Raw genomic sequence first — 57,671 nt, 5'->3', positions numbered from 1 at the left:
GTATAAAAGATCTGATTCAAATCTGCCGCTTTTGGATCGGTATATTCAGAAAGGAGGAGGCCGTAATTTCCGTAATTGTCTTCCTTATCAATCCAGTTTGTAAACGCCTTAAGCTCTCCCCGCTGCAGCTCTCTGGGATAGCTGACATTTTCCTGCCGGCCCCCGCCTGAGTCTGCCGTATCCGTTTTTCCCTGCCCCTGCGCTCCCTGCGGCTCTCCTTCCTGTGTCTCTGTCTCCTGTCTGCCTCCTTCAAGCTGCTCTTCCTCTGTATTTATCTCCTGACTGGCCGGGCCTTCATCTCTTCCGCAGCCTGCCAGCGCCAGCGCGAGACACATACCGAAGCTCGCCAAAAACGAAACTATTTTCCTTGTCCTCCTTCGTTTCATTCCATTCCCTCCTAATAGCTATAGGCCCAGAGATTCCGGATCTGCGCCATCAGATCCTCCACGTCCCATGCCTTCTCCGTGCGGATCCGGCTGTTCGGATCCTTTAAAAGAATTTTTCCCGAATCGTCCACTCCTGTGAGCACAAGGAAATGTCCTGACGTGGTGAAGTCTCCGGGGCCTACCACGCAGATGATCGGCGTTCCCTCCTCCAGGGTCGAACGAATATGCTCTTCATCAAAAATTACCTCCGAGACGGTCAGGCCAAGGCTTTGGGCTCCGCTCATCATCAGATCCCACGAGGAGCCGGAGCCCTCCACGTAATATCCCTGCTCGTCCGCCCACCGGGCCACCTCCAGCGGATTCCATCTGGACTCTCCCGTAAGGCCGCACAGAACCATGGACAGGCAGGTCGGCCCGCAGCCCGTGACCGCCAGAAAGTCGCTTCCGTAGGTCTCATAGCCCCAGCGCTCGTCCCACTGGAGAAACAGCGGAATCTCTCCCTGCTTCACCTCTCCCGAGACATCTATCTCCTGAAGTCCCGGATAATTCCGATAATTCAATACAAAATCCTTTGTCTCCGGATTTTTTTCCAGCAGCTCAATCAGGCTCTCCGGATACCCTTCCTCCGCCAGCCTTTCCGGACTGACCTCCATACGGCTCTGCAGGTACTTCCACCCTGCCCGGGCCAGAAAGACAACGGCTATGCAGAATACCACCGCCAAAACCAGCTTTCCCAGAAAACGGCGCCGCGCCCTGCGGCGGCGCTTCTTCCGCTGCTCCCGCTGTTCCCGTTCCCTCATCCGCCGCTCCCGTTCTCTGTTCCGCTGGCTGCCGGGCTCCCGTTCCCTGTTTCGCTGGCTGCCAGGTTCTCGTTCCCGCCCGGACTGCCGCGGTCTTTGTCCAGGCTCCGCAGCGGTTCGCTTTCTCTGCCCAGAGGCCGGGCGTTCCCTTCTGTCAGGACTTCCTGTCCTCCTCCTTTGTATTTCCCGTACTTCTCTTCTGTCTCTTTCCATGCCATTTCCCCCTCTCCTTATGTCCCCTTTCTGTGTTTGCATGGCATATCTCTCCTGCCTTTAGTTATAGCAGAGTATGACTCGTCTTTTCTTATTATTTTCTTAATAAGTATATACGATTTTATTACTTAGACAACAGATTGATCTCTTTTTATTTCTGTTTTAAAATAAGCAGTAGAGTTCTTCCCGGTACAGGCCAGGATCCGGATATCCTGGGGGCGGGAAAGACGAAGGAATAAGGAGGAATTATCGTGCAGTCGGCTACAGACTTAAGAAACAGGCTCCGTGCAATCGATCACCGGGGCTATCCGGCATATAAGGATTTAAGAGGACAATATGATTTTGGAGACTATGTGCTTTCCATCGACCATGTACAGGGCGATCCCTTTGCCGCTCCCTCGCGGCTTTCTGTCCATGTGTCCGGAAGAAGGGCCGGTTTCCCCGCAGAATATTATAATACCTTTGAAAAAAGAATTACCCTGCAGGACCATTTGACGCGCTTGTTTGGCGCCCAGCTTGCCAGAGGCAGCAAGCAGACCGGAGGCTCCGGCAAAAGCGGACTTTTAGCCGCCTCGCGCTGCGGTCAGGAGGTCCTCGAGAGGACTGCCTGCCGCGTCGGCACAGCCGGCGCGGAGAAGGAAACGGGTGCGGCAGGGAAAACCGGCAGCATGGCGGAACAATCCGGCAGCACGGCCGGGAAAGCGGACAGTGCTTCCGCTTCCGGAAAGCCGGGGCCCGCAGCTTTCGCTCCGGGCAGCGTCATCCTGCGCTTTGAGGCTGGCTTTCCGGCGCGCGGCCGGACCATCGACGCCAGAGAGCTGGAAAAAATGCTCTTTGACATTCTGCCAGGCTGCGTGCTGAACAGCCTGTACTACCGGAAAATCAATCAGAATAAGCTGAAGGAAGCCATCGAGCTGTGCGAGGATCAGCAGTATATCCGGAAAATGCTGCCAGAGCTCGGCCTCTGCGCCTTTATCGCCAACGGCTCCGTCCTTCCCCGACAGAGCGGCGTCTCGGACCGCCCCATGGAGAATGCGGTTCCCTTCCGCTCCCCGTCCTCTCTGGAAGTCAGCCTTGAGCTTCCACACCGCGGAAGGATATCCGGCATGGGCATTCCCAAAGGCGTCACCCTCTTTGTAGGCGGCGGCTACCACGGCAAGTCCACAGTTCTGCAGGCCCTGCAGAATGCAGTATACAATCACATCAGCGGAGACGGAAGAGAGCTTGTCATCGCAGACGCAAGCGCCTGGAAGCTCCGCTCGGAGGATGGGCGCAGTATTTCCGGCGTGGATATTTCCCCGTTTATCCGCCAGCTTCCGGGACGGAAGGATACGCGGCATTTCTCCACGGAGGACGCCAGCGGCAGCACCTCCCAGGCCGCAAATCTGATGGAGAGCATCGAGAGCGGAAGCTCTCTGATTCTCATTGACGAGGATACCTCCGCCACCAACTTTATGATCCGCGACAAGCTGATGCAGCAGGTGGTCGCCCCCGAGGAGGAGCCCATCATCCCCTTTATTGAGCGGGTACGGAGCCTCTACGAGGACTTCGGGATCTCATCCATCATCGTGGCAGGAAGCTCCGGCTCCTATTTCCATGTGGCAGATCACATTATCCAGATGAAAGAGTACACGCCCCTGGATATTACAGAAAAGGCCAAAAAAGCCGCTACGGCCTTCCCTGTATTTTCCGCGCCGCAGGGCCGCTTCCCGGAATACTCGAAAAAGCGCTGCCCGCGTCCAAACGCCGCGCTGAAAAAGGATGACCGGCTGAAACTGAAAGCTCTCGGAACCAGCGAGCTTTCTCTGAACCATGACGCCGTAGAGCTCCGTTATCTGGAGCAGCTCCGTGACAGCGAGCAGACCATGGCCCTGGCCTATCTGCTCAAATATCTGGAGCTTTCTGTCATGGACGGAAGACGCAGCATGACAGAGCTCGCAGACCTCGTCGAAAAGCTGCTGGATGAAAAAGGACTGGAGAGCCTGTTCGCTCAGGGAACCGGCTCCGGAAAAACCGATTTCTCCCGGCTGGATGTCCGGGCTTCTCTGGCGCGGCCCAGGCGGCAGGAGATCCTGGCCTGTGTGAACCGCTACCGGAAGCTGATTGTATAAGATCCCAACTGCACAGGCGCATCAATCAGCCAAGCATATTCTTGCGCACCCGCAGGCACAACAAATCCGCAGAAATGGGAACGCATCATTATTCTGCCATTTAGAAAAAAGCGGACGCATCCGCCTTTCCCAAAGTGAGATGCTCCGCTTCTTTTCTTTATTTCCTTTATGCATGTTGATGCAGATACTTTTCCTTAGTCGCCGTTCCTCCCCGGATGTGTCTTTCTGATTTGTTGATATCCAGCACAACCCGGGCCTGCCTGGCAAGGCTGAGATTGATGTGCAGAAGACGCTCGGCTACATCTGCTGGTATCAAGGTAAGAATAAAAAATAGCCTCATATGAAAAATATAATTCTCACTCAGTTGCCCTGCTTACTACAAAGCATTTTTCGCAAATAGAGCAAAAATACTAACTGATATACCAATAAATATTTTATTTAAAGTGGTGTACTATGTTTCTAATTGATTATATGATGAATTCTCCCTAAAACAATGCCATATAATCTGTCCATATGTAGAAATATTAATCAACAGCATTTCCCATTATTCTTGACGCTTGTAATCTCTTTCTGTTTTCCGAAAAGAAATGACATTGCCAATCAAGATAGTCACATAGCCTTTCCCAAGTAACATTGGCTTCCGAAAGCGACGGGGGATACATACAAACTGTCATCTTTCTCGACACAAATTCATCCTGAGATTTTGTAACAAATGAAAATATCGTTTCATGAACAACATCCTCAAATGTTCCATCACTTAAGCCAGCACGTCCAGTCCCTATTACTGGTACAGTAATGGGTTCTGTATGACCTTCTTTTGACAGATACTCCCACAATCCTACCAATGCTTTTGTCATATTCTCCATGGTTACATTTTCAGTTTTACCGGATTTGCTAATGTCCGCAACTGCCAAAAAATAATAATGCTGACCGTGATGAGTAACTTTAGCTACTGTTCCAATCTTATACCTTTTTGTATTTGTCCTTTTTCTGTCGGACAAAACTTCAAAACAATCAGGGAAACATTCATCAAGAGACTGTTTAATCTCAGCATCTAAAGCCGAAAAATCGGTTCCATAAAACTTTTTCTGGAACTTTCCCTGTACACTCTTTTCACTAATGAAACTTCTATCCATTATTGTATCGAATGTAGTATTGGTCGGAATTACAACAGCTGAATCTTTTATATCCAGTATGTCTGCAATCTTTAAAGAAATAATGGTATCTTTTTCGCCTAAGTATTCAAGATGTTCCAATTTCTTTCCCCGCAACAATAGCACCAGAATAATAGCCAATAATGGGACTATTAATTTATGTCCTCTAAACACCTCAAGCAAAACTTGCGTCTTTAACACTGCTAGTTCTATTTCACTTAATGTAAAATAACCTCCAATTAAAGCGAAAACTCCAGAAATATAATCCATCGGTTCTTTGCGGACCGGTAAGATAAATTTGTGATAGATTTTAAATTCCAAGTTCTTTATATACACTTTCATTATAATAATATGCTCCTGTCTTTCCTTCTCTTCGGTAACGTTCATCTGAAGCTGGCCAATGTTCTAAAGCATATTGTAATATTTTTGCATTAAAGCTGATATGCACAGCAAGATTATTCCTCATTAATGCAGGACATAAATCTGCATCTGCACTTCTCTTCCCGTTCAAATTCACGACTATACATGGAAGTTCTCTTTTTATAGCCTGTTCAATTTCCCACCTTACGTACTTATATAAATACTTTGTATGTTCACCTACTAAAAGCACAAATACTTTTGTATTTCTAAATCGTTCCTGAAGCCCAGCTTTGATTGATGCTTCGCTTTTATCGTATATGTTATTGATATCATGGGCATCATAAAAATCAAATGGAGTATAGTCATTTTGTCTCCATGCTCTCATCAAATTATAGTACCTCAAATCATTATCGGCATCCATTGATACATATACTTTGTTCCTATATGCCATCTCAATAAATCTCCCTTCTACCTTTATTTCTTTTCACAAGTGTCATTTATAAATCGTTATATTCATGGATTTTCGGATTACAGGCCTCCAGATATTTCCCTATTAATGGCAATATATATTCTACAGACTCCAGCTGTGCTTTTGCTTCATCCGCGGATGCTATGAAGAAATCATTATAATCGCTTTCTTCTCTTTTCATTTTCAATCTTGCCAGGCGTCTGCCCATTTCTCCCGGAAACTTACCAGTGGCAACAAATTCTTTATTGAAATGTGCCACAACATCCTTATGCCGTTTGAAATCAATACTTTCTAACGCAAGGACAGCACGTACTCCGTAAAACACCGCATAATAAGAACGATTAATACAGTCTCTATAAAATCCATTATCAAAACACATTTTTGCACTTTTGTAAGTTTCTTCCGCAAGAGAAAATCTGTATCTCGATAATTCCATGTCCTTATTTACATCATGCACTGAGCCTTACCCCCTCATCTCTGACATTACGATAATATGGCAGGTTATCTGCCCAATAGTTAAAATGATCGGTATTAGTTATTACCGGAGAAATGTCCACTCCATACTTCATCATGAAATCAAAAGCAAGATCACTAATCTGATCTGAAATCTTCTTTATGTCTTCTTCTCCCAAAGAGACCAGAAGCATTACATCAACGTCCGAAAGTTCGGAATAATCCCCCCTTGCATAGGAACCATACACAATAACACTGTCAAGCGAATTACCCAACATTTTTCTTACATTCTTTGCAAAATCCTGCATTATATCTAATATATGAACTGGCATACAACCTCACCTCTTTCTTCACAATAATTAAAATATCTCTTTCGCTCTATGTCACTTTCATTATATCTTACACCATAAAATTTGTATATCAAATCATAAAATTGAAAATAAGCTATAGGAAATCATATAGTAATATAACATGTCCGGGAGTGTTTTTGTGCATGCCATAATGTCATTATATCGTTTCTTTTTTATTTAATAGTATATCACTATCCAGGCTTAATAACATAATCCAATGGCAATAATTTATTTGTGTTTTTGCATTTGGTACACTACTAATTCTGGAGCAAACGCATCAATCGACCAGAATTTATGTATGATGCGGCAGTCAGGTTATCTCAGATTTCTCACAAAAAAGCAGAAGCAGCTGTACGTTTTCCGTACAGTCTGCTTCCGCTTTACATTTTCCTGTTTTATCCATGCTGATGCAGATATTTTTCCTTAGTCGCCATTCCTCCCCGGATGTGTCTTTCTGATTTGTTGATATCCAGCACAACCCGGGCCTGCCTGGCAAGACTGGGATTGATATGCAGAAGACGCTCGGCCACATCCTTGTGTACTGTACTTTTGCTGATTCCAAATTTTTTCGCAGTCTGGCGCACTGTTGCATTGTTGTCGATTATGTAATTTGCAATGCTGACAGCACGCTCCTCAATATAATCCTTCAAGGTCTTCCCCCATAAGAACTGTTTTTTACATCTTATGCGGAAGACAAAATGCGTATTCTTAAGATCTTTGTCTGACAGCGTCTGCCTTTTCTTTCACCCTTCCATCGTGATCGTCATATTTTTAATATTCTTCTGAGAAATCGCAGGGCTGCCAAACGGGCGCATGGCAAGCGCCATCAGCTTCATGGGATTGTCGTCGGCCGCCGTCCGGTTAGAGCTGATTTTTCCGCAGACGGTACATCTGTGAATCACCGCCCATTCCCCGTTTTTTCTCACCCATACGCCGATAGGCTCCATCCGCCCATGGCAGCCGGATTCCCTGTCACCCGGGCTGTTGTCCAAATGAATGCTGTACAGGCAGTTCGGACAGTGGTTTCTGTGGCTGCTGCCTGCTCCTGTCGAGACTACCGGCCAGCCGCAGACCTTGCAGGTGAAGGCGTCCGTACATGGATGTGTACGGAAATACCTCCTGTCATATTTTCGTTTTTTATTTTCTCTGTTCATAATAATAACCTCCCAAATCGCCGCGTCCGCCCATCATCCTGGTAAGCTCCTCCATCCTTTCTACCGGAAACGGAGGCTCTGACAGGGGCTTTGACGCGATGGATAAAACCTTTACAGGGCTGTCGTCCTCCGACATCGGATCCGATACCATCTCCCCGCACAGGCTGCATCTCTGGATGATTTCCCATTCCCTGTCTGACTTCACCCAGACGCCCACCGGCTCAAGCGTACCGCCGCACTCAAGCCCTTCCCCGTTTTCTTTATGGATTCCTGACAGGCAGTTCGGACAGTGCGTCCATCTCCTGCCTTTCTCTCCTCTCTGAGGCAGCCAGCCGCAAATGGGACATTTGTATGCTTCTTTTTCTTTTTTCATGATATACTCTCTCCTTCTATGAATTTAAACCGTTTCTGTTTTCTATGGAGACAATAAAAAACGGATAACCCATTATTTCGAGTTATCCGCATACCTGTTCTGCTATTTTAGCTCCTCTGCGGCGGTTCTGCCCTCTAAGGTATATACAAGCCTGAACTGCCGGAGAAAAATGGTGAAAAAAGGCAGTCCAAATAGAACTGCCCACACGACAGAGCCAGCCTGATGAAGCTATTCGCAAATAGGTACAACAAAAAACCCATCATAATAGAATAGATGAGAATAAAATCATTTTATTGTCCCGGTTTCAGCGAATAGCGGACATCAAGCCACCTCCCTTTCTTATCTGCTTTTGATATCATAGCACAGAAAGTTTTTCTGTGCAAGATTCTTACAAAAATTTTTCAGTACAGGGTTCTTCTGCTTTTCCTCTTCTGTTTTCCATTCTGACAGCGCCATGCCCGGCTGCTACAGAAGCATTCCCAGCTGATATACCACAAAGGCCGCAATCCACGCAACCACACACTGCATGACTGCCACGCCTGCCGCCCATTTCCCGCCAAGCTCTCTCTTAATCGCCGCGATCGCAGCCACACAGGGCGTATAGAGCAGGCAGAAGGCCAGAAGGCTTGCCGCCGCGGCCGGAGTGATCGCCGCCACCAGAGCCTCCGTGCTGCCAAACAGCACAGAGAGAGTCGCCACGACGCTTTCCTTCGCCATGAAGCCGCTGATCAGAGCCGTAGACACCCTCCAGTCACCAAAGCCCATGGGCGCAAAGATCGGAGCAATCACACCTGCCGCCATGGCCAGAAGGCTGTCCCTGGAATCCGAAACAATGCTCAGATGCAGATCGAAGGTCTGAAGGAACCAGATCACAATCGTCGCCACAAAAATAACCGTGAATGCTCTCTGCAGGAAATCCTTTGCTTTATCCCAGAGCAGATGCCCCACATTTTTCGCCCCGGGCATCCGGTAATTCGGAAGCTCCATGACAAAAGGCACGGCCTCTCCGCTGAACATGGTATGCCGCAGGAGAAAGGCCATCAGAATTCCCATCAGGATTCCTCCAAAATAAAGCAGTATCATAACCAGAGCCGCCTGATTCGGGAAAAATGCCGCTGTAAAAAAGCCGTATATCGGCAGCTTGGCCGAACAGCTCATAAACGGAGTGAGCAGAATCGTCATTTTCCGGTCACGCTCCGAAGGCAGCGTCCGGCTCGCCATGACGCCCGGAACCGTGCAGCCAAAGCCTATCAGCATCGGCACAATGCTCCTGCCGGACAGGCCGATTTTACGCAGCAGCTTGTCCATCACAAACGCCACCCTTGCCATATATCCGCTGTCCTCCAGCAGAGACAGGAAGAAAAACAGCGTCACAATCACCGGCAGGAAGCTTAAGACGCTTCCTACGCCGCCGAAAATGCCATCCATCACAAGAGAACGGATGACACTGCTAGCGTTTCCTGCTGCCAGAAGCTGATCCACAAGATCTGCCAGGGCCGTAATTCCCATATCAAGAATATCCGACAGAAAAGCGCCGATCACGCTGAAGGTCAGGAAAAAGACGAGCGCCATAATCACCACAAAGCAGGGAATCGCCGTGTATTTTCCGGTCAGAATCCGGTCGATCCTCACGCTTCGGATATGCTCTCTGCTCTCTCTTGGCTTCACCACTGTCTCGCTGCAGATCTTCTCAATAAAATCAAAGCGCATATGCGCAATCGCTGCGGCGCGGTCCAGTCCGCGCTCCTTCTCCATCTGCTTTACAATATGCTCCAGCGCATCCTTTTCATTTTCATCCAGATTCAGCAGATCAAGGATCAGTCTGTCGCCCTCCGCCAGCTTGGAGGCCGCGAAGCGCACCGGAATCTCTGCTTTTTCCGCATGATCCTCTATCAGATGCATAATTGCGTGCAGACAGCGGTGTACGGCGCCGCCGTCATCATTTGCGTCGCAGTAATCAATCTCCTGGGGACGCTCCTGATACTTTGCCACATGAAGCGCATGGGAAACCAGCTCGTCAATGCCTTCATTTTTCGCAGCGGAAATCGGCACGACCGGGATTCCCAGCATCTCCTCCATCTGGTTAATGAGAATGGAGCCCCCGTTTTCCCGGACCTCATCCATCATGTTCAGAGCCAGTACCATGGGAATGTTCAGCTCCATCAGCTGCATGGTCAGGTACAGATTCCGCTCGATATTGGTAGCATCCACAATATTGATGATCCCCTTCGGATGCTCGTTGAGCACAAAATTTCTTGTAACAATTTCCTCACTGGAATAGGGCGACATAGAATAGATGCCCGGCAAATCCGTGACCAGGGTATCCTTTTTTCCCCGGATCTGCCCGTCCTTGCGGTCCACAGTCACACCCGGAAAGTTTCCTACATGCTGGCTGGATCCGGTGAGCTGATTGAACAGCGTCGTCTTCCCGCAGTTCTGGTTGCCCGCCAGGGCAAAGGTCAGCACCGTCCCTTCCGGCAGCGGATTTTCCGTCGCCTTCATGTGAAATTTCCCGCCCTCTCCAAGACCCGGATGAGGCACGGACTGCTTCAGCTCCTTCTTCTGCGCCTCCTCCGCGTCCCGTATATTTTCAATCTCTATCTTTTCTGCGTCCGCCAGACGCAGCGTCAGCTCATAGCTGTGAATGCGAAGCTCTACCGGATCGCCCATCGGAGCGTATTTCACCATGGTCACATCTCCTGTGGGAATCAGCCCCATATCCAGAAAATGCTGCCGCAGCGCCCCCTCTCCGCCGACTGATACGATAGTCGCCGTCTTTCCGATTGGTAATTCCTTTAACGTCATACGTATGCCCCTCTTCTGTGTCTTTTTCCCGCAAGAGCCCTACAGCTTCTCCCAGGATACCATTTCCTCCACCGGCACGCGGAGCTTCCCGTGCCGCTCCGGATCCGCAGGCTCACAGGCAGCATAGCCCAGCGCAAGAATATTGATGACCTCCAGGTTATCCGGCAGGGAAAATTCCTGACGGAGCACATCCGGCTTGAAGCTGCAGATCCACAGGGAACCCAGGCCCAGATCCGTCGCCTCCAGCATCATATGATCCGTCACGATCGAGGCGTCAATATCCGTGGTCTGCTTTCCGTCATAGGGCCGTGTCCAGGCCTTCTCCCTGTCTGCGCACACGAGAATCGCTGTGGGCGCTCCATGAAGATTGGACGCCTTTCCGATCTTCTCCAGCCCTTCCCTGCTCTGCACTGCCAGCAGATGAACCGGCTGCCTGTTGCAGGCCGTAGGCGCCGCCTGCGCGGCTTTCAGAATCCGATCCAGCTTTTCCTGTTCCACCTGTCTGTCCGTGTACTCACGCACAGAATAACGCTTCTTTGCAAGCTCCAGAAAATCCATGACAATCTCCTTCCTTTTCATCCTGTTATCCTTTTTCAGGTCTCCGGGCCGCGGCTGCCCGCCGCGGCCCGGTTCTGCCTCCTTCTTCTCTGCCGCGCGTCTTTTTATGCTTCACATCTCCACGAGAAGCTGCGGCAGCTCTGAGAGCCTTCGAATCTCCCTGTCCGGCATGATGTTCTCCCCGCCGGACGCCTCGCTTAAGGGTACGCCCGCCGGATTAAACCATATCGTCCGAAGGCCGGCGCCGGCGCCGCCCTGAATATCCGAGCTCAGGCTGTCGCCCACAATCACTGAGCTCTCCCGGGAGAACCCGGGAATCCGGGCAAAGCAGCTTTCAAAATACCGGACGTCCGGCTTATTGAAGCCAATCTCCTCCGAGATAAAGATCCCGTCGAAATACCTTTCCAGATCTGCGCTTGAGAGCCGGCTCTTCTGAACCGCCGCCGTTCCGTTTGTGGCCAGATACAGGCGGTAATGTCCGTAAAGCGACTGAAGCAGCTCTTCGGCTCCCTCCATAAAATAATGGCCGATTCCCAGATATGATTCATATGTAGCTGCCGCCTGCTCCGGAGAAGCGTCTGACCCCAGCTCCTCAAACAGCAGGCGGAACCGGCGCAGCTTTACCTCCCGGCGGGTAATCACGCCCTTTTCCAGCAGCTTCCACTGAGCCAGATTGATCACGCTGTACCGGGCGCAGGTCTCTTCCGACGGAGGAATTCCCAGCTCCTCCAGCGTCTTTGCCAGAGCAATATGCTCTGCCTTGTTGAAATCAAAAATGGTATTGTCCAGATCAAAAAATACAGTATCGATCATAGCTGTCCTTCGTCTCTTACACGTCTGTCTTCACGAGTTCCATCTCTGCCAGACGCCATTCTTCTCCCATGCAGGGGAATTTTTCAGGCGATCTGCCGGCAGTCATACGGAAGCCGCAGGCCTCGTAGCAGCGGATGGCTGCCGGATTTTCCAGGAAAACCAGGATCGTAACGCGTTTCGCCCCGGCATAATCAAAGGCATAACGGGCCGCCATAGATACCATTTCCCGTCCATAGCCCCGCCCCCGGCGGCTGCCGTCCACAACGATCAGCCCCAGCCGGAGCTCTGTCCGCTTTTCATCCAGGAACCGCATCATTACATGGCCCGCGATCCCTTCCTCATCAAAGGCTGTCATGGCCCACAGGCTGCTGCCTTCGTTTTCGTCGTAATATCTGTTCAGGTCTTCCGGACGCATCGGAAACCGCTCCAGCTTCCCGGCGCTCCAGAGGTGAAAGGCCCTTTCATCCGTAAACCAGCTGCAGACTGCCTGCGCATCCTGCCTGGCATAGGGCTTAAGTCTCAGCATATCTTTAAATCTCCACTGCCTGCTCCGTCACAAAATCAACGACCTTGTCGTAAATCAGGCTGTTCTCCACTGTGCTGCGCCCATACTGCTCCTCAAAGGCTTCCGCAGACTCCGCGCCGTACTCGTCAGCCAGCGTCTGAAGGCCTGTCTGGTATTCGTCCTCGGACACGGTAATATTCTCTGCCTTCGCAATTGCGTCTACAGCAAGCGTACATTTCAGCTGGAAGTCTGCCCACTGTTCTACCTCGCTGTCAAAATCCTCCCGCGTCATCTGCATGGCCTGAACCAGAAAATCATCCAGGCCAAGGCCATAGTAGGAGGCGTAGGTCTCATACTCCTGGGTACGGCTGTCGCGCAGGCTCTGCAGCTCTTCCTCAGAGCACTCAAACTCAGAATCCGCAATCACTGCCTGCATGGCCTCATACTCCCTCTGGGCGGCAGCATCCGTCTCCTTCTGCTGCTGCAGAGAGCTCCTCAGGTCCTCCTCATAGGCCGCCGCTGTGTCGAAGCCGGTATACTCCTTCGCGAACTCATCATTCCATTCCGGCGTTACATGCTCAACAATGGCATTTACCGTCACCTCAAAAACCACGTCCCGGCCTGCCAGATCCGGATTCGGCGTATAGGGATCCGGGAAGGTCAGAGGCAGCTCAAAGCTCGTGCCTACTTCCTTTCCAATCAGCCCTTCCTCAAAGCCGTCGATAAAGGAGCCGGAGCCAATCTCCAGGTCAAAGCCCTCGCCGTTGGAGCTCCCTCCTTCAAAGGCCTCGCCGTCCAGCTTTCCTGTGAAATCAATGTTTACGATATCGCCGTCCTCTACCACCGTCTTGTCCTCGATCGGCACAGACTCCGGATAAGACGCCAGCAGATTGTCAATCTGAGCCTGAATCTCCTCGTCCGTCACCTCCGTACTGATCGAAGGAACCTCTACGCCGTCGTACTTTCCAAGCCGTACCAGCCTGCTGTCCGGATACTCGGCCGCAATCCCCTCTCCGGCGCTTTCCTGAGCTGTATTGTCCTGCTCCGCAGCGTCCTCACTGTTTCCGCAGGCCGCCAGAGCCAGCATGCCGCTTAAAGCCAGCACTGCAATCCTTCTTTTTTTCATAATCCAATTCTCCTCTTAAAAAGCTTTCTCACACCTCCGCCCGGGGAAGCTGCTCCCCTGCTCCGGCGCTTTTTCTTTTTGACTGTCAAAGACACCATACCACATTTCCCGCTCCAGGGCAAGCCATACGGCACAGGCCCGCTGCCATGCCTACAGCAGCGGCGACAGCAGCCGTGAAAACTGCTCCTTGATGCGTATCAAAAAGGATCTCCGCCCATAGAGATAGCGCGTCACCCTGGTACAATGCTTCAAATCCTCCATAAAGATACTTTCCAAGCGCTTTGCCACACGCGAGCTGTAAATGACCGCGTTGACCTCAAAATTCAGCTTAAAGCTCCGGATATCCATGTTCGCAGTCCCATAGCAGCTCACCAGCCCGTCCACCACCATGCCCTTCGCGTGCAGAAACCCATTGTCGTAGGTATAGCATTTGGCGCCTGCTTCCAGTAGATCCCCGATGTAGGAATAGGTCGCCCAGTAGACAAAGGGGTGATCCGGCTTGCAGGGAATCATGACACGCACATCCACGCCTGACATCGCCGCGATGCTGATGGCGTCCAGCACCGATTCGTCCGGAATAAAATACGGAGTCTGAATATAGATGCTTTTTCTCGCCTTGCTGATCATCTTCAGATAGACATTCCGGATATTCTGCCATTTGGAATCAGGCCCGCTGGAGATAATCTGTACGGCCTCATCCCCGGCTCTCCTTTCGCCAGACTGCGGAAAATACCTGTCCGACATGAAAAGGTTCTGCTTTGTGGCATAATTCCAGTCCAGAATAAACCGGATATTCAGCGAGAGCACCGCCGATCCGCGGAGACGCAGGTGCGTATCCCTCCAGTATCCAAACTTCGGATCAAGTCCAAGATATTCCCTGCCGATATTAAAGCCTCCCACGAAGGCAGTCTCTCCGTCTATCACCGCAATCTTTCTGTGGTTCCGGTAGTTCATGCGCAGCTGCAGCCGCCCCAGAAGTGCCGGAAAGAATTCCCCTACCTGGATCCCTTCCCCGCGGATTCGCTGCCAGTCCTTTCTTTTCATCTTGCGGCAGCCCATGCTGTCGTAAAGCAGGCGCACCTCCACGCCTTCCTTTACCTTTTCCACCAGCAGCCTCTCTATAGGCTGCCAGAGCTCGTCATTGCGGATGATATAATATTGAATATGGATAAATTTCTTTGCTTTCCTGATCTCCTCATACAGGGCCTCAAATTTCTTTTTGCCGTCCGTGTAAATCTCTACCTCATTGTCGGCCGTATACACGGCGTCGGCGGCCTCAAGATTCAGCAGCACCAGATCGGCAAACTTCCGGAGCCTCGGATCCGAAGGCGCAAATTCATCCCGGATGATCGTCTCCGCCTGGCGGCTGACCGCAGAATACATGGCGTCCTCGATCTCCTTCGTCCGGAACATATGCTGCTTGTGGAAATCATGCCCGATCATGAAATACAGAAAGATTCCGAGAATCGGAATAAAATACAGCACCAGCAGCCAGGTCCAGACTGTCTTCGGATCCCGGCGCTCGAAAAAGACTATCACAACAGACAGAAGAATATTAATGAAAATCAGATGATCCATCCAGAAGCCTGCCGCTTCCGCTATCACGTTCCATACGGCTGTCAGTATCTCCATCACCTGCTCCTCCTTACCTGAAGTATACCATTTTCCCTTGCGCTTTACCATAAAAACTGCTATAATGTGACTTACGTGAAATACCGAGGAGGAATCATAATAGTATGTCTACATCAACTATTGTATTTATTGTTATTATTGTCATATTGATCGCGGCACTGGTCGCCCTTTATTTCTTCGGGAAGAAGGCTCAGCGGCGCCAGGTCGCACAGCAGGAACAGATGGCAGCCATCGCTCAGACAGTCAGCATGCTGGTCATCGATAAAAAGAAGCTGAAGATTTCCCAGTCGGGCCTGCCCGCTCAGGTCATCGCCCAAACTCCGAAGTGGCTCCGCTGGAATAAGCTTCCCATCGTCAAGGCCAAGATCGGACCGAAGATCATGACCCTTGCCTGCGACGCAAATGTATTTGAGGTTCTGCCTGTAAAGAAGGAGGTCAAGGTCGTAGTCAGCGGACTTTATATCACAGAGATCAAGAGCGCGAGAGGCGGACTTGAGGTCCCGGTGAAAAAGAAGGGCTTCTTCAAAAGGATTTTCGGAAAGAAGGATAAATAAGCTATTTTTAAAAGGAGAACAGCTGTCCGGCTGTTCTCCTTTTTGATCCCCACTGCTGCGCTATCCCTGCAGATTCAGGTTTCCGGCCTCCCGGGGCCTGATATTCATCTCAATTGTACATTCCGACAGATTCTCTTCATTGACCGCCAGAACATATTCTGCACGGATGTCAATCCTTTCCTCTGTCTCGGTGACCGTCAGCTCCTGCCCGGTCAGGCTGAGCTCGATATCTCCAAAGGGCGTCTGGTACACCGTCCGGTGGCTTTTTCCCTTCTCCACCACCAGGCGGGTGTTCATCAGTCCCTTTTTGGTGATTTCCAGGGAATTTTCACCGATCTTTATGACATTGCTGGTATGCCCGTCCATACCCTCCGTCACCTCGTCGTACAGAATATAATGCTTCCCGCCACGGTTGTAATAATCGCCCGCAGTCACTACCTCGATATTTCCATCCTCTCCATCCGCCAGGTGAAGGCCCGCGATGCTGAGCAGAATTTCTTTTGTCATGCGTATCAATACTCCTCTATCTGAATCTGGCGCGCGGCGGTGATATCCACCGGCAGAATGGAATCTGCAAAAGCCCGGAATCTCTCCGCCTCGTCGCTCACAAAAAATTCATAGGGATTCTCGTCTGTCTTGTTGTGTCCCTGGTTCTCGATATTCTCCCGCTTCAGAAGCTCCTTAAGCTCGATGGCCGTCTCGTAGGCCGGATTCACCAGAATCACCTTCTCACCCATGATTCCGCGGACTGTGGAGCGAAGCAGCGGATAATGGGTGCAGCCCAGAATCAGGGTATCCACCTTCCGCTCTATCATCTCTTCCAGGTAGCGCCGCGCTACGGTCTCCGTAACCGGATCCTTCCTCCAGCCCTCCTCCACCAGCGGAACAAACAGCGGACAGGCCTTCTCAAAGACCTGGGCGTCCGGCCGCAGGCTGCATATGTAATCCCGGTAAATATGGCTTCCTACTGTTCCCGCAGTCCCTATGACGCCGATATTCCCTCCCGGACTCTCCTCCGCCGCCATCCTGGCCCCCGGCTTCACGACGCCGATGATCGGGATGTCCGATTCCTGCTGCAGGGTATCCAGCGCATAAGCGCTGGCCGTATTGCAGGCCACGACGATAGCCTTGACCTGCCGGGTGCGCAGAAAACGGACGATCTGGCGGGAATACCGGATAATCGTGTTGCGGCTTTTGCTGCCGTAGGGCAGACGGGCCGTATCTCCGAAATACACGATCCTCTCCTGCGGAATCTGGCGCATGATCTCCCGCGCCACAGTCAGGCCGCCGATTCCGGAATCAAATACCCCGATCGGGGCCTCTCTTAACATACTCATCGATTCCTCCCAGTTCATTGCTTTATTCAAAAGCTTCATTAAAAAATGTCAGATATTTAAAACGGATCCTCACAGGCGCAGCTTCCCCGCGCTCTTCCCCAAAAGCCTCCAGCGCTTTCCCTGCATCCTCCGCGCCCGTCTCTGCCGCTTCCGGATTTTTCGGCGCAGCCTCTGCCTCCATGGCTTCCGGCAGGCAGTACTCCGGGTACAGGCCGCCCCACCAGGCCGCCTGCTCCGTGCGGACCGGATCCGGAAGCCCTGCATACTCTGCATAAAGGCAGGTTCCCGCAAATCCAAACGCCAGCGACAAAATCAGCACTGCAAGCTCCGAACGTCTCATCCATTTCATGGCAATCCTCCTTCTCCCTTCCGGTTCCCTCCAAAATATTCTGTCCGGAAGGCGTCCCTTCTAAAGGATTGCCGTTTTTTTCCGTTTCTATTCCTTTCTATGATCCCGAATGGCGGCAAGGATCGCATCCCGCTGATTGTCGATATGCGTGCCGATGGCTGCGCTCACAGCTTCCTTATCGCCTTTTTTAATGCCCTCATAAATCTCGCGGTGTTCCGAATTCAGGCGCTCATGACTGCCTGTATCCTTCAAATATTCCAGGCGGTAGCGGTACATCTGCTCCCGCAGATTATTCAGAATCGTAATCAGGCGCTGGTTGTCCGTGGCGGCATAGATAATATCGTGAAATTTTACGTCCACCTCCGCCAGGCTTGTGAAATCATTCGTATCCTTCAGCCTCCGGAATTCCTCTCCCGCACCCTTCAGCTGCTCCAGAAGCTCCGGCGTGATCCGATCGCAGGCCATCTCGCCTGCCATGATTTCCAGCGTCCGCCGCACCTCCAGCACATCCTTCAAATCCTTTTCCGTGATGCTGGCCACTATGGCTCCCCGGCGGGGGATCATGACTACAAGCCCCTCCAGCTCCAGCTTCCGGATCGCCTCACGGATCGGCGTGCGGCTCACGCCCAGCCGGTTCGCCAGATGAATCTCCATCAGGCGCTCGCCCGGCTCCAGCTCACCGCGCAGGATTGCCTGCCTGAGCGTCTGAAAAACCACATCCCGCAGGGGAAGGTATTCATTCATAATTGCGTTGATATCCTGACTCATGGCTTTCCCCTCCTGTTGTTATACGGCGTCGTCAGGAACAGCTGCTTCGCAAGACGGTTTCTGCGCAGGACCGCCATCGCGCGCCGCGCCTTGTCCCTGTCCTCAAAAATGCCAAACACTGTCGGGCCGCTTCCGCTCATCAGCGCCGCAAGAGCTCCCTGCTCCTCCATGACGTCCTTAATCTTCTGAATCACCGGGTGCGCCGGGATGGTCACGGTCTCCAGCACATTCCCGTCTTTCATGCGCTCTGCCATTCCCTTCAGATCCTGCCGGCCGAGCGCCTCCAGGATCCCGTCGATATCCGGGTGCTGATCCTCCCGCAGCTCGTTTGCATGTAGATTCTCGTACACAAATTTTGTAGACACACTGATCCCCGGCTTTGCCACCAGAATATTGCAGGGCGGCATCGGCGGCAGCGGGCTTAAGATCTCGCCGATTCCCTCCGCCAGCGCCGTCCCGCGCATCAGGCAGTAAGGCACATCAGCGCCGATTTTTACTCCCCGCTTCATCAGCTCCTCCTGGGACAGCCCCAGTCCGTACATGCGGTTCATGCCGTACAGCACCGCTGCGGCGTCAGAGCTCCCTCCTGCCATTCCCGCTGCTACCGGAATGTATTTCTTCAAATCGATGAAAAGGCCGCCTTCCAGGTCAAACTCATCAAACAGAAGCTTTGCCGCCTTATATACCAGATTGTTTTCATTCGCCGGCAGATAGTATAGATTCGTCCGTACCCGGATCCCTCCCCGCTCCTGCCGCATCAGCTGGATTCTGTCAAAAATGCGCACTGTCTGCATGATCATCCGTACCTCATGGTACCCGTCTTCCCGTTTCTTAAGGACGTCCAGTCCCAGATTGATTTTTGCCAGCGCCTTTAACTGCATCTTATCCATAGTATTGTACTTCCTGTGTTTTTTGTATACATATATAGAGAAGTATAGCAGAGACATAAGAAAAATGCAACAGAGGCCGCAAAAAAGGAGGCCGTCCTTCCCCATGAAATCCTGGCTTTCACAGCTCCTGGACAGTCTCCTCTTCCGAGCGGTTTCCCGCATCCCTCCTGTGCCTGCTATTCCCTGCTTTTTCCCATTTCCTTCACCAGAATCAGCTTCTGGCCTGCTTTAAGCTCCTCCGACGCCAGTCCGTTCAGCTCACAGATCCGCTCCGTCGTAGTCCGGTAGGCCTTTGCCACCTCCCAGAGCGTATCGGAGGGCTGCGCCACATAAAGCAGAAAGCCTGGAAGCGCCTTTAAAGCCTCCAGATCAAGAGGGCTCTCTGTCACATCCGTGATGCATTTCAGAGCTTTGCCGGCAAAGACCAGGGCATTGATCTGAATGACTGCCTTTACCTCCACTTCTCCGCTGCTCACCATATCCACAGAAAGCTGTTCCAGGGATGCATGGAGGTAATAGACGCTGTCCTTTCCCGCGCCCGGCGCCTCGATCTGATGCTCAAAGGGCACGCTGCCCTTCAGGCAGAGCATAGGGTGGCTGTCATCTGCAGTCACATACAGGATCTGGACCTGCACAGCCCCTTCCACCCGGATTCCATCCTCCGTGACTGTACAGTCATCTACCTTAACCTCCCCGCTGCCATGGCAGAGCTGGAGAATCGGCGGCTCCTGGCTCCCGGTCTTCAGCCGTTCCGACACACGGCATTTGGAAGCGTTGCTCACCAGAAGGCTTTCATACTCCACAGAAGACACCGCCGGGGTAATCTCAAGTCCGGGATGATACAGATCGCAGATCATATCCAGCTTCTCTTCCTGGTAGATGCGGATATCCAGCTCCAGAACCGCATCAATATTTATGACCCTCAGCTCTCCGTCGTAGTCGGGCTTGATCTCCAGATCCGCATTTGCCAGCTCCAGCTTCAGGCTTCCCAGCATTCCCTCCTGGCAGCCGCTCACATCCACCCGGCTGTTGAACGGAAGCACCTGTTCCAGCCAGCTTGCCTTCGCACCCTCTTCCCCTTCATACAGCAGGAAGACTACCAGCTCGCCCTTCATCACCACTTCTCCCTCTGCGAGGCGCAGCTCTGTTCCCTGCATCGCTACATCCTGCCAGATCACCTGCCGGATGTTCGGCTTATTGGCCGGAAGAATGATCTCGTCCTTGATCCGGCTGGTGTCGCGCTTCCGGACTGCCAGGGCAGCGGCAGACAGCGGACAGGTCTTCACCTGCGTTCCTTCCGTCCCTTCCACGGCTATGGGTACTTCCTCATCTTTCAGCTCTTCCACGGTCAGCTCCAGCGTCGCCACCGTCTTGATGCCGAATTTCCGTGAGTTGATTAAGACTGCGGACACATCCTCCAGCATCCAGTCCAGCTTCAGGCTGTCACCGTCGTCAGCTGCCTCTACGTTCATGTTTTCCTCAAAGGGAATCTGCCCCTTTACGCTATGTAGGCTGCCTTCCTCTGCGTCGTCCATATACAGGATAAAAAACCGCAGGGCTCCCCGGATCAGTACACGGCCGTTCTCCGCCTTGACTTCCTCGATCTCTATCTTTCCTTTTTCCTGAACAATCATGCCGGCGTCCGGCATTGCTTCCGGAATATTGTAATCATCATCCAGCGTCATCTGGCTGACGGCTTTTCCCTTCTGCCGGATCATATGAATGGTTCTGCGGACAAGCTCCACAACACACACCTGCTTTCCTTTTTTCTCTATCAGTCTATGCGCATTTTCACTGAAATACTACTGGTTTCTCCAGATACTCCGTCTTCACCACCAGATACGGATAGCTCACAGCCTCCGCTACCGACTCTGATGCGTCCGGGCCGATCAGATTCGTATCGAAATAGACGGCGTTTTCAGACAGATACAGCTCGTTTACGGAGATACTGTAGCCGCCTGTGCTCTGTTCTCCATATCCGATACAGAGATAGAGGCTGTCCTCCGCCTCATAGGTGAGCTTAAAGCTCTCCGCCTTCTTTTCCTCCAGGATTCCCTTCAGCTCCTCGGGAATCTCTGTTTCCTCCACGATCGTATAGTCCAGATCCCGAAGCTTTTCTGTCTTATTGGTCTGCACGCTGCAGCCCGAAAGGAAAATCAGGATGGCGCCGATAAAAAATACGCGTTTCCACATCGCGTTCTGACATTCTCCTTCTATCCGGTCTTACTTTATATGTATGGTGCACTTTTCCCTGTCATGCCTGCGAAAAGTGACTCTGATCCTTGTTTTTTACATGCGACTTGATTATAATGAGGTAAGGCGGAGCAAAAGGTTCAGGAGAATTCCGCCTTCAAGGAGGAACAGGCATGCGTTTAAACACATCGGCCGACGATTCTGTCAACTACAGATACAGCGGCATTCTGGTACATCCCACTTCCTTTCCCTCTCCCTATGGAATCGGAGATTTCGGAAAGGGAGCTTATGATTTTATAGACTTTCTGGAGGCAGCCGGACAGCATCTGTGGCAGATTCTTCCGCTGAATCCTATCACCTCCCATGGAAATTCCCCCTATCAGGGCTTTTCTGTCTTTGCGGGGGAGCCTCTTCTCATCAGCCCGGAGCTTTTAAAGGAGCAGGGGCTCTTAACGGAAGAGGATCTGAAGGAAATTCCTGATTTTGATCCGGTTCACGTGGACTACGATGCAGTGCGTGAATATAAATATCCCTTATTCCGAAAGGCCTGCAAGGCCTTCTGCCAGGGAAATGATCCGGAGCTTCAGGAGGTGTACAGCGCCTTCTGCACAGCCAACCAGGACTGGCTGTCCGATTACTGTCTTTTCATGGCCCTGAAGGAAGAGCAGAAGGGGCTTCCCTGGACCGAGTGGCCGGAGGCTCTTCGCAACATGGAGGACGAAAGCCGTTCCCTCTGGACAGAAAGGCTGAAGGACGAGATCGGCTTCCACACCTTCCTGCAGTTCTGCTTTTATTTTCAGTGGGCTTCCCTGAAGGAGTATGCCAATGACCGCGGCATCGCCGTCATCGGTGATATTCCTATCTTCGTATCCCCGGATGGGGCCGATGTCTGGGCCAACCGGGAGCTCTTTCAGGTAAATGAAAAGGGCTATCCTTCCTCAGTGGCGGGAGTTCCGCCCGATTATTTCAGCGCGACCGGACAGATGTGGGGGAACCCGCTCTACGACTGGGCCGCCCATAAAAAGGAGGGCTATCGCTGGTGGATCGCCCGCGTCCGCCATCTGCTGGAGCAGGCGGATTACGTCCGTGTCGACCATTTCCGCGGCTTTGAATCCTACTGGGAGGTGCCCGCTGACGCCGAGAATGCCATCTGCGGCGTATGGCGCAAGGGGCCGGGAGCCGAGCTGTTCCAGGCCATTCACAAGGCTCTGGGAGAGGATCTGCCAATCTTTGCCGAGGATCTGGGACTGATCACGCCGGAGGTCGTAAGCTTAAGGGATTCTCTGGGCTTCCCGGGCATGCGCGTGCTTCAGTTCGCCTTCGACGGAGGGGAGAGCACCTTTCTTCCCCATCAGTTTGATACCCGTAACTGTATCTGCTACACTGGAACCCACGACAACAATACAACCGTCGGCTGGTACCAGAATGCATCGGAATACTCCCGCGACAAGGTACGCCGCTACATGAATACAGACGCTTCCAGCATCAGCTGGGATTTTATCCGCATCTGCCTGGGAAGCATCGCCCGCTATGCGATTTTCCCGATCCAGGATGTGCTGAAGCTTGGGGAAGAGGCCCGGATGAACGTTCCCGGTGTGGCGGAAGGCAACTGGGCATGGCGTTACCGGGACGACGATCTGAATTCCGGCATGGCGCAGGGGCTGCGCCAGATGACCGAACTGTTTGGAAGATAAGGAGGCTGCTTATGATACGGACTCTCATCATTGTAATCATCGTTCTGGCTTATCTGATTCTGGGTATCCCGGTGCTGCTCATCGAATGGGTGATCGGAAAATTTAATCCCAGAGCGAAGGACTACAGCTGCCTGCGGCTCGTACAGGCCGCATTCAAGCTTATCATGTTTGCCGCCGGCACGAAGCTTACTGTCATCGGAGAAGAAAATGTTCCAAAGGATCAGGCAGTTCTCTATGTAGGCAACCACCGGAGCTATTTCGACGTGATTATGACCTACGCGCGCTGCCCCAGGCTTACCGGCTATATCGCCAAGGTGGAGATGCTGCGCTATCCGCTGCTCCGCGACTGGATGAAGGCCCTGTACTGCCTGTTTCTGGACCGCGACGACATCAAGGCCGGACTGAAAACGATTCTGCAGGGAATTGAATATATTAAGAATGGAATCTCTATCTGCATTTTTCCGGAAGGTACCAGAAACCATTCCGACGTCATGCTGCCCTTCAAGGAAGGCAGCATGAAAATGGCGGAAAAGACCAACTGCCCGATCATTCCCATGGCGATCACCAATTCTGCAGAAATTTTTGAGAACCACATTCCCTTTGTCCGCCGCTGCCACGTGATTCTGGAATATGGAAAACCGATTCTGCCCGGAGAGCTCTCCAAAGAGGAGAAAAAGTTTCTGGGCGCATATACACAGCAGAAAATTCAGGAAATGCTGGATAAAAACAAGAGCTTACTGCGTATAGAATAAAACCGAGGAGGCTATTATGAAAATTGTAGTACTGGCAGGAGGAACGAGCACGGAGCGGGACGTATCCTTAAGCTCCGGCAGCAAGATCTACCGTGCCTTAAAAAACCGCGGCCATCAGGTGATTCTCCTGGACGTTTATCTGGGATATGAAAGCGAAGCCCCTGTAACCGCAGAGCTTTTTGATTCTGAGCTTGACTGGGCGAAGGATATCCAGGCTGTCTCTGCGGAGCACCCGGATCTTTCCCATCTGAAGGAGCTCCGCAAGGATGGGGGCAAGAGTATGTTCGGCCCCAATGTGCTGGCTCTCTGTGACATGGCAGACGTCGTATTTCTCGGACTGCACGGAGCGAACGGCGAGGACGGACGCATCCAGGCCGCCTTCGATCTGATGGGAATTCCTTACACAGGAACCGGTTACCTGAGCAGCGCCCTGGCTATGGATAAGCATATTTCCAAGCAGTTCTTCCGCAGCGCAGGAATCCCTACGCCCGCAGGAATCACGCTGAAATGCGGAGAAAAGGCTGATCCTTCCTCCGTGCCCTATCCCTGCATGGTAAAGACGGTCTGCGGCGGCTCCAGCGTGGGAGCCTACCGGGTAGACCGGCCGGAGGATCTGCAGAAGGCTCTGGATGACGCCTACTCCTTCGGAGACAGCGTGATCGTCGAGCAGTTTATCACAGGCAGGGAATTTTCTGTGGGAGTCATCGATGGAAAGGCGCTTCCCGTCATTGAAATCGCCCCCCTGGAGGGCTTCTACGATTATAAAAACAAATACCAGCCCGGCAGCACCATCGAGACCTGTCCTGCTGAGCTGTCTCCGGAGCTGACAGCCCAGATGCAGCGCTACGCGGAGATGGCCTTCGAGACACTCCATATGCGCTCCTACGCGCGCATGGATTTTATGATGAGCGCCGAAGACAGATCTATCTACTGCCTGGAGGCCAACACGCTGCCCGGCATGACGCCCACCAGCCTCCTGCCCCAGGAAGCCGCAGTCATCGGAATGTCCTTTGAAGATCTCTGCGAAAAATTAATCGAGGTTTCGTTAAAATGAAAGAAATGTCATTAAACCAGATCGCCCGCGCCTGTCAGGGGACCTACGTGGGCAGTGAGGAACAAAAGAGCCGTGAGGTAACTGGCATCGACATCGACAGCCGGAAGATAGAGCCCGGCTACCTTTTCGTGGCTGTAAAAGGCGCCCGGGTGGACGGTCACAGCTTTATTCCTGCCGTTTTCGCAAAGGGAGCCGCAGCCGTTCTCTGCGAGCGGCTGCCTGAGCATCCGGCAGGCCCCTGCATCGTCGTGGATTCCTGTCTGGAGGCCATCAAGCGGCTTGCAGAATATTACCGCAGCACCCTGACCATCCCTGTCATCGGTATCTCCGGCAGTGTCGGAAAAACCAGCACTAAGGAAATGATCGCTGCTATCTTAAGTCAGCGCTGCCGTGTGCTGAAGACAGAGGGAAACTACAACAATGAAATCGGCCTTCCTCTGACCATCTTCCGCATACGGGAAGAGCATCAGGCCGCCGTACTGGAAATGGGGATCAGTGATTTCGGAGAGATGACCCGGCTGGCGCGCATGGCCAGGCCTACCATCTGTGTCCTGACCAATATCGGCCTCTGTCATCTGGAAAATCTGAAGAATCGGGACGGCATCCTGCAGGCCAAGACAGAGATGTTCGACGAGGCTCAGCCCGGCGCCCAGATCATTCTGAACGGCGACGACGATAAGCTGATCACCCTGAAGGACATCCGCTCCCCGCGGCCTCTTTTCTTTGGTCTGAATCCTGAGCTTGATCTCTACGCAGAGGACATCGAAAACCTCGGTCTTCAAGGCACCCGCTGCACCTTTGTCACCAAAGCCGGTTCCTTCCAGGCGCTGATTCCGATCCCGGGACGCCACATGGTGCACAATGCCCTGGCAGGTGTCGCCGTGGGCCTTTCCCTCGGACTGACCACAGAGGAAATCCGCGCCGGTATCGAGAGCCTGACCCCCGTCAGCGGCCGGAATAACCTGATCCGCACTGGAAAATGGGATATTCTTGACGACTGCTACAATGCAAATCCAGTCTCTATGGCCGCATCCCTGGACGTGCTCTCCTGCGCTCTGGGCCGCAAGGTCGCCATCCTGGGCGACATGGGCGAGCTGGGCGAAAATGAAAAGCTCCTTCATTACAATGTCGGCTGCCATGCAGCCGATGCTGGAATCGACGCGGTATTCCTGGTCGGAGAGCTTTCAAAGGAGACTGCCCGCGGCGTAGAAGCGAAGAATCCTTCCATCACCTGCCGCCATTTTGATACAAAGGAGGAGCTGATAAAGGCTCTGCCGCTCCTTCTGACGAGGGGCGACTCGATTCTTGTGAAGGCCTCGCATTTTATGGAGTTCCCTGAGATTGTAGAATGGCTGAAGGAGCATGGCAGCATGTAACAAATGGAATTCTGCCGAAAAAGGAGACCCACGAAAGCATGTGGCGTCTCCTTTTCATCAATCGGTCTTTTACTCGTTCAGATAAACCTTCAATAATTCCATCGCTTTTTTTCTTTTTCTCTCATCACAATCCTTTACCAGAAACCAGATGCGCTCTACCTCTCTGTTTATTCTCTCCTCCCCATCCTTCCCCAGAATCAGGTAATCCAGAGACATTCCAAGACATTCCGCCAATCCTATCATGGTTTCCAATGACATTCCACAGTATCCCCGTTCAATATCTGCGCAATACTTCTCTGCCTTTCCCACCCTGCCCGCTAATTCCTTTCGTGACAGGCCAAGCAGCTTTCTGCGCCGGCGAATTCTTTCTCCTGTTGCGGTTCTGCTGTAAAGCTGTCTTTTCTGTTCCAAAATCATGCACCTCATTTCTGTCATTCCGGGCTTCCGTCAAATCCAGCCTGTTCAAAATCTCTTTTTTCTCATATAAAGGACTGCAATGCCTGCGCCTCCTGCTGCCAGAAGCATCAGGACAAGCCACAGTACCGGCTGGCTGCTGTCCCCGGTATGCGCGCTGACTACCTGCGACCTTGCGCTGCCTCCTCCTGAGGATGAACCTCCGCCACTGTTGTTATCGGTAGACGGAGCTTCCTGCTTTTGGTTCACAAACACGGCCTCCGATGTTTTTCCGCTTTCAATGGTTCCGGATGCTCCTTCGGAGGATACCACATAGCCGCCCTTCTCAATCTCACGGATCTGATACTGCGTACCCGCAGGCAAATCCAGGATGGTGATTTTCTGTCCATGCTTTAGAACAAATGAGGCTTTTCCCTGTGCGTCAAACGTCAAGCTTCCATCCTGAGGCTTCTCCGCTCCCTTCACAGAATCCACTGTTTCTCCCACATAGGAATAGCTTCCTGACAGAGGGTTCCCTCCGCCGTCCCGCAGACTTATCTCAAAACGGAACTCCGTCGGATCCTCCGCAGCGCTCTTCACTGTCTTGGAGACCGCCAGCTTCCCGTTCTCCGGATCTGGATGAACTGGCTGGTTTTCCACCGTCACATACATGACGGAGGAGAATACGCCGGAGATATCCTGTGTTTTCAGATCCTGTACCTTGCTTCCGTTCTCTGTATAACAGGCACCATCAGTCCCCGGGGTCGTACTCTCATAGTGCTCCAGGCACTGCCGGACTGCCAGTCTGTTCCAGCCTGTTTCCGTCCTCGCAGTCAGCGTCACCTGGCCGTTTGTCGGACTGTACTCCAGACCCAGGCCATCCCCGCTCCGATTTCCATTATAATACAGATGCTGTTCCTCAGAAGGATCCGGATTTTCCTCCCAGCTGCTCCAGTTCGCCCCTGCTCCGCCGTAGGAATAATCCGGAGACGTCAGGAGCTGTATCCGGATATTGTGAAGAGACGCATCGATTCCATCGTCCCGTACAAATCTCAGCATTCCCTTGACTATGCTTCCCACTGCCCGTCCGGTCGTGATGCCGTCATCGGCAGTTCCGGCGTCCGCATAGACCCCGGTCTCATCTACAATTACCTGAACCGCCTTGGGGTTTTTAAAATAATTTGTATCCCCTGAGCTGGTTTCAATCAGGTAATAGGTTCCCCTTTTAAGGAAATCCTTTGTACTTGGAAACACCAGCATTCCCTCTCCGGTGACCTTATCGCCCGTACCGTCCGGCTCCCGGTGCAGGGAAGCTGTGGTTCCCTGATCGTATGGGGTAAGGTTCGCCAGACGGTTATAATCCACAGTGCCATCTCCGCTGACTGCTCCCGCCTTCTCCACATCCTCGGCCAGGTACAGTGCGAAGCCTGCCCCGTTCATAGCCTGTCCCTTCTCGTTTACCTTCTCTACAATCAGGTAGTTCCGGATGTTAGAGACATAGATATGTACAGCAAACTCCCTCTGGAATTCATCGGTATAAAGGCGAATCAGGCTGCCATCTTTGTCCTTGTAGTAATAATTGACCGTGTATTCGACCTTGGAAGCCTCTACGGCGCTATTGCCTTTCTGTTCCAGATACCAGTAATAATTTTCAATACTGCCCGGGAGATCCTCCACGGTGACCTGAAACGCGCCTCCGGTAGCCAGCTCAAATTTGTTTTTTCCTCCATTAGCCTGCACCGCTTCCAGAATATTATCCTCCATGGAGGAGCTGTTGTGAATCGTCCAGCCCTCAGCGGCGCTTCCGGACACTGGCGCCCAATTCTTCTCATCTTTGTAAGGCTTTGACATGTCCAGTCTTTTAAACACCACCGCATACATATCAGGCATAGGCTCTGTAGTACTGAGATCTACAAGCTGTTGTCCCTGATTTGCGCCCTCCGCTTTATACAGAATTGTTGACGCAGTCGTTGTGACCTTTGGTTCCCCGTAGGAGCCTGTTTCCCAGTAATGATCGGAAAAGATCAGGCCCGTTTCCGGATCATACCTCAGACAGGTGTCCGCCGCTGCATGGTAGCCGTCCAAGACGGATGTCTCCCGAAGAATAAAGTAGCGAGTATTACATTTTTCATAGAAGTCTCCAAATGTATGCGGCGTCCCGTCTTTGTCCAGCATTCTCAGCAAACCATTACTATCTGTCGTTCCCGTGAAAATCGGAGTATTCTCACATCCCTCTTTAATTTTGTAGCCGTCCCCTGAAACTTCGGCCGGGTAAAGCGCAAACTCAACACCAGATACCGGATTTCCTTCCTGATCGAGCTTAGTGATCTCACTTTCCGGGATAGGCTGCAGATTATATTTCAGCATCATATTAGAATCGGTATTTCCGCGCTCCAGATAAAAGAACTTTAAGGTATGAATGGTACCGTCAGCAAACGTATTCTCTTTATCACTCTCCGTATTCCAGCTTACATCACCCTCCTTCCCTGCGCTCTCAAAACGTCCTCTGATCGTTCCGGCATCCCCTTCGTTTACCCGAATTTTTCCTGTAGAAAAATCGATGCTCATGCTCGCGCGATCGTGAATTCCTCCCAGGTCTACTACCAGCACATCGTCGATGAATACCCATACGTCATCGTCCCCTGAAAATTGATAGGTAACAGGCTGGCTTTCACGGATCATTCCTCCATTCTTCTGGATAAACCGGGTCGTCATGGAAAGGCCAAAATAATGATTTAGGGTACTGCTCTGTGAATCCAGCTCCCCTTCCTCTTTCTGTGTCAAATTCCCGTCTTCCAACTCCGGATTACCTGAAGCATTTGCTTTGAACACCTCTCCGGGGCCGTCAAACGGAAAGAACTGACCATTAGAACTGCCTCCTGCGGGTTGTACGCCCCAGGTATTATAAAGCTTAAATCTCCCCTCATCCTCATCGAACCATGCGAAATTTTTCTGGCTGTCATAATAATAATAGCCATCGCTGTCTGTCTGGAACAGCCCTTCCACATTCGAAAATGCTTTTTTTCCATCTCCACCACTGGGCTCAAACAGGTAAGCTGTGGATTCATCTGTCGTCCCGCTATCGTTCGGTGCTGCAGGCAAATTTTCTACAAAAACAGGATACCCATCATCTCCCAGTGTATCCTTTACGATGCCAGTACGCGGGGCTGTACTCTCGGTCCAGTGATTAACACTGAGATCCTTCAGCGTCCCACCATCCGCCAGTTGTCCCATTCCTTTTCCAAATTTGAAGGCATGCCCCTTATTAATTCCCTGCTGAGTACGCGCTGCGTCACCATAGCTTATATCATCCGCTGCCTTTCTTCCCCCTGCATCCCCTGATGCTGTCCAGTAGTCAAACAGATCGACAGATGTGCCGGCAGGAGTGAAGCCGTCCACAGTATAATCCTCAAAAGCAGCGTGCCCGGGATCTGCAAGCACAGCCACTTCCGAAGCTTTCACAGTGACAGCCGGCTCCGGCACACCTTCTGCCAGCACATAGCCGTCAGGCAGAGAGGCCGTCACGGTACAGCTGTCAGCTGACCATCCCGTCTCCGGGAAAGCAGACAGATCCCAGGTGAGCTGCAGCTCCTCTGCCGCTGCTTCTGTCTTTTCTTCTGTCTTCAAAACCGGCTCTGTCAGAAGCGGCGCCTCCAGCGGAACTCCAGACGCAGTTTCCTCCGGTTTCTCTGCCTGTCCCGAGGAATCAGCAGCTTCCTCTGGAGAAGCTTGTGCCTGCTCTGTCTTCTGGCCGTCCTCTGCCGCCGGCTCTTCCTCCGTCTTCTGGCCGTCCTCTGCCGCCGGCTCTTCCGTCTCCTGGCCGCCCTCTGCCGCCGGCTCTTCCGTTTCCTGGCCGCCCTCTGCCGCCGGCTCTTCCGTCTCCTGGCCGCCCTCTGCCGCCGGCTCTTCCGTCTCCTGGCCGCCCTCTGCTTCCGGTTCTTCTTCCTGCGCCGGATCCGCCTCCTGCTTCTCCTCTGCTTCCTCCCGAATCTCTGCCATGACAGAAGTGGGCAGCAGCTCCTTCAGCGTCTCCCGCGTCAGCTTTTCCGCTCCGTCGAGATCAGAAATCTGAAGCTCCCATCCATTTTCCGTCTCTGACAGATATTCATTTTCTGTCCATTCCCAGGAGGAAACCGTCTTCTCCTTATTCTGCTGTTCCTCACTGGCATATACCGCTCCGTTTGAAAGAAGCACTACTGCCGACATAGCTGCTGACAGTAGCTTTGTAGCTTTCCTTTTCATATCAATTCACACCTCATTTTTACATATTCTGTATGAGTCAAGCTGCTGCCGCTGTATAGATAAGTCTCCCTATGCTTACTCATCCTGCTCTGCTGACTTACTGATTTTTTCATACCCTCCTTTTCTTCCTAAAGCATTCAAACACAAAACACTTTAGGAAAACTACAAAATGATGATTCTGTGGTAAGCACAGATGCACCCTGTCAGGAACACTCCGGCTTCGTAAGCCTTATGCCTTTAAAAGCAGGCTTTGAATTCCTGAAACTGGAGGAAAACGGCAAAGCATTCAGGAAATCCATAACGAGCAGCGGCTCTGTAACGCATACAAACGAAGCCTGCAGTCATTTGTTTTCCGCAGGCCTGGGTTTTGTACCATTTTTTACCTTAAAATAAGGGTGGAATTGGAAAATAGGTTGCAATTCACAGGCTTTTCCTATATACTACTGTGTGAACAGATATAATTTCTCTGTTTTAAAAGTATGCTTACCACAGAATCATCATTCCGTGATATCTGCTGGGTAAGCCTTTTATATAATAAGCTTCATTTTCCGCAATATTTTTTCATAGGCTTCCGTACTTTCCGCCACATAGATCCTCGTTGTCTCAACCGATGAATGTCCCAGTATGTCAGCCAGATGAGCCAAATCCTTCTCCATCGAATAATAGCTCCTGGCAAACAGATGCCGGAGGCTGTGGGGAAATACCTTGTTTTTATCCACGCCGGCTGTCTCGCACAGCTTCTTCATGTCTCTCCATATATTGCTGCGGTCAAGAGGCCTTCCGGTTCTGGTCCGAAAGAGGATGCCTTCCCGGATCTGCTCTGTCCTGATATAGTTCTGTAATTTCTTTCTCAGCTCTTTCGAAAGAATGACAGTTCTGTTCTTACCTTTCATGCAGATCTCTGCTTTTCCTTTCTTGACTGCCTCGACCGTTATAAAGCGAAGCTCGCTTACACGGATTCCGGTAGAGCATACAGTGAGCATCAAGTAGTACAGTCTCTTGTTTTTCCTTTTCTGTGACGCAAGAAGCAGACGCCTGTACTCCTGTTCCGTCAACTCCCGGTTCTCCTCCAAAAATGCTTTCCTCTGAACCTTCAAAAAGCGGATCCTGCACTCTGTAATTCCGGCAAACGCAAGATAAGCATTCACGGCCGAAAGTCTATTGTTTACAGTCAATGCACTGCAGCATTGTCCCAGCCCGCTCCTGTATTCCAGCAGCAGCTCTCTGCAAAGTCCGCGCCCATGCAAAAAGCTCTGCAGTCTTTCCAGCTCACGCACATATTTTTTAATCGTAGCAGGAGCCTTCTCGTTCTCCACCAAAAAATTCCGAAACATACTCAGAGTACGTTCGGTAATTACTGCATTCCTTTTTCCCTTCATTTACCTTATCCTCCCTTTTGTCAGTGTCTCTCGGAACATGTCAGCCGCGTGCAGGAAGCCGGGCTCCTTTGCCCTCTGTTTTCTTCCAGTATATCAGCGGCTGTTTCCATTGTCATACTGACACAAATGCTCTCCCTTGGACAGAAATCTTTCCCTTTCAAGCCAAAGAAAAGAGGCGGTTTTGAGAATGCTCCAGCTCTTAATCATTCTGGCTCTTCTCAAAACCGCCTCTTTTTCAGTCATCGGCGCATCTATATCAGGTTCTTCTCCACTCGCACTCCTTTCCTCTTACTCCTTCTTCACCTAATCAGACCGGCTGCAGCTGCTCAGCTCACAAAGCCGTCCTGCACGATGTCCTGAATCACTTCGGTGGGAATCTCAAATTCCACGCTGCCCATAGATCCCGGCGCCACCTCATATTCATCGAAGACAATGACAAGCTTTCCGCTGTCGTTTACATAGAAGGTCGTATCCTCTGTGATAGACTGGAAATCGCTCTCCGGCATGTCGCTGTCGATAAAATACATCTTTCCTTCATCCGCTGCCATCTGCTCCTTCATCTGGGTCTTGATGTTATCGGAGATCGGAGTGATAAAATCAGCGTCTTCCCTGAAAAGCCCCTTCAGATTGATCATCTGCCCGGTCTGCTTGTCGATATGGTAGATCCTCACGCTCTCAGCTCCGCTGGCCATGACAGTCAGCTGGTCAAAGCGGATGGAAAACAGTCTGTCAGAATCCGTAATGACCTCATAGTTCAGCTCCACGGACTGATGCCCTTCCCCGCCAAAGGCTGCCACATCCGCCTCATACTGGGCAATAATCTCATTGGTATAATCCTCGATCGTTTTGTTAATCTGCTCTGTTGTCTCCTGATTTACCGTTCCATCCTCATTTTTTACGCTGACCTCGGGAATCTTCACATCCGCCGACATATTATCGTTATCTGTAGAATTCTTATACTCCCGGAACGTCACTACCTCCGCGATAGCCCCGAGCACCGGAATCTTCATCATCGCATTCGCAATGGTTGCTCCGGAATTTGCCATGATTGTGATCGCAAGCATCGCTGCCACCACTGCGCCTCCTGCTGCTTTGACAAATGTGATTACCTTAGATTTCTTTTTCATACGTGTCACTTCCTCTCTTTCTTCTTTTCCTTTTTCTATTCCAGCCTCCACTCTCTGGCGAAGCTCTGCCGGGATTCGGATCTCCTCATATTCCTGTTTCATCTTTTCCAGTCTCTCATCCTTCATAAAGAATCTCTCCTTCCGTTAGTCTTACCTTAAGCTTTTTCAGGCTGCGGTACAGAACCGTCTTAATCGTGCTGGTGTTTTCATTCATAATTTTTGCGATGTCATCCAGCTTCTGATCCTCAAAAAACCGGAGAACGACCACGGTCTTTTCTCTCTCATCCAGAATATTCAGCGCCTCCAGCGTATCAAAATCCTGGTAGATATCTTCTTTTCCCGTCTCCTGCGTCTCGTCTGTGGCGATCTCTCTGCTGCTCTTTCTTATAAAATCTACGGCAGTGTTCATCACGATACGCCACAGCCAGGTGCGGATATGCGCTTCCTGACGGACGCGTCCGGAATATTTGATTGCTTTATAGACGCTTTCCTGAACGATGTCCAGAGCGTCTTCTTCATTTCTCACATAGGTATAAGCAAGACGGTACATCGCTTCGTAGGAATCGAGAATCTGTTCCTCTACCTTCTTTTGTAATGCGTCTGCATTCATCCTTTCCTCCTCCTTTGCTTTTCTATCTATTAGACGGCAGGGGGCCCGCAAAAAGTTTGCGGAATTTAAAAAAATTTTTTCTTTCTCCCTGCATGGCAGGAATCCGGCCTCCGGCGGCACAGAAAACCGGTGTGCGGAAAGCCTTTTCTGCCTCCCGCACACCGGTTCCTCAGCTGCTTTTCACAGACCTCCGCCTGGACAGCCGGAAGTCACCGGCGCCTTCAACGTCTCCTATGAATCCGCTTCTATATGATGCTTATCCGCATATCCTGTCAGAATCAGCGTCAGGGCTCCGTCTCCCGTCACATTGCAGGCCGTCCCAAAGCTGTCCTGCAGCGCGAAGATCGTAAGCATCAGTCCTGTTCCGGTAGCGTCGAAGAGAAGCACGCCCGTGATCAGGCCCAGGGATGCCATCACCGTTCCTCCCGGCACGCCCGGCGCTCCGATCGCAAAGACGCCCAGCAGCAGGCAGAACAGAATCATTGTTCCCAGATCCGGGAGGCTGCCATACAGAATCTGCGATACCGTCATCACAAAGAACACTTCTGTCAGCACAGAGCCGCAGAGGTGGATATTCGCAAAGAGCGGGATTCCAAAATCCACCATATCCTGCCGCAGTACTTTAGACTTGCCGGCACAGCGCAGAGCCACAGCCAGCGTGGCAGCCGATGACATGGTTCCCACTGCCGTGATATAGGCCGGGCCGTAATGCTTCACGACCTCCAGCGGATTTTTTCCGGAATAGAGGCCCGCCAGGATGTAGAGAAGCGCCATCCACAGATAATGCCCCACCATTACAATCAGAATCACCTGGATAAATACCGGAAGCTGCTTCGTGATCGTTCCCTCATAAGCCAGGCCACAAAAGGTCGCGGCAATAAAGAAGGGCAGAACCGGGATCACGACCTTGCTTACTATCGCAAGCACGATAGCCTGGAATTCATCCAGCAGCTCTTCCATCCTCTTTGACTTCGTCCATGTCACTCCAAGGCCCAGCAGAAGCGAGAACGCCAGGGCGCTCATGACCTCCATGACAGCCGGTATCTTCAAATCGAAAACGACCTCCGGCAGCTCCCGCAGCCCCTCTACCTCTGATACAATGGACAGGTGGGGAATGATCGCATAGCCTGCCGCCATCGACGCGAAGGCCGCGCCGATCGACGACACATAGGCCAGGATCAGGGCTGTCACCAGCATACGGGAGGCATTGCTTCCCAGCTTTGTGATGGACGGCGCGATAAATCCGATGACAATCAGCGGCACGCAGAAATTGATGATTTCCCCCAGAAGCTGTTTGATCGTCACAATCACGTTCATAAAGGCTTCGTTGGCAATCAGCCCCAGAACCATACCCACAATTACGCCCACCAGCAGCTTGAAGGGCAGGCTTTTCAGGATTTTCTTCATAACGGTCTCCCTCTCTTTTCTTTCTATTTCATTACTATAACCAGTATATTGGAAAACATTACCCGTTGCAAGCCGGCACAGAAATTTCTTCTGCTTTCTTTAAGCTACATCTTTAGAATTTCATTGTATATTTCAAGAATTTCAGCATATCCTGCGATTTTGCTTCCATCTTGAAAGACAAGCCGCATCCCCCACTTTTAATGAATGAAGATAATGCTCCGGAGAAAGAAAGGTAATTGTTCCCTCTGCTGTTTCTCCACCTGTTCCGCTTTTTGTATCTCTGCCGGCACATCATCCAGCCAGCCTTTCACCCGCCGTCCTCATCTGCTCCTCTGTCAGCTCCCAGCTAAACCAGATTTCCACGATCCGGTCCGGATAGCAGAGCAGATACCGGTTCACAGCCCCTGTATCCTGGGCGGTCAGCTCATAGGCCTCATCCGCGCTCCAGATTTCCGGGTCCCGCTCCTCATAAACCCTTTTGTATCCTTCCGGAACCCGGTCGTCTCCGCTCTCATCCCTCTCTTTCAGCAGCTGGTTTTTACACATAGCGTAAAGAAACGGCGCCTTTACCAGCGTGATTCTGTACTCCAGAGCCGGATACGCCTGTGCGTCCTCCGCGACGAATTCCGGCGTCTGGCTCAGTTCAAGCTGCTCCAGCAGCGGCGACCGGCTCTCCCTTGTCTGGTACAGATAGCCGTCAGAGGGAACCTCCATCAGATCCGCTGCCGTCAGCGGCAGCTCCTCTGCCTGACCGCCTGCACCCTGTGAGCCCGTATTCCGGGCAGTCTGTACCGCCGCAGAGGTCAGCAGCGCCATAAAGGCAAAGGATACCGCAAACAAGACAAGCAGCGTCAGCGTCCTGTTCAGCCCCGGAGATGCCTTTCTTCTCCTGAAAAAGCTTTTGACAGAGCCCGCCAGGAAAAAAAGCCCCAGCATATAAGCGCTTATCGCGATTCCGATCCCTCTTCTCCAGAGCGGCCCCACAGACACCCAGCTGATAAGCCAGTAGAGAAAGCCCAGAAAAACAAGCGCAAGCACCAGCTTTGCGAGCCATATACGGCTGGAGGTCTCCAGAAATTCACCCCTGGCCGCAGCCTTTTTCGCCCGCACATACCAGGCCAGATAGCCCTCCAGCTCTGAAGCGCAGTACACCAGAAGCAGAAGCCAGACAAAACCGGTAAAAAGATTTGAGGCGCTGGAAAACAGGCCGATCGGATCGGTCAGAAGGCTGGATACCAGCATGGAAGCCAGCAGAAGGCTGACAGCCAGCATTACACCGCTGGCCGGAAGGAAGCCTCGCTTTGCCGAACGGTGCACAGCCTCCAGCTCAAGAGCCGGATCCGTCGCAATGGGAAGCGGATCCGGATCCTCATTATAAAAAATCTGAAGCTGAGCCGAAGCCGCCGCCAGATGCCAGCCCGCATATTCACAGAAATCATAAAAGGTTCTCTGCTTCTCCGAGGGCTCCGGATCCAGCTCTGAGGCCCCCGGATAATAGACCACAGAAAAACGCAGGCAGCAGGGCTGTGTCCGGCGGTAATGCCAGATATTATTCTCCACCCTTTCCAGCAGCCATCCATCGGCAGCCATTTCTTCCAGATGCCTTTCAATCCCTGTATGATCATAAAAAGCGTACAGCTCAAGCCTTCGTTTTCTCTCCTTCATCATCCTTCCTCCTCCCCAAAAATCTGCCGGTAATCCTGCGCCTGCGCGCAAATCCGTTCATATTCCCTCTCCAGAAGCTCTCTTCCCTTTTCCGTCAGAAGATAGCTTCTGCGGCGGCCGTCAGCCCTCGTCTCCCGGATCATTTCAGCCTCCAGAAATTGTTCCAGAAGAGTATAAAGAGTACCGGAGCCTATGCTGACACGCCCTCCGGTCATGGCCGGAACCCGGTCCAGGATATCTATCCCGCAGCACTCCTCCTTCAGGCAGAGCAGAGTGTAAAACATCTGCTCCGTCAGTGTCTGAAACCTCGCCCTCGCCATCCCTTTCCCTCCTGCCCTTTATTCTCGATTATCGAGTTATCTTACCCTTATCATAATCTCGATTATCGAGATTGTCAACCATCCGCTGCAAAACGTATAACCCCCGGGCGCCTCACATATAATAGAGCAGAATTTCGGCCTGAAATGGAGAAAATCATGGAAAACCTGAGCCAACTCATAGAAAGCGTCAACAACTGCCTCTGGGGCCTTCCCATGATCCTTCTGCTGTCAGGCACCCATCTTTTCATGACCTGGAAGACAGGATTTATTCAAAAAAAGCTCCCTCTGGCTATCCGTCTCTCACTGACACGGGATCCGGATTCAGAAGGAGATATCAGCCCCTTCGCCGCGCTGTCCACCTCTCTGGCCTCCACACTCGGCACAGGAAATATTATCGGCGTGGGAACCGCAATCGCTCTTGGCGGCCCCGGCGCTGTCTTCTGGTGCTGGCTTACAGGGATTTTTGGAATAGCCACATCCTACGCCGAGTCCCTGATTGCCCTCAAATACCGGATCCGCGCCAAAGACGGAACCATGCTGGGAGGCGCCATGTACGCGCTGGAACGGGGGCTTCATCTAAAGCCTCTCGCGGTCCTTTTCGCGTTTTTCGGCGCACTGACCTCCTTCGGCATAGGCTGCGGCGTCCAGGTAAATGCTATCTCCGCTGTCGCGGAGCCGGCTCTGCGGGAAGCTGCCGGCAGCTTCCCGGGGCTTTCCTCCCTGGTGCAGCACTTTCCTCAGCTTCCTGCTCTGGCTATAGGCCTTGTCACGGGCCTCGTTACCTGCGCCGTTATTTTCGGCGGCGTCCGCTCTGTCTCAAGGGTCTGTGAAAGGCTGGTCCCCTTTATGGCTCTTTTTTATATGCTCGGCTGTCTTGCAATCCTGTACATCAACCGTGCATTTCTCGCTGACGCCCTGGCCCTGATTCTGAAAAGCGCATTTTTCGAGACTGGCTCCCTGGCTGGAGGCATGGCAGGCTCCGGCATTATGCTGGCAGCCCGGTACGGTATTTCCCGGGGCCTGTTTTCCAACGAGGCAGGCATGGGATCCGCACCCATCGTTGCGGCTGCCGCCCGCAGCCGCAACCCTGTCCGCCAGGCTCTCATCGCTTCCACCGCCACCTTCTGGGATACGGTCGTCGTCTGTCTCATTACCGGCCTTGTCCTGGTCAGCAGCCTGCTCTCCGGCTCTGCGTCCGGCGCCGCCCCTGAGGCTGCACCTGCCGTTCTCTCCGGCGGCAGCCTTGCCAGCGCCGCCTTCTCGCAGATTCCCTGTATCGGCCAGCCTGTTTTGATGACAGGCGTCATCACCTTTGCCTATGCAACGATTCTTGGCTGGTCCTATTATGGGGAACGCTGCCTGGAATACCTCTTCGGGAAGCTTTCTCTGTTCCCCTACCGTTTTTTATGGATCCTTGTCATTGTCTTTGCCCCGGTCCTCCGCCTGGAGCTTGTATGGAATATCTCCGACACGCTGAACGCCCTGATGGCCCTGCCGAATCTTCTTGCCATCCTTCTTCTCTCCGGCGTAATTGCCAGAGACACACGTTATTATCTGAAGCACCTGGACGAAAAGGCCTGAATCTCCAGTCAGGCTTCGCTTCTGCCCCGCTCTCCGGCACAGCTTCAGTCGTTAAAATTTCGTTAAGAAACCGGGCGCTTTCTTTGTCTTTTCCATCAATCCTGCTAAAATAAAAACAGCGTCAGCAGGAATTACTTACATCAGCAGGAAAAGGGGAGTTGCTATTATGAATAATATCATTTTATGGATCGTGGCAATCGTAGGCGGAATCACGGGGCTTTTAACGACCCTGTATCTGACCATCAGCTTTCCGGCAGTGATTATCTGGAAGATTTACCGCCGCATTGTTCACGGCATTCCAATGACAAAATAAAGATTTTCATCTCTTTCAAAATGCCTGTCCTCCGTATATAATACGAAGTAGACAGGCATTTTTTCCGGTATTTTCACATATTTCACCAGCCTGCAGGGCGTCTGCGGATGTCCCGGACGCCCAACAGCCTGAAAAGGAGGACTTTCCATGTATGATATCACTGTAATCGGCGCAGCCATCCTTGACGTGCTGGCCCATCCCGTATCCCCTTCCAATCTGAACAGCCGCTCCTGGCCCGCAGAGGGCGTCTCCATGACGGTAGGCGGAGATGCCGCGAACGAGGCTACAATTCTGGCCCGGCTTGGCAAAAAAGTGAACCTGATCACCAAGCTGGGAGACGACATGGCCGGGCGCCTGCTCCTGTCGCACTTTGAGCAGAACGGCGTCTCTGTCAGGGATTCTGTCATTGAAAAGGGACTGGATACCGGCATCAACATCGTGCTCGTCCACGAGGACGCGGAGCGTTCCTTTATTACAAACAAAAACGGCAGCCTCCGGAAGCTGTCCCTTTCGGATATTCCCTATGAGGCTCTCAAGAAAAGCCCCATTTTTTCCTTTGCAAGCATCTTTGTCTCACCGCTTTTCGATGTTCCTGCCATGGCAGCCCTGTTCCGGTCTGTAAAGGAGAGCGGCGGCCTTCTGTGCGCCGACATGACACGCTGCAAAAACGGGGAAACCCTGGAGGACATCCGCCCCATTCTCTCTTATATCGATTACCTCTTCCCGAACTATGAAGAGGCAAAGGCTGTATCGGGGCAGGACACGCCAGAGGCGATCGCGGACGCTTTTCTCGCCTGCGGTCTTTCCTGCATTGTCCTCAAGCTCGGGAGCAAAGGCTGTTTCCTGAAAAACAGGCAGACTGCCGCCCTGATTCCTGCCTGTCCCGGCACACGCTGTATTGACACCACCGGGGCCGGAGATAACTTTGCGGCAGGCTTCCTCTATGCGCTCTCAGAGGGCATGTCTCCCATAGAATGCGCCCGCTTCGCCAGCGCCACGGCATCCATAGCAGTAGAAAGCGTCGGAGCCTGCACGGGCGTCCGGTCGCTTACGCAGGTCATGGAACGCTGGCAAAATATGCCCCTGCCGGAATAAGGAGGGAAAATCCAATGAGAAAGAATTTGGCTGGAAAAAGAAATCAGAATAGCTCTCCGAATCATGACCGGGCTGTAATATCAGACTGCGTAAAACATTGCGCTATACGAAAACTGCCGCAGAACATACTTTCCAATTTTCCCTAAAGTATGCCTGCGGCAATTTTCTATCATTACTTTCTATTTGTTGCCTTTTTATTCATTCCCTGCTGGTATAGCTGTCCTCTTACTCTGCTACAGTCACCATTGTGATGTGCGGGTTTACACCCTCATACCAGTACAGGAAGCCCTGCATATCGATGGTCTGGCCCACCTCCAGAGCCTCTACTGCATTGTATACGTCTGTCGTATTGTCGCACAGATAGGACTCTACGGTAAAGGTATAGGTCTGTCCGTTGTAGGAAGCGTTAAAATACAGATCGTCCCCATCTGAACCGGAACCGTCATAGCTGTACAGGAAAGCCGCGTCGCTTCCCTCTGCCGCCGGCTCCACCGTAAGGCCTGTAAAGGATGCAAGCTCATTCTGATGGTTAATCAGTTCGTCTGTTCCAAGCATCTCTGTCACATCAAGGGGCTCTGCGATAAACTCCTCGCCGTCGTCCACAAATTCAAAGGTTCCGTCCATAATCTCGATCTCGCCGGACCACTCGGACTTGTATCCTGTTACGCGGATCTTGGTTCCCGGAGTCAGCTTTGCGGCATCCTCCTCAGAGCAGGCCAGCTCATAGAAGAAATACGCGCCATCCTCGCTCTGGGCATAAACTGTGATCTTTCCCTGTCCGTTATCATCCCACCAGGACTGCGTTGCCTGAACATAGGACTCTACGGTAACCTGTGTGTCCACGTCTGCAGCCATGTACTCCTCATGGGTCATCACCTCAGCCGGAGCTGTCTCCTCTGCAGCAGCCTCTGTGTCTGTGCTCTCTTCCGTCTCTGCGGTCTCTTCCGTTGTCTCGGCGGCAGTGCTGTCCTCAGTCGTCTCTGTCTCCGCTGTGGTATCAGCCTGTCCTGCACAGCCGGCCAGAGCCAGCGTCATGGAGAGAAGCAGAGCTGCACATAAACTCTTTTTCATAATAATTCTCCTTTTCACTTTGTATGTTTTACCATGCCGGCGCTTTCACACAGGCCGGTCCAGATATCAGTGATCCGGCCCTTCCGCAGAAAACGCACAGTTTTATTATAATCCAAAATCTCCAGAAGTCAACAACTCCGCGGCAGCGGCAGCTTTCAATTGAGCGAAAGCTGACAGATTTTCCGCTTTTTTATAATTTCCGCCTGCGGGATCGGGACGATACCGCCAGATACAGCAAAATCAGTACCCAGGCAGCCGCCAGCGCCCCCAGCAGCGCCTTCGCCGTTCCGGGCAGCGGGCCAAGATCCACCTTGCCCTCCGCCGGCCCGCCATACTCATTCAGACGGTACAAAGCCTGAACCTCTGCATACAGGTTTTCCATATAGGCGTCATCCACCGTCTCTTTTCTCCGGACAGATTTCACCACCTCTTCGATGAGCTGGCCCGCCGCGTCGCGGAGAGACGTGGAACCGTTGAACACCGGGGTGGTAAACGTATCATCCATATGATCCAGGAGAATCTGGGACGCCTTGATCTTTACCTCATAATACGTATCGTCATCCTCCCCTGCGCGGGAAAGATAATCCTGATACTCTTCCGAGTTCTGCGCCTTTGTCGTAACCGGCACATAGCCCTCCGTCTGCGCGTATGCGATCTGCACCTCGTTGCTCAGAAGATACTGGGTGAACAGCCAGGAAGCCAGAACCTCCTGGGGATCCTCTTTATTAAAAATACAGATAGACGGTCCCTGAGAAATCATCTGAGGATTCTCCGGATCGTACTGAGGTATCTCCATGACCTCGATCTCGAAATCCACCAGGGCTTCTTCCGCGATATCCACCAGCGGCGCGTCGCTTCCCATCCAGGTCGCTCCTGCCGTGGAATCAATGGCAAAGACGCACTGGCCCGCGTTCAGGAAATTGGCCGGATAGCCGGAGATCTTGAACGTGGAAAAGGCCCCGCTTTCCGTATGCTCCGCCGCCGTGTAAAGGATCTCCTCCGTCGTGTCATTGAAAATCTGAATGTCCCCGGTTTCTGTGGAATAGCCTGCCCCCTGCTGCTTCAGCATCTGAATCATCATGTTGTCCGTAGACTTGTAGATAAAGGGAATCATGACGTCTCCGCCGTTCAGCTTATACGTGCCGTCCGCATTCTTCTCCGCAGCAGCCTCCGACACCTCCCAGATAAAATCCCAGGTCAGCGTCTCCGGCAGCGTGTAGCCCAGAGCTTCCACGTAAGTCTTATTGATATAGCAGGCTTCCGTAGAGCGCATATAGGGAACCGCGTAATAATAGCCCCCGATGGAGCACTCCTCCAGAAACTGCTGCACGATCTCCTCCTGCTTCGGGCCGTCAAAGAGCAGCTCGCTCCCGCCCAGCCCATATTTCTCATCTGCGAACAGCCCGTCCAGCGGTACCACCACATTCTCGCCTGTCATGTACGTGGCAATATGATCGGGATAGGTGATGCAGACATTGGGCGTCGTTCCCGTGGAAATATTGGTAATGACATCGTTGTAAATGTCTCCGTAATCCGTATAAAGCCGAAGATTCACCGTAATATTCGGATACAGCTCCTGAAAATCGGCAATGGCCTGCTTATAAATCTCCGTCTGGTTAATATTGGTGTCGTTCTTCGCCCAGAACGTAATCTCATAATCCCTGGAAGCGTCAAAGCTCTCCGGCACCGTAAAAGCGGCCTGCTCCCTCTGTCCGTGGCAGCCGGAAAGAAGCCCCAGGCACAGAACGCCCAGAAGCGCTGCAATTCCTTTTCCAGGCTTTCTCATCCCTTCATTCCTCCTCTTGACACACCTTCCATGATTTTCCTGCGGAATACCAGGAACAGTATAATAAGCGGCACGGAAATCACCACGACAGCCGCCATCATGGCCGGAATATTTTCGCGGCCGAAGCCGTTTTCCCGGATCTCCTGGATTCCGTTTGACACCAGGTAATAGGCCGGATCATCCGTGACAAGCCTCGGCCACACATAGGAATTCCAGCACTCAATAATCTTCAGAATCGTAACCGTGACGATGGTGGGCCGGCAGATGGGAACCATAACCTTCCTAAGATATTTCAAATCCGAGGTTCCGTCCACCTTGGCCGCCCGGTAAAGCTCGTCCGGCACCTGCTCAAAGTTTTCCTTCAGAAGATAGATATAAAATACCGAAGTCACAGACGGAAGCACCAGGCCGGCGAAGGTATTTCTCAAATCCAGATTGGTAGCCGTCACAAAATTGGTAATCACCACCAGCTCGCTGGGAATCATCATCATCGAAAGAAACAGCGTAAACAGCAGATTCCTTCCCCTGAACTGAAGCCTCGCGAACGCATAGGCGGCCAGTACGCTGACCACCACCATCAGCGCCGTGGTCAGCACGGCAAAGATCACCGTATTCAGAAGATATCCCACCAGGGGCACCTGGGTAAACGCGTCGATATAATTCTGAAGCGTCGGCGACAGTGTAAAGAAAGCCGGAATATGCTCGGCGTTGTACGCACCGTAGCTCTTCACTGACGTCAGAAGCATCCAGTAAAAAGGAAACAGCACAATCAGGGCCCAGATGCTTAATCCCGTATAGGTCAGAGCTTTCCTTATCCGGTTCCGCCTTTCGGCTTTTTTCTGCATTTTTTCATATTCCGCTTTCCCGCGGCCGACCTCCGTATATCCGGTCTTCTCATACTCAGCTTGTCGTTCCATGTCTTATCCCTCTTAAACGCTACTGTTCACTCACACCTGAATCACGTTCTTACGCCCCTGCGCAGCATGGCGCCTGGGGCTGTCTGAACAGTAACTATTAAATTTCTACCCTTTTTCTGCTTACCATAAGGTTGATGCAGGTGATCGTCAGCACAATGGCAAACAGAATCACTGCCGCCGCAGACGCGTAGGAGGGATATCCGCCGCTGTCCCCGTACAGCATGTCATAGACATAGCCCACGATCGTATTCATTCCGGCCGCGTTCAGATCCGTGCCGAACAGCGCCACTGCGTCGCTGTATGCCTTAAACGCTCCGATAAAGCCCGTAATCACCAGATAGAAAATCATCGGGGAAATCATCGGCAGCGTAATCCTCGTAAATACCCGGAGCCGCGGCGTTCCGTCCACTCTGGCCGCCCGGTAATAGTCCTGGTTCACCGACGCGAGGGCGCTGGTCAGCACCAGAATCTTAAAGGGCGTGACCACCCAGACCGTATAGAAGCAGAGGACGAACATTTTCGCCCAGTAAGGCCCGTCGATGAAATCCACCGATTCCCCGCCGAACCAGCCTATCATCAGATTCACCAGGCCGTCCGTGTACTCTGTCTTCTGAAACAGAATCATAAACACAAGGCCCACTGCCAGCGTATTCGTCACGTACGGCAGGAAATACACGGTCTGGTAGAGCTCCCTCAATGGTTTGATGGAACTCAAGCCCACTGAAATCAGAAGCGCCAGCCCTGTAGAGACAGGAACCGTGATAATTACCAGAATAAATGTATTTTTTACCGCCTGCAGAAAATACGGATCATGCAGGACATAGGAAAAATTATAAAGTCCCGTGCCGAAATAGGTCTGCGACGCAAAATTATATCCTTCTTCCACCGAATAGATAAATACGTCAATCAGCGGATATACCAGGAAAAATACAAGAAATAAAGTCGCAGGCAGAAGATACAGCCAGGCCTTTTTGTTATTCGCATTCATAACACCGATTTTCCTTTCTGATGCCCGGACCGGACAGCCGGCCGCTTTTCCGGCTTCATGGACCCGGGCGGGAAATTAAAAAATTCTTTCCTCTGTCTCCTTGCGGAACAGGAACACCTTTCCGGCTTTCAGCGCGAACCGCACCTGAGAGGCAGCCGTATTTACACCGGTATCCGCGCCTATAATGGCCCGTATCGTCTGCGCCATGCAGGCCTTATGGCCGGCAATGATGCTGATGTCGCGTCCCATGATCTCCACCCGGTTCAGCTCACAGCTTAAGGGGCCGTCCTCCCGCAGGATAAAGCCCTCCGGGCGCACGCCGGCCCAGACCTCCTGGTCGGCGGTTCCCTTCACGGAGAACACTGCCTCGTCTCCGATATAAAGCTGCTCATCCCGAACCCTTCCCTCAAACACATTGATGGGAGGCGTGCCAAGGAACTTTGCCACGAACAGATTCGCCGGATTGTCATAGACCTCCTGGGGCTTTCCCATCTGCATCAGTTCACCCAGACGCATCACGGCAATCCGGTCCGAAATGCTCATGGCCTCATCCTGATCGTGGGTCACAAAGACGGTTGTGATCCCTGTCTTTTTCTGAATCTTCCGGATTTCCTCCCGGGTCTGCAGCCGCAGGCGGGCGTCCAGATTCGACAGCGGCTCGTCCAGAAGCAGCACTCTGGGCATCTTCACCAGCGCGCGGGCGATGGCCACGCGCTGCTGCTGGCCGCCGGAAAGCTCCTTTGGTTTTCTGTCCATCAGATCCTCAATCTGAACGAGTCTTGCCGTCTCCTCGGCCCGGGTCTGCATTTCCTCTTTGGAGGGCCTGTCCTTTCCCTTCAGGTTCTCCAGCGGAAACAGGATATTCTGCCTTACTGTCATATGCGGATAAAGAGCGTAATTCTGAAATACCATACCGACGCCCCGAAGCTCCGGCGGCAGATCGGTAATATCATCTTCCCCGAAAAAGATTCTGCCGGAGGTGGGCTTTTCCAGCCCGCAGAGCAGGTTCAGCGTGGTGCTCTTCCCGCATCCGGAGGGCCCCAGAAGGGCGATCAGCTCTCCGTCCGGTATCTCGCAGGAAAGATCGTCTACGGCGGTCACATCATTCCGGTCCTTCCTGCCCCGGCCCGGAAACGTCTTCGTCAGGTTCTGCAATACTATTTTCATCTTCTTAACTCCATTTTCGGCGCCGGTGCACAAGCCGCCACAGGCTCTCATGTACCGCCGCCTCTCCTGCTGATAAATCTCTGGTTACAATTATAACGGTTCTTCCTGTATTTCTCAAGGGATCGGCAAAAATTTAACATTCCTGTGTATTTCGCTTCCGCTGCCCTTTTATGTCCCTGGCAGCAATTCAGCATTCCAGAATGATCGGATCTCCCTGGCACAGGAGCCTTCCGTCCCTCACCGTGACCTCTGTGCCGTCCACGCTGTTGCGGTATGTGCCGTCCGGCAGCTCTGTCTCCACCTCAGCTGCCCTGCCCCGGAAGCTGAAAATTCCCACCAGCCGGATACCTTTATTTCCATGGGCCTCTCCCAGGCTTCCGCCGCTCTTTCCACTGCCCTCCTCATAGGTTCCCACAAGGATATCCTGTTCATCCAGCGCCTTCAGAGAATACGAGCTATCCGCAAAAACCGGATTCTTCTTTACCGCTGCCAGCCGTTTCAGGAGCCCGGTCAGATCATATCCGGTATCCCAGGACACCGGATCCCTTTCAAACAGGCTGGGACAGTTCGTGTTTTCCGTCTCCTGGCCCGCATAGATCAGCGCCGCTCCCTTCTGGAAATAAGAAAAGGCCGTCCAGTTCCGAAGCACCCTTTCATCCGAAATCAGAGCCTTCGCCCGGGCCTGGTCATGATTTTCCAGAAAACGCAGCTTCACATAATTATCCGGGTAAATGTATTCCTGCATATTCAGCCGCTCCGCATAAGCGCTTAAGGGCAGTTCGCCCCGCAGATATGCCCGGAAAGCCGGATACACATCATAATCATAGCAGAGATCGAAGGCCTGGTAGCACTCCGAGTCTGTGAGCACCTGGATTCCTTCCTTCCGGAGCCCCACAATAAAGGGCGGATCCGAGGACTCGGCCAGCCAGATACAGTCCGGCCTTACCTTTGCCACCTCTTCTCTGGCCTTCTTCCAGAACTCCAGCGGCACAAGAGGAGCCACATCGCAGCGGAAGCCATCCACCATTTCCGCCCAGTATTTCAGCGTCTCGATCTGGTAATCCCAGAGCTCCCGGTTTCCGTAATCCAGATCCACCACATCCGTCCAGTCACCCACACGGTTACCCATCCTTCCGTCCGGCTTCCGGTAGAAATATTCCGGGTGATTCTCTGCCAGCCAGGAATCCGGCGAGGTATGGTTATAGACCACATCGATCATACACTTCATTCCCAGCTCATGAATCCGGTCCACCAGCGAGCGGAAATCCTGAAGCGTGCCGAATTCCGGGTTAATCTCCCTGTAATTCCGGATTGCATAGGGACTTCCCAGGCTTCCCTTCCTGTTCTTCACCCCAAGCGGATGAACCGGCATCAGCCAGATGATATCCGTCCCCAGGTCCCGGATCCGCTCCAGATCACGTTCCACCGCCGCGAAGGTTCCCTCCTCGCTGTAATTGCGCACATAGATGGAATAAATGATTTGATTCCTGAGATTTTTGCTTGTGTTCTGTGCCATTTGCTGTTTCCTCTCATATACGATTCTTATTTTCTGCTGGCAGCAGCCTGCGCCAGCTGCAACTATTATAAATCAGATTACTCTATCCTGTCTCTAAGCTGCTGCATGACCGCAGCCTCTTCCTGTAACTGCTATCCACAATCCCGGCAGGCAAGCCTGCGGGCCGGGCAGCCATTTTCGCAGCTTCAGCCTGACTCATGTCCAGGGACATTTTTATTGATAAACGTGTCTCCTTCCAGCTTGTCCCATCCTGTTACTGTCAGCTCCTTTGGAAAGCTCGCAGGCTCTGAAGCAAAATGAAAGGTCAGTGTAAAGTCTTCCCCTTCATACACCGCCGACCGGCCGCCATCCTGAATCACAGCTGTACTGCTCTGTAAGATAGTTGTCCTCTCATCTGTAGTCATCATGAGCTCATCCACAGTAAAATCAAAGGTCGTATCCTGCACATTGCTGATCTGGATTTCACAGTAGCTCAAAGACGGATCCATCTGTTCCACACTTACCTTATAGACATGCGCGCTCCAGTTGAAATAGCACCCGTCATAGATGATCTGTGTATCCATAGGCACACCTGCCTCTGCCGCCAGCTCATACACTCTGTACCGGGTCAATTTCGCTGCTTCCGAGTTTACGACCAGAGGCCATGCACTTCCGCCCTCAAATAAAGCTCCTGCCTCCTGTACTGCAGCCTCCTTTCTGCTAATCCAGTACTGTTCTTCCTCCGTCAGCTGTTCCATGGACGCTTCCTCCATGTTTTCCTTTAAAATTCCCCAGATGGTGTTCAGCACATCATCCCACACGGTATAGATTTCAAAGGACGTCTGGTTCAAGTCCATTTGCGTCGCCAGATCCATGCTCCCTATCTTCTCATCCAGTCTGTCCGCCTCTGCCTCCGCTGATTCGATCTCATCCTTTATCTGCTGCATCCAGGCTTCCAGTTCCGCCTCTTCCTCCTGCTCCAGCCTTTCTTGTACTGGCTCTTCCTGCACCAATTCTTCCTGTACCAGTTCTTCCTGCTCCGCCGCAGCTTCTGTGTCTGCCTGCTCCGGCTCCTGCATTTCCTGTCCGCAGCCTGCCGCCAGAGCGATTGTCAGCCCCAAAGCAAGTATCAGTCTCTTCTTTCCCATATACGCCTTTCCCCCTCTCAGGCCTTTTCTTCATTGTATCCAGAAAAAAGAAGAAAATCAATCTGTATCCGAATCCTGTCCGATACAAATTGATTTTCTGTTATGTCCCTTATATCCCTGTAAAAACGTCTGCGGAAAACCGTCCCTACTTCTCCAGCCCGTAGGAGCTCACCTTCCACTCGCCGTTCTCCTTCACAAACTCCACCGAAAGATAAGTAAAGGAGTCCTCGCCAGGCGCCACAAACTCCACAGACTGGCTGTATTGCTCGAAGGAATTGTCCTCCGATTCCGTCATATCAACAAGGCTCTTGATTTCGCGTATTTCAAGCTCCCCGGCAGTCTCCGGCGCGTCATAGACCTCCGGCGTTCCGCTGAAGTCCACAGACAGATACTGCCTGATCCCTTCTTCATCACCGTTGAAGTAATCCGTGTAAAACTCCTTCATAAGCTCCTCCAGCACTGCCATTTCTGCGCTGTCCGTACCAAGCACCTTCACCAGATTGGCTGGCCTTCCCTGCTCCGTTGCCGCCTCGAAGGTATCCGCGATGGCGTCCAGCCTTGCGGCTATTCCTTCTGCCCCCTCCGATGTGGCGGGACGTCTGGTACACACCAGCCAGCTTTCATTTCCGTCTCCGAATATTCTGGCTTCCGTCAGAATCTCCCCGTCCTGTCTCTGCACCCTGTCTGTGTCCGTGGCGGTAGAATAGCCTTCCTCCATCAGCCTCACCCCTGTATCAGCAACACCTTCCTGATGATATTCTACCCAAAGCCCTACCTGTCCTTCTCCAGGCAGATAGACCGCCGACATTTTCTCCGATTCCACCGGATTTTGATCATAGATCTGCCAGCCTTCATCCGGGATATACATGGAAAATCTGTCACCCACATAGAGCGTGGCCGGCATCTCTTCCGGCTCGCCCTCTACTGTGCACTGAAGCACCGTCGTGCTCTCTCTGTAGCGTCCCGTAGCCGCATCCATGGATACTGTATCGTCGGATGCCGTCTCATCTCCCTGCTCTGCATCCTGGCCTGCGTTCCCGTCCACGGTATCCGCTTCCTCACCGGAGCCTTCCGCCGCGTCACCCGCAAGCTCCGTCTCCTCCGGGCCTGCCGTCTCCTGTCCTCCGTCCGCAGACGTCGCAAACAGGATGATTACAACTGCAAGAATCAAAACGCACACGATGCCGATCCCTATCGTTACTTTCTTCGTCTTCATAATCGCCGTAATCCTTTCCCTGACCGCGTTCTGGCTGAAGCTGTTGCAAAGCGGCAGCGCCATGCTTTTCTTCTCTTCCATGCTGATCAGCGTTTTTGCGTAATCTCTCCTGGATGTCGTGCCAGATTTCCGTACGACGCTTTCATCACAGGCCAGCTCCATATCTCTGTTAAAAAGGATGTACATCAGCCATACAAAGGGATTAAACCAGTGTACGCACAGCGCAGACACCATGACCATCTTCCGAACAGAATCCAGGCGGCGGATATGTATATATTCATGCAGCAGAATATACTCCAGCTGCCTGCTTTCGGTCAGATCCATCTCCTTTGGCAGCAATATCACCGGCTTCAGAACCCCGTATGTCAGCGGCGCCGAGATCCGGTCTGACTGCCTGACGCGCACCGTCCGTCTGAGGGGATGCCGTTTCAGCCATCTGACAGCCATCTCGCTGTGTACGGGAAGCGATGTCCGGAATTCCCTGTAGCAGCGCAGATAGGATACCAAAAAGAAAATGGCACATGCAGACGCTCCGACCAGCCAGAGAATCAGCCAGACCGGCGCTTCCGGCGTCCCCGGAACACTTTCCTGCAGCAGCTGCGCTCCGCTGCTTCCCCCTGTTCCTTCCACGGCAGCCTGTGGGATCAGATATGCGGCCGGAACCTGCAGAGCCTGTGCCGGACTGTTTCCGGCGTCGAGTCCCCTCTCCAGAAAGGTATATACGCTTATCACAGAGGGAATGGAAAAGGGTACGAGAAGCCGCAGCAGTACAAGCTCCCAAAGTAAAATAAAAAGCTTCTTCGGCAGTCCGTTGATCGCTGCCGTGCGTACTGCAAAAATGACAAGAATCATGACTGCACCGGAAAAGCTCATCTGAATCAGGCTCATATCCCCACCTCATTTCTCCGTATCTGTATCCTCTTCCTCAACAATTTGCTTCAGCTTCTCAATCTGACGGGCAGACAGCTTCTTTCTGCCAAGCAGCGCGGCAAACAGCTTATCTGCAGAGCCGTCGTAAACCTTATTGATCAGCTCCTCCGTTTCCGCGGCCTGCACTTCTTCCTTGGAAATCAGCGCATGGCACATAAAATGAGGTTCTGAGCGTTCCACCGCTCCCTTTTTGATGCATCGCTTTATCAGAGTGTACGTTGTGTTCATGTTCCACCCTGTCTCTTCCTTCATCACATCCGAAATATGCTTTGCCGTAACATCGCCTTCCCGCCATAATACTCCCATGATTTTCAGCTCCGAATCATAAAGCTTTACCTGCACAGGCATCCTCTCCTTTTGCACTACTGTGGTAGTTTCTATTTTCACACTACCACAGTAGTGCATATTTGTCAATAGCTTTCCTTACGCTGACGTTTAGACGCCAGACTGACGGACTGACAGATTCACTGAAATGAATAGAACCACGCTGCTATCGCGTGGTTTTCTTGATATAAAAAAGGCTTCCGGGAAATTCCCAGAAGCCTTATATTTACTGTATAAATAGATTACTCGATAACGGAAGCCACACGTCCGGATCCTACAGTACGTCCGCCCTCACGGATAGCGAAGGTAAGACCCTGCTCCATAGCGATCGGATGGATCAGCTCGATAGTCATCTCTACGTTGTCACCAGGCATGCACATCTCTGTTCCTTCCGGAAGAGTGATAACGCCGGTAACGTCAGTTGTACGGAAGTAGAACTGCGGTCTGTAGTTGTTGAAGAACGGAGTATGACGGCCACCCTCGTCCTTGGTCAGAACGTATACCTGAGCGGTAAACTTGGTGTGGCAGGTAATGCTGCCCGGCTTAACGATAACCTGACCTCTTTCGATCTCGGTTCTCTGAACACCACGAAGCAGAGCTCCGATGTTGTCACCAGCCTGAGCCTCGTCAAGCAGCTTACGGAACATCTCGATACCAGTTACAACGGTCTTACGAGTCTCTTCCTTGATACCAACGATCTCAACTTCCTCGTTCAGATGCAGAACACCACGCTCTACACGGCCTGTAGCAACAGTACCACGTCCGGTGATTGTGAATACGTCCTCAACCGGCATCAGGAACGGCTGATCAGTTGCACGCTGCGGATCCGGAATCCACTCATCAACAGCATCCATCAGCTCCATGATCTTGTCGCCCCACTCGCTGGACGGATCCTCAAGAGCCTTCAGAGCGGAACCCTGGATGATCGGTGTGTCATCTCCCGGGAACTCATACTCGTTCAGCAGCTCACGGATCTCCATGTCTACCAGCTCAAGCAGCTCCTCGTCGTCTACCATGTCGCACTTGTTCATGAATACTACGATGTAGGGAACGCCTACCTGACGGGACAGAAGGATGTGCTCCTTTGTCTGAGCCATTACACCGTCGGTAGCAGCTACTACCAGGATAGCTCCGTCCATCTGAGCAGCTCCGGTGATCATGTTCTTTACATAGTCAGCATGGCCCGGGCAGTCAACGTGTGCGTAGTGTCTCTTCTCTGTCTCGTACTCAACGTGAGCAGTAGAAATGGTGATACCACGCTCTCTCTCTTCGGGAGCCTTGTCGATGTTCTCGAAATCGGTAGCTGTGTTACCAGCAACACGCTCAGACAGAACCTTTGTGATAGCTGCTGTCAGAGTAGTTTTGCCATGGTCTACGTGACCGATGGTACCGATATTACAATGCGGTTTGGTTCTTTCAAATTTAGCTTTAGCCATTTTGAATGTCCTCCTTAATTCATATGCCTCTGGGGCTGATTTGATTTTCTGTTTTATCAGATACTCGGCTAACTTTGATTATATTTCAAAGCGCCCTATTTTTCAAGCAAAATTTAGCGGAAATCGCTTATAAATTGCTTATTTCTTTGCTGCAAGTACTTTCTCCTGGATATTCTTCGGAACCTGCTCGTATTTCTCGAAGAACATGGAGTAGTTTCCACGGCCCTGGGTCTTGGAACGCAGGTCTGTGGAGTATCCGAACATCTCTGCAAGCGGAACGTATCCACGGATCATCTTTCCGCCTCCGATGTCCTCCATACCCTCGATACGTCCGCGGCGGCTGTTGATGTCACCGATAACGTCGCCCATGTAATCCTCGGGTGTGGTAACCTCGACCTTCATGATCGGCTCAAGCAGTACGGGATTTCCCTTCTGCATAGCCTCCTTGAACGCCATGGAGCCTGCGATATGGAAAGCCATCTCGCTGGAGTCTACCTCATGGTAGGATCCGTCGTATACGGTTGCATGGATACCAAGTACCGGGAATCCTCCCAGAATACCGGACTGTGCAGCCTCCTCGATACCTTCGCCGACTGCCGGAATGTATTCCTTCGGAATCGCACCGCCGACAACCTGGGAATCGAACTTGAACAGCTCTTCTCCGTTGGCATCCATCGGCTCGAAGTGTACCTTACAGTGACCATACTGTCCACGTCCACCGGACTGCTTCGCATACTTGCTGTCCACATCCACAGCCTTGGTGAAGGTCTCCTTGTAAGCAACCTGAGGAGCTCCTACGTTTGCCTCTACCTTGTACTCACGCAGCAGACGGTCTACGATAATCTCCAGATGGAGCTCGCCCATACCTGCGATGATGGTCTGGCCTGTCTCCGGATCTGTGTGAGCGCGGAAGGTCGGGTCCTCCTCTGCCAGCTTTGCAAGAGCCTCGCCCATCTTGCCCTGACCAGCCTTGGTCTTCGGCTCGATAGCCAGCTCGATAACCGGCTCCGGGAACTCCATGGACTCCAGGATAACCGGATGCTGCTCGTCGCAGATGGTATCGCCGGTGGTCGTAAACTTGAAGCCTACGGCAGCTGCGATATCTCCGGAATATACCTTATCCAGCTCTGCTCTCTTATTTGCATGCATCTGAAGGATACGTCCTACACGCTCCTTCTTCTGCTTCGTAGAATTGTATACATAGGATCCGGAATTCATAGTTCCGGAGTATACACGGAAGAATGCCAGCTTTCCTACGAACGGGTCAGCCATAATCTTGAATGCCAGCGCGGAGAACGGCTCCTCGTCAGAGGAATGGCGCTCGATCTCGTTTCCATCCATATCCACGCCCTTGATAGCCGGGATATCGGTCGGAGCAGGCATATACTCAAGCACTGCGTCCAGAAGCTTCTGAACACCCTTGTTGCGGTAAGCGCTTCCGCAGCATACCGGAACAGCCTTGCACTCGCAGGTTGCCTTTCTTAAGGCAGCCTTCATATCCTCAACGGACGGCTCCTCGCCCTCCAGATACTGCATCATCAGGTCGTCGTCCAGATCACAGATCTTCTCAACGAGCTCAGAACGGTACAGCTCTGCGTCATCCTTCATGTCATCCGGGATATCTGTGATAGAGATGTCCTCGCCCTTGTCATCATTATAGATGTAGGCCTTCATCTCAAACAGATCGATGATTCCCTGAAACTCATCTTCCTTACCAATCGGAAGCTGCAGACAGATGGCATTCTTGCCAAGTCTTGTCTTAATCATATCTACTGCATTGTAGAAGTCTGCACCCAGAATGTCCATCTTGTTGATAAACGCCATTCTCGGTACGTTATAGGTGTCTGCCTGACGCCATACGTTCTCTGACTGAGGCTCTACACCACCCTTCGCACAGAACACGCCCACAGCGCCGTCCAGTACACGAAGGGAACGCTCTACCTCAACCGTAAAGTCAACATGGCCCGGGGTATCAATGATATTGATACGGTGCTCCAGAGCGCCGGGCTTCGGCTTGCAGTTTTCCTGCAGAGTCCAGTGACAGGTTGTTGCAGCGGAAGTGATCGTGATACCACGCTCCTGCTCCTGCTCCATCCAGTCCATGGTAGCAGTACCCTCGTGAGTATCACCAATCTTATAGTTTACGCCAGTATAATACAGAATACGCTCGGTCAGTGTGGTCTTACCAGCATCGATATGAGCCATAATTCCGATATTTCTGGTTCTCTCTAATGGATATTCTCTTCCAGCCACGGGATTTTCCTCCTCAAATAATTAGAAACGATAGTGAGCAAACGCCTTGTTTGCCTCTGCCATCTTGTGCATGTCTTCTTTTCTCTTCACGGATGCGCCGGTGTTGTTCGCAGCGTCCATGATCTCGTTTGCAAGACGCTCCTCCATGGTCTTCTCACCGCGCTTACGGGAGAACATGGTCAGCCAGCGCAGAGCCAGCGCCTGACGGCGGTCCGGGCGAACCTCGATCGGAACCTGATAGGTCGCTCCGCCGACACGTCTCGCCTTTACCTCCAGAAGCGGCATGATATTATTCATAGCCTCCTCAAATACTTCCAGAGCGGGCTTCTCTGTCTTAGCCTCTACTCTTGCAAATGCTCCGTATACAATCTTCTGAGCCACACCCTTCTTACCATCCAGCATGATGTTGTTGATAAGCTTGGTGACTACTTTGTTGTTGTAAAGCGGATCCGCTAATACATCTCTTTTCTGAGTATGTCCTTTACGTGCCACAATACTTCCCTCCTTAACAAAAATTAATTCTCAGGTACTCACATGTGTCCTCTACTTGTGTTGTGCACGGTAATTCTATATACGACCCGCAGCCCAAGGGACGATATTTCATTCCGGCATACAGACGTCCTTTTGTCTGTCCAACGAATAGTTCTGTTTACTGCGAATGCCCGGCGGGACATCTCCGGCCTCGCGGCCGCTTTTGTTTTCTCCGCTCAGGTCTTCACAGCGTGAAACCTGTTTCTCTGATTCAAAACCGATTCAGACTTAATTATTTCTTTGCGTCCTTCGGTCTCTTTGCGCCGTATTTGGAACGGGCCTGTCTTCTCTTAGCTACACCGGCGGTATCCAGCGTTCCACGGATGATATGATATCTCGTACCGGGCAGGTCCTTTACTCTTCCGCCGCGGATCATAACAACGCTGTGCTCCTGCAGGTTGTGTCCCTCTCCGGGGATGTAGCTCGTTACCTCGATTCCGTTGGAAAGACGTACTCTGGCAATCTTACGAAGAGCTGAGTTCGGCTTCTTCGGGGTAGCGGTCTTTACTGCTGTGCACACGCCGCGCTTCTGCGGAGCGGATGTGTTCGTCGCTTTTTTCTTCAGGGAGTTGAATCCTTTCTGAAGGGCAGGAGCAGTAGACTTCTTTACAGAGGTCTGTCTTCCTTTTCTGACTAACTGGTTAAATGTTGGCATTCCTTTCACCTCCTGTATAAGTGGCTGGCATGATGCCGGCCCTGTCAGGCTGCTGTGTCGGTAATCGACAGTTTAAATCAGCGCGCAAAAATACCCTGTGTACTTTCGCGCACACCATAGTATTATAAAGACGAAAAACCCCTGTGTCAAGGGGTTTTTCCGCAAGTTTTCAAGGATTTTACCTGTTTTTTTCATATTCATCCCAAAGCATCCGGAGCCTCTGCCGGAATGCTGCTTTGAGAAGGCCGGATTTTCCGCAGGACTGCCAAAGCTGCGCCCTTCGCCGGCTCACAGCAGATACGTTTCTCCGATCACATCGCCGAACAGCGGCATGGGCAGCCCGTCCCGCGCTCTTTCGCATACCTTCAGCGCACTCGCCCTCCAGCCATGCTCATCCTTTTCCGGCCGGGGCAGATGAACGGCGAGCGCGTGCCTGACCGTGAAAGCTGAGGCAATTTTCTTTCTCGAAGAAGGAAGCCCCATCAGCGGGAACGGTGCAATCAGCCAGTCGATAACCGGCGACCAGGCTGCGGCCCGTTCAAAAAGCGCTGCGTCAGGCCTGGCGTCTCCGGGAATCAGAAGCCTTCTGCCTCCGGCCTCCAGCAGACAGACAAGATTTTGAATATCCGCAAACTGTTCGCCCATATGCGGCGCGTTGAAAAGCCGCAGCTTCATACGCGGCATGCCGCCCCCCGGCAGCTCCACATCTATGCTTCCTGTTTCCTCCGGCCTGATCTCTTCCAGAATTCCGTCCGGACTTTTTTCCCGGATCCTCTGAATCACCTTCCGCGTGGATATAATATGAAGCCGGGGATTTCTTTTCAGTGCCTCCAGCACATCCTCCAGGCAGAAATGATCCCCATGCTCATGGGTAAACACAAGGGTCCTCAGCTCTCCACTTTCAATCTCCGAAAGCAGCCGCACTCTTTCCTGCTCCGGCGTATCCATATAAAGCCCTTTCCGATCCCGGCAGAAGGCGTCGATGCCAAGAACAGCCTTCCCCGGATTTTTCTCTGCCTGATTTTTCTCTGCCTGATTTTTCTCTGCCGGGCTTTTCTCTGCATTTATTTTTTCTATATGAAAAACAATTCCTGCGTTTCCCGTATGGCGGGCTGTCAGTGTTTCTGTCATGGTATCCCTTTCATCATCTTCTGCTGCTGCCGTTTATTCGTCCGTTCCCGCAGTCAAAAGAGAATATGCCCCTGCCCTCCGCGGGAATTTTCACTCTATCCTATTTCACTGTATCCTATCTTAGCGCGGCCCGCACCCTGCTGTCAACCCGCGGATGAAGTAAACGAATTGTCAGTTGATATGAAAGAGAGTGTTCCTAAAGCAAAATGGTTCCGGACTCATTTTCTCAATCATACAGCTGAGAGTTCGTTTTTTCAAGTTT

Annotated in this window: 54 protein-coding genes and 1 pseudogene (1 of these 55 running past the window's edge); 9 read left to right on the top strand and 46 right to left on the bottom strand. The window is 52.1% G+C overall.

What is annotated here, in order from left to right; genetic code table 11:
- The 3 genes in view from B5E77_RS01885 to B5E77_RS01875 are tightly spaced (at most 11 nt apart) and all read right to left on the bottom strand, a layout consistent with a single transcriptional unit that may run on beyond the window.
- Positions 1-386, bottom strand: the start of a protein-coding gene (locus B5E77_RS01885) for a hypothetical protein (protein WP_143468563.1). It extends 865 nt beyond the left edge of the window; only the first 386 of its 1,251 coding nucleotides appear in the window; its start codon is at positions 384-386; the stop codon falls past the left edge of the window.
- 11 nt (positions 387-397) lie between these two features.
- Positions 398-1,186, bottom strand: coding sequence for a C39 family peptidase (locus B5E77_RS01880; RefSeq protein WP_242963547.1), 789 nt, complete (start codon positions 1,184-1,186; stop codon positions 398-400).
- Positions 1,183-1,404, bottom strand: coding sequence for a hypothetical protein (locus B5E77_RS01875; RefSeq protein WP_087163699.1), 222 nt, complete (start codon positions 1,402-1,404; stop codon positions 1,183-1,185). The genes B5E77_RS01880 and B5E77_RS01875 overlap by 4 nt, the downstream gene beginning before the upstream one ends.
- Before the next feature lie 246 nt (positions 1,405-1,650).
- Here B5E77_RS01875 and B5E77_RS01870 point away from each other — a divergent pair, with 246 nt between their 5' ends.
- Positions 1,651-3,510, top strand: coding sequence for an ABC-ATPase domain-containing protein (locus tag B5E77_RS01870; RefSeq protein WP_087163698.1), 1,860 nt, complete (start codon positions 1,651-1,653; stop codon positions 3,508-3,510).
- 166 nt (positions 3,511-3,676) lie between these two features.
- Here the strand turns inward: B5E77_RS01870 and B5E77_RS01865 are convergent.
- The 14 genes and pseudogenes from B5E77_RS01865 to cls form a co-directional block, all read right to left on the bottom strand.
- Positions 3,677-3,814, bottom strand: a pseudogene (locus tag B5E77_RS01865) (sporulation transcriptional regulator SpoIIID); the annotation flags it as partial.
- A gap of 220 nt (positions 3,815-4,034) precedes the next feature.
- Entirely contained in the window at positions 4,035-5,006 is a 972-nt protein-coding gene (locus tag B5E77_RS01860; RefSeq protein ID WP_087163696.1) for a macro domain-containing protein, read from the bottom strand.
- Positions 4,975-5,475: a TIR domain-containing protein gene (locus B5E77_RS01855; protein ID WP_087163695.1), complete on the bottom strand. Its 501-nt coding sequence runs from the start codon at positions 5,473-5,475 to the stop codon at positions 4,975-4,977. Before B5E77_RS01855 ends, B5E77_RS01860 begins: the two co-directional genes overlap by 32 nt.
- Before the next feature lie 46 nt (positions 5,476-5,521).
- Complete coding sequence (locus tag B5E77_RS01850; protein ID WP_242963545.1) at positions 5,522-5,950, bottom strand: HEPN domain-containing protein; 429 nt, start codon at positions 5,948-5,950, stop codon at positions 5,522-5,524.
- On the bottom strand, positions 5,943-6,278 hold the full coding sequence (locus tag B5E77_RS01845) for a nucleotidyltransferase domain-containing protein (RefSeq protein ID WP_087163694.1): 336 nt from the start codon (positions 6,276-6,278) through the stop codon (positions 5,943-5,945). The genes B5E77_RS01850 and B5E77_RS01845 overlap by 8 nt, the downstream gene beginning before the upstream one ends.
- A 413-nt stretch (positions 6,279-6,691) precedes the next feature.
- The gene (gene spoIIID, locus B5E77_RS01840; RefSeq protein ID WP_087163693.1) at positions 6,692-6,946 is read right to left on the bottom strand and encodes a sporulation transcriptional regulator SpoIIID; all 255 of its coding nucleotides are present in this window, start codon (positions 6,944-6,946) and stop codon (positions 6,692-6,694) included.
- A 93-nt stretch (positions 6,947-7,039) separates the two neighbouring features.
- On the bottom strand, positions 7,040-7,450 hold the full coding sequence (locus B5E77_RS01835; protein WP_087163692.1) for an RNHCP domain-containing protein: 411 nt from the start codon (positions 7,448-7,450) through the stop codon (positions 7,040-7,042).
- Positions 7,434-7,823: an RNHCP domain-containing protein gene (locus B5E77_RS01830; protein WP_087163691.1), complete on the bottom strand. Its 390-nt coding sequence runs from the start codon at positions 7,821-7,823 to the stop codon at positions 7,434-7,436. The genes B5E77_RS01835 and B5E77_RS01830 overlap by 17 nt, the downstream gene beginning before the upstream one ends.
- 465 nt (positions 7,824-8,288) lie before the next feature.
- Positions 8,289-10,628 (bottom strand): ferrous iron transport protein B, encoded by a 2,340-nt coding sequence (feoB, locus tag B5E77_RS01825; protein ID WP_087163690.1) that lies wholly within the window; start codon positions 10,626-10,628, stop codon positions 8,289-8,291.
- Positions 10,629-10,667: 39 nt separating this feature from the next.
- A complete protein-coding gene (locus tag B5E77_RS01820; protein WP_087163871.1) occupies positions 10,668-11,186 on the bottom strand; it encodes a nitroreductase family protein in 519 nt (172 codons plus the stop codon).
- A 111-nt stretch (positions 11,187-11,297) separates the two neighbouring features.
- Positions 11,298-11,999, bottom strand: a complete 702-nt coding sequence (locus tag B5E77_RS01815; protein WP_087163689.1) for a YjjG family noncanonical pyrimidine nucleotidase — start codon at positions 11,997-11,999, stop codon at positions 11,298-11,300.
- Between the two features lie 16 nt (positions 12,000-12,015).
- Positions 12,016-12,525 carry a GNAT family N-acetyltransferase gene (locus B5E77_RS01810; RefSeq protein ID WP_087163688.1) on the bottom strand — a complete coding sequence of 170 codons (510 nt, stop codon included), beginning with the start codon at positions 12,523-12,525 and terminating at the stop codon, positions 12,016-12,018.
- A gap of 4 nt (positions 12,526-12,529) precedes the next feature.
- Positions 12,530-13,630: a trigger factor gene (gene tig, locus B5E77_RS01805; protein ID WP_087163687.1), complete on the bottom strand. Its 1,101-nt coding sequence runs from the start codon at positions 13,628-13,630 to the stop codon at positions 12,530-12,532.
- 150 nt (positions 13,631-13,780) lie between these two features.
- Positions 13,781-15,256, bottom strand: coding sequence for a cardiolipin synthase (gene cls, locus B5E77_RS01800; protein ID WP_442911322.1), 1,476 nt, complete (start codon positions 15,254-15,256; stop codon positions 13,781-13,783).
- A 110-nt stretch (positions 15,257-15,366) separates the two neighbouring features.
- On the opposite strand from cls, the gene B5E77_RS01795 reads away from it, so the two are divergent.
- On the top strand, positions 15,367-15,816 hold the full coding sequence (locus tag B5E77_RS01795) for a hypothetical protein (protein ID WP_087163685.1): 450 nt from the start codon (positions 15,367-15,369) through the stop codon (positions 15,814-15,816).
- A 60-nt stretch (positions 15,817-15,876) separates the two neighbouring features.
- On the opposite strand, the gene B5E77_RS01790 is transcribed toward B5E77_RS01795, so the two are convergent.
- From B5E77_RS01790 to B5E77_RS01760, 7 genes are all read right to left on the bottom strand, one after another.
- Positions 15,877-16,323, bottom strand: a complete 447-nt coding sequence (locus tag B5E77_RS01790; RefSeq protein ID WP_087163684.1) for a DUF1934 domain-containing protein — start codon at positions 16,321-16,323, stop codon at positions 15,877-15,879.
- A gap of 5 nt (positions 16,324-16,328) precedes the next feature.
- Positions 16,329-17,153: a glutamate racemase gene (gene murI / locus B5E77_RS01785; protein ID WP_087163683.1), complete on the bottom strand. Its 825-nt coding sequence runs from the start codon at positions 17,151-17,153 to the stop codon at positions 16,329-16,331.
- Positions 17,154-17,175: 22 nt separating this feature from the next.
- Positions 17,176-17,502, bottom strand: a complete 327-nt coding sequence (locus tag B5E77_RS01780; protein WP_087163682.1) for a hypothetical protein — start codon at positions 17,500-17,502, stop codon at positions 17,176-17,178.
- Positions 17,503-17,589: 87 nt separating this feature from the next.
- Positions 17,590-18,270, bottom strand: coding sequence for a GntR family transcriptional regulator (locus B5E77_RS01775; protein ID WP_087163681.1), 681 nt, complete (start codon positions 18,268-18,270; stop codon positions 17,590-17,592).
- Positions 18,267-19,160 (bottom strand): 4-(cytidine 5'-diphospho)-2-C-methyl-D-erythritol kinase, encoded by an 894-nt coding sequence (ispE, locus tag B5E77_RS01770; protein ID WP_204248000.1) that lies wholly within the window; start codon positions 19,158-19,160, stop codon positions 18,267-18,269. The genes B5E77_RS01775 and ispE overlap by 4 nt, the downstream gene beginning before the upstream one ends.
- A gap of 176 nt (positions 19,161-19,336) precedes the next feature.
- Positions 19,337-20,905, bottom strand: coding sequence for a DUF3794 and LysM peptidoglycan-binding domain-containing protein (locus B5E77_RS01765; protein ID WP_087163680.1), 1,569 nt, complete (start codon positions 20,903-20,905; stop codon positions 19,337-19,339).
- Between the two features lie 46 nt (positions 20,906-20,951).
- Positions 20,952-21,353: a protease complex subunit PrcB family protein gene (locus B5E77_RS01760; RefSeq protein ID WP_087163679.1), complete on the bottom strand. Its 402-nt coding sequence runs from the start codon at positions 21,351-21,353 to the stop codon at positions 20,952-20,954.
- A 173-nt stretch (positions 21,354-21,526) separates the two neighbouring features.
- Between B5E77_RS01760 and malQ the strand changes: the two genes are divergently transcribed.
- From malQ to B5E77_RS01740, 4 genes are read left to right on the top strand one after another with little or no spacing between them, the layout of a single operon-like run.
- Complete coding sequence (gene malQ / locus B5E77_RS01755; RefSeq protein WP_087163678.1) at positions 21,527-23,047, top strand: 4-alpha-glucanotransferase; 1,521 nt, start codon at positions 21,527-21,529, stop codon at positions 23,045-23,047.
- Positions 23,048-23,058: 11 nt separating this feature from the next.
- Complete coding sequence (locus B5E77_RS01750; protein ID WP_087163677.1) at positions 23,059-23,799, top strand: lysophospholipid acyltransferase family protein; 741 nt, start codon at positions 23,059-23,061, stop codon at positions 23,797-23,799.
- Positions 23,800-23,815: 16 nt separating this feature from the next.
- Positions 23,816-24,853, top strand: coding sequence for a D-alanine--D-alanine ligase family protein (locus B5E77_RS01745; protein WP_087163676.1), 1,038 nt, complete (start codon positions 23,816-23,818; stop codon positions 24,851-24,853).
- Positions 24,850-26,229 carry a UDP-N-acetylmuramoyl-tripeptide--D-alanyl-D-alanine ligase gene (locus B5E77_RS01740; protein ID WP_087163675.1) on the top strand — a complete coding sequence of 460 codons (1,380 nt, stop codon included), beginning with the start codon at positions 24,850-24,852 and terminating at the stop codon, positions 26,227-26,229. The genes B5E77_RS01745 and B5E77_RS01740 overlap by 4 nt, the downstream gene beginning before the upstream one ends.
- A gap of 69 nt (positions 26,230-26,298) precedes the next feature.
- Here B5E77_RS01740 and B5E77_RS01735 read toward each other — a convergent pair whose 3' ends face one another.
- The 8 genes from B5E77_RS01735 to B5E77_RS01695 form a co-directional block, all read right to left on the bottom strand.
- Positions 26,299-26,640, bottom strand: a complete 342-nt coding sequence (locus B5E77_RS01735; protein WP_162609618.1) for a helix-turn-helix domain-containing protein — start codon at positions 26,638-26,640, stop codon at positions 26,299-26,301.
- Between the two features lie 51 nt (positions 26,641-26,691).
- Positions 26,692-30,864 carry a DUF7601 domain-containing protein gene (locus B5E77_RS01730; RefSeq protein WP_143468562.1) on the bottom strand — a complete coding sequence of 1,391 codons (4,173 nt, stop codon included), beginning with the start codon at positions 30,862-30,864 and terminating at the stop codon, positions 26,692-26,694.
- Positions 30,865-31,391: 527 nt separating this feature from the next.
- The gene (locus B5E77_RS01720) at positions 31,392-32,243 is read right to left on the bottom strand and encodes a tyrosine-type recombinase/integrase (protein ID WP_242963543.1); all 852 of its coding nucleotides are present in this window, start codon (positions 32,241-32,243) and stop codon (positions 31,392-31,394) included.
- Between the two features lie 326 nt (positions 32,244-32,569).
- The gene (locus B5E77_RS01715) at positions 32,570-33,496 is read right to left on the bottom strand and encodes a DUF3298 and DUF4163 domain-containing protein (RefSeq protein ID WP_087163671.1); all 927 of its coding nucleotides are present in this window, start codon (positions 33,494-33,496) and stop codon (positions 32,570-32,572) included.
- On the bottom strand, positions 33,486-33,980 hold the full coding sequence (locus B5E77_RS01710) for a sigma-70 family RNA polymerase sigma factor (protein WP_087163670.1): 495 nt from the start codon (positions 33,978-33,980) through the stop codon (positions 33,486-33,488). The genes B5E77_RS01715 and B5E77_RS01710 overlap by 11 nt, the downstream gene beginning before the upstream one ends.
- A 231-nt stretch (positions 33,981-34,211) precedes the next feature.
- Positions 34,212-35,387, bottom strand: a complete 1,176-nt coding sequence (locus B5E77_RS01705; protein WP_087163669.1) for a dicarboxylate/amino acid:cation symporter — start codon at positions 35,385-35,387, stop codon at positions 34,212-34,214.
- 291 nt (positions 35,388-35,678) lie between these two features.
- Positions 35,679-37,055: a DUF2812 domain-containing protein gene (locus tag B5E77_RS01700; RefSeq protein ID WP_087163668.1), complete on the bottom strand. Its 1,377-nt coding sequence runs from the start codon at positions 37,053-37,055 to the stop codon at positions 35,679-35,681.
- Complete coding sequence (locus B5E77_RS01695) at positions 37,052-37,372, bottom strand: PadR family transcriptional regulator (protein ID WP_087163667.1); 321 nt, start codon at positions 37,370-37,372, stop codon at positions 37,052-37,054. Before B5E77_RS01695 ends, B5E77_RS01700 begins: the two co-directional genes overlap by 4 nt.
- A gap of 156 nt (positions 37,373-37,528) precedes the next feature.
- On the opposite strand from B5E77_RS01695, the gene B5E77_RS01690 reads away from it, so the two are divergent.
- The 3 genes from B5E77_RS01690 (at position 37,529) to B5E77_RS01685 (ending at position 40,361) form a co-directional block, all read left to right on the top strand.
- Positions 37,529-38,953, top strand: coding sequence for an alanine/glycine:cation symporter family protein (locus tag B5E77_RS01690; RefSeq protein WP_087163868.1), 1,425 nt, complete (start codon positions 37,529-37,531; stop codon positions 38,951-38,953).
- A 166-nt stretch (positions 38,954-39,119) separates the two neighbouring features.
- Positions 39,120-39,266 carry a hypothetical protein gene (locus tag B5E77_RS17050; RefSeq protein ID WP_204247999.1) on the top strand — a complete coding sequence of 49 codons (147 nt, stop codon included), beginning with the start codon at positions 39,120-39,122 and terminating at the stop codon, positions 39,264-39,266.
- A 147-nt stretch (positions 39,267-39,413) separates the two neighbouring features.
- A complete protein-coding gene (locus tag B5E77_RS01685; RefSeq protein WP_087163666.1) occupies positions 39,414-40,361 on the top strand; it encodes a carbohydrate kinase family protein in 948 nt (315 codons plus the stop codon).
- A 225-nt stretch (positions 40,362-40,586) separates the two neighbouring features.
- Here B5E77_RS01685 and B5E77_RS01680 read toward each other — a convergent pair whose 3' ends face one another.
- The 14 genes from B5E77_RS01680 to B5E77_RS01615 form a co-directional block, all read right to left on the bottom strand.
- Entirely contained in the window at positions 40,587-41,432 is an 846-nt protein-coding gene (locus tag B5E77_RS01680; protein ID WP_087163665.1) for a hypothetical protein, read from the bottom strand.
- Between the two features lie 190 nt (positions 41,433-41,622).
- Positions 41,623-43,218, bottom strand: a complete 1,596-nt coding sequence (locus tag B5E77_RS01675) for an ABC transporter substrate-binding protein (RefSeq protein WP_087163664.1) — start codon at positions 43,216-43,218, stop codon at positions 41,623-41,625.
- On the bottom strand, positions 43,215-44,135 hold the full coding sequence (locus B5E77_RS01670) for a carbohydrate ABC transporter permease (RefSeq protein WP_330394594.1): 921 nt from the start codon (positions 44,133-44,135) through the stop codon (positions 43,215-43,217). Before B5E77_RS01670 ends, B5E77_RS01675 begins: the two co-directional genes overlap by 4 nt.
- A gap of 97 nt (positions 44,136-44,232) precedes the next feature.
- Positions 44,233-45,123, bottom strand: coding sequence for a carbohydrate ABC transporter permease (locus B5E77_RS01665; protein ID WP_087163663.1), 891 nt, complete (start codon positions 45,121-45,123; stop codon positions 44,233-44,235).
- A 75-nt stretch (positions 45,124-45,198) separates the two neighbouring features.
- Positions 45,199-46,290: an ABC transporter ATP-binding protein gene (locus B5E77_RS01660; protein WP_087163866.1), complete on the bottom strand. Its 1,092-nt coding sequence runs from the start codon at positions 46,288-46,290 to the stop codon at positions 45,199-45,201.
- Positions 46,291-46,477: 187 nt separating this feature from the next.
- A complete protein-coding gene (locus B5E77_RS01655; protein WP_087163662.1) occupies positions 46,478-47,806 on the bottom strand; it encodes an alpha-amylase family glycosyl hydrolase in 1,329 nt (442 codons plus the stop codon).
- Positions 47,807-47,991: 185 nt separating this feature from the next.
- A complete protein-coding gene (locus B5E77_RS01650) occupies positions 47,992-48,642 on the bottom strand; it encodes a lysozyme inhibitor LprI family protein (protein WP_442911321.1) in 651 nt (216 codons plus the stop codon).
- A 436-nt stretch (positions 48,643-49,078) separates the two neighbouring features.
- Positions 49,079-51,037: a M56 family metallopeptidase gene (locus B5E77_RS01645; protein WP_242963541.1), complete on the bottom strand. Its 1,959-nt coding sequence runs from the start codon at positions 51,035-51,037 to the stop codon at positions 49,079-49,081.
- 9 nt (positions 51,038-51,046) lie between these two features.
- Positions 51,047-51,421 (bottom strand): BlaI/MecI/CopY family transcriptional regulator, encoded by a 375-nt coding sequence (locus B5E77_RS01640; RefSeq protein ID WP_087163660.1) that lies wholly within the window; start codon positions 51,419-51,421, stop codon positions 51,047-51,049.
- Positions 51,422-51,645: 224 nt separating this feature from the next.
- On the bottom strand, positions 51,646-52,839 hold the full coding sequence (gene tuf / locus B5E77_RS01635; RefSeq protein ID WP_087163659.1) for an elongation factor Tu: 1,194 nt from the start codon (positions 52,837-52,839) through the stop codon (positions 51,646-51,648).
- Positions 52,840-52,977: 138 nt separating this feature from the next.
- A complete protein-coding gene (gene fusA / locus B5E77_RS01630) occupies positions 52,978-55,092 on the bottom strand; it encodes an elongation factor G (RefSeq protein WP_087163658.1) in 2,115 nt (704 codons plus the stop codon).
- Positions 55,093-55,113: 21 nt separating this feature from the next.
- Positions 55,114-55,584, bottom strand: coding sequence for a 30S ribosomal protein S7 (gene rpsG / locus B5E77_RS01625; RefSeq protein WP_178031438.1), 471 nt, complete (start codon positions 55,582-55,584; stop codon positions 55,114-55,116).
- Positions 55,585-55,855: 271 nt separating this feature from the next.
- Entirely contained in the window at positions 55,856-56,278 is a 423-nt protein-coding gene (gene rpsL, locus B5E77_RS01620) for a 30S ribosomal protein S12 (protein ID WP_087163656.1), read from the bottom strand.
- 288 nt (positions 56,279-56,566) lie between these two features.
- Positions 56,567-57,409 (bottom strand): hypothetical protein, encoded by an 843-nt coding sequence (locus B5E77_RS01615; RefSeq protein WP_087163655.1) that lies wholly within the window; start codon positions 57,407-57,409, stop codon positions 56,567-56,569.
- Between the last annotated feature and the right edge of the window lie 262 nt (positions 57,410-57,671).

Origin of the sequence: Lachnoclostridium sp. An131 (assembly GCF_002160825.1) — a bacterium.
Taxonomy (GTDB): Bacteria; Bacillota; Clostridia; order Lachnospirales; family Lachnospiraceae; genus Laedolimicola.
This window is presented reverse-complemented; position numbering and strand designations above follow the sequence as displayed.

Coding starts and splice junctions, on each gene's coding strand:
- malQ (WP_087163678.1), top strand. CDS start 21,527: ATGCGTTTAAACACATCGGCCGACGATTCTGTCAACTACAGATACAGC.
- B5E77_RS01695 (WP_087163667.1), bottom strand. CDS start 37,372: ATGGCGAGGGCGAGGTTTCAGACACTGACGGAGCAGATGTTTTACACT.
- B5E77_RS01720 (WP_242963543.1), bottom strand. CDS start 32,243: ATGAAGGGAAAAAGGAATGCAGTAATTACCGAACGTACTCTGAGTATG.
- B5E77_RS01835 (WP_087163692.1), bottom strand. CDS start 7,450: ATGAACAGAGAAAATAAAAAACGAAAATATGACAGGAGGTATTTCCGT.
- tuf (WP_087163659.1), bottom strand. CDS start 52,839: ATGGCTAAAGCTAAATTTGAAAGAACCAAACCGCATTGTAATATCGGT.
- B5E77_RS01680 (WP_087163665.1), bottom strand. CDS start 41,432: ATGAAAAAGAGTTTATGTGCAGCTCTGCTTCTCTCCATGACGCTGGCT.
- B5E77_RS01710 (WP_087163670.1), bottom strand. CDS start 33,980: ATGAATGCAGACGCATTACAAAAGAAGGTAGAGGAACAGATTCTCGAT.
- B5E77_RS01660 (WP_087163866.1), bottom strand. CDS start 46,290: ATGAAAATAGTATTGCAGAACCTGACGAAGACGTTTCCGGGCCGGGGC.
- B5E77_RS01815 (WP_087163689.1), bottom strand. CDS start 11,999: ATGATCGATACTGTATTTTTTGATCTGGACAATACCATTTTTGATTTC.
- feoB (WP_087163690.1), bottom strand. CDS start 10,628: ATGACGTTAAAGGAATTACCAATCGGAAAGACGGCGACTATCGTATCA.
- B5E77_RS01645 (WP_242963541.1), bottom strand. CDS start 51,037: ATGAGCCTGATTCAGATGAGCTTTTCCGGTGCAGTCATGATTCTTGTC.
- B5E77_RS01790 (WP_087163684.1), bottom strand. CDS start 16,323: ATGACAAAAGAAATTCTGCTCAGCATCGCGGGCCTTCACCTGGCGGAT.
- murI (WP_087163683.1), bottom strand. CDS start 17,153: ATGAGTATGTTAAGAGAGGCCCCGATCGGGGTATTTGATTCCGGAATC.
- rpsL (WP_087163656.1), bottom strand. CDS start 56,278: ATGCCAACATTTAACCAGTTAGTCAGAAAAGGAAGACAGACCTCTGTA.
- B5E77_RS01730 (WP_143468562.1), bottom strand. CDS start 30,864: ATGAAAAGGAAAGCTACAAAGCTACTGTCAGCAGCTATGTCGGCAGTA.
- B5E77_RS01655 (WP_087163662.1), bottom strand. CDS start 47,806: ATGGCACAGAACACAAGCAAAAATCTCAGGAATCAAATCATTTATTCC.
- B5E77_RS01685 (WP_087163666.1), top strand. CDS start 39,414: ATGTATGATATCACTGTAATCGGCGCAGCCATCCTTGACGTGCTGGCC.
- ispE (WP_204248000.1), bottom strand. CDS start 19,160: ATGGATAAGATGCAGTTAAAGGCGCTGGCAAAAATCAATCTGGGACTG.
- B5E77_RS01705 (WP_087163669.1), bottom strand. CDS start 35,387: ATGAAGAAAATCCTGAAAAGCCTGCCCTTCAAGCTGCTGGTGGGCGTA.
- B5E77_RS01650 (WP_442911321.1), bottom strand. CDS start 48,642: ATGGACTTGAACCAGACGTCCTTTGAAATCTATACCGTGTGGGATGAT.
- B5E77_RS01775 (WP_087163681.1), bottom strand. CDS start 18,270: ATGAGTCAGGATATCAACGCAATTATGAATGAATACCTTCCCCTGCGG.
- B5E77_RS01795 (WP_087163685.1), top strand. CDS start 15,367: ATGTCTACATCAACTATTGTATTTATTGTTATTATTGTCATATTGATC.
- B5E77_RS01855 (WP_087163695.1), bottom strand. CDS start 5,475: ATGGCATATAGGAACAAAGTATATGTATCAATGGATGCCGATAATGAT.
- B5E77_RS01860 (WP_087163696.1), bottom strand. CDS start 5,006: ATGAAAGTGTATATAAAGAACTTGGAATTTAAAATCTATCACAAATTT.
- B5E77_RS01665 (WP_087163663.1), bottom strand. CDS start 45,123: ATGAATGCGAATAACAAAAAGGCCTGGCTGTATCTTCTGCCTGCGACT.
- B5E77_RS01670 (WP_330394594.1), bottom strand. CDS start 44,135: ATGGAACGACAAGCTGAGTATGAGAAGACCGGATATACGGAGGTCGGC.
- B5E77_RS01615 (WP_087163655.1), bottom strand. CDS start 57,409: ATGACAGAAACACTGACAGCCCGCCATACGGGAAACGCAGGAATTGTT.
- B5E77_RS01810 (WP_087163688.1), bottom strand. CDS start 12,525: ATGCTGAGACTTAAGCCCTATGCCAGGCAGGATGCGCAGGCAGTCTGC.
- B5E77_RS01820 (WP_087163871.1), bottom strand. CDS start 11,186: ATGGATTTTCTGGAGCTTGCAAAGAAGCGTTATTCTGTGCGTGAGTAC.
- B5E77_RS01880 (WP_242963547.1), bottom strand. CDS start 1,186: ATGAGGGAACGGGAACAGCGGGAGCAGCGGAAGAAGCGCCGCCGCAGG.
- B5E77_RS01780 (WP_087163682.1), bottom strand. CDS start 17,502: ATGAAATGGATGAGACGTTCGGAGCTTGCAGTGCTGATTTTGTCGCTG.
- B5E77_RS01715 (WP_087163671.1), bottom strand. CDS start 33,496: ATGAAGGATGAGAGACTGGAAAAGATGAAACAGGAATATGAGGAGATC.
- B5E77_RS01675 (WP_087163664.1), bottom strand. CDS start 43,218: ATGAGAAAGCCTGGAAAAGGAATTGCAGCGCTTCTGGGCGTTCTGTGC.
- B5E77_RS17050 (WP_204247999.1), top strand. CDS start 39,120: ATGAATAATATCATTTTATGGATCGTGGCAATCGTAGGCGGAATCACG.
- B5E77_RS01690 (WP_087163868.1), top strand. CDS start 37,529: ATGGAAAACCTGAGCCAACTCATAGAAAGCGTCAACAACTGCCTCTGG.
- B5E77_RS01745 (WP_087163676.1), top strand. CDS start 23,816: ATGAAAATTGTAGTACTGGCAGGAGGAACGAGCACGGAGCGGGACGTA.
- tig (WP_087163687.1), bottom strand. CDS start 13,630: ATGAAAAAAAGAAGGATTGCAGTGCTGGCTTTAAGCGGCATGCTGGCT.
- B5E77_RS01750 (WP_087163677.1), top strand. CDS start 23,059: ATGATACGGACTCTCATCATTGTAATCATCGTTCTGGCTTATCTGATT.
- B5E77_RS01845 (WP_087163694.1), bottom strand. CDS start 6,278: ATGCCAGTTCATATATTAGATATAATGCAGGATTTTGCAAAGAATGTA.
- B5E77_RS01760 (WP_087163679.1), bottom strand. CDS start 21,353: ATGTGGAAACGCGTATTTTTTATCGGCGCCATCCTGATTTTCCTTTCG.
- B5E77_RS01700 (WP_087163668.1), bottom strand. CDS start 37,055: ATGATGAAGGAGAGAAAACGAAGGCTTGAGCTGTACGCTTTTTATGAT.
- B5E77_RS01875 (WP_087163699.1), bottom strand. CDS start 1,404: ATGGCATGGAAAGAGACAGAAGAGAAGTACGGGAAATACAAAGGAGGA.
- B5E77_RS01740 (WP_087163675.1), top strand. CDS start 24,850: ATGAAAGAAATGTCATTAAACCAGATCGCCCGCGCCTGTCAGGGGACC.
- B5E77_RS01830 (WP_087163691.1), bottom strand. CDS start 7,823: ATGAAAAAAGAAAAAGAAGCATACAAATGTCCCATTTGCGGCTGGCTG.